Source organism: Nostoc sp. MS1, from assembly GCF_019976755.1.
Taxonomy (GTDB): domain Bacteria; phylum Cyanobacteriota; class Cyanobacteriia; order Cyanobacteriales; family Nostocaceae; genus Trichormus.
Window position 1 is genome coordinate 3,933,676 of sequence record NZ_AP023441.1, and the last position, 57,671, is coordinate 3,991,346.

The 57,671-nt window shown below is 40.3% G+C and carries 51 protein-coding genes and 1 tRNA gene (2 of these 52 only partly in view); 24 read left to right on the forward strand and 28 right to left on the reverse strand.

The window, feature by feature from the left end; genetic code table 11:
• The 3 genes in view from NSMS1_RS17020 to NSMS1_RS17030 are tightly spaced (at most 19 nt apart) and all read right to left on the reverse strand, a layout consistent with a single transcriptional unit that may run on beyond the window.
• On the reverse strand, nt 1-7 hold the 5' end (the start) of the coding sequence (locus tag NSMS1_RS17020; RefSeq protein ID WP_224085840.1) for a DevA family ABC transporter ATP-binding protein. It extends 707 nt beyond the left edge of the window; 7 of the gene's 714 nt are visible here — the first part of the coding sequence; its start codon is at nt 5-7; the stop codon falls past the left edge of the window.
• Between the two features lie 17 nt (nt 8-24).
• Nucleotides 25-1,200 carry an ABC transporter permease DevC gene (gene devC, locus NSMS1_RS17025; RefSeq protein ID WP_224085841.1) on the reverse strand — a complete coding sequence of 392 codons (1,176 nt, stop codon included), beginning with the start codon at nt 1,198-1,200 and terminating at the stop codon, nt 25-27.
• A 19-nt stretch (nt 1,201-1,219) separates the two neighbouring features.
• Nucleotides 1,220-2,530: an ABC exporter membrane fusion protein gene (locus NSMS1_RS17030; protein WP_224085842.1), complete on the reverse strand. Its 1,311-nt coding sequence runs from the start codon at nt 2,528-2,530 to the stop codon at nt 1,220-1,222.
• Between the two features lie 161 nt (nt 2,531-2,691).
• Here NSMS1_RS17030 and NSMS1_RS17035 point away from each other — a divergent pair, with 161 nt between their 5' ends.
• Nucleotides 2,692-3,561 carry a TetR/AcrR family transcriptional regulator gene (locus tag NSMS1_RS17035; RefSeq protein WP_224085845.1) on the forward strand — a complete coding sequence of 290 codons (870 nt, stop codon included), beginning with the start codon at nt 2,692-2,694 and terminating at the stop codon, nt 3,559-3,561.
• Nucleotides 3,562-3,652: 91 nt separating this feature from the next.
• Here the strand turns inward: NSMS1_RS17035 and NSMS1_RS17040 are convergent, their stop codons facing one another.
• Complete coding sequence (locus tag NSMS1_RS17040) at nt 3,653-4,531, reverse strand: polysaccharide deacetylase family protein (RefSeq protein ID WP_224085846.1); 879 nt, start codon at nt 4,529-4,531, stop codon at nt 3,653-3,655.
• 125 nt (nt 4,532-4,656) lie between these two features.
• On the opposite strand from NSMS1_RS17040, the gene NSMS1_RS35125 reads away from it, so the two are divergent.
• Nucleotides 4,657-4,779 (forward strand): hypothetical protein, encoded by a 123-nt coding sequence (locus tag NSMS1_RS35125; RefSeq protein ID WP_263432516.1) that lies wholly within the window; start codon nt 4,657-4,659, stop codon nt 4,777-4,779.
• A 401-nt stretch (nt 4,780-5,180) separates the two neighbouring features.
• Here the strand turns inward: NSMS1_RS35125 and NSMS1_RS17045 are convergent.
• The 4 genes from NSMS1_RS17045 to NSMS1_RS17060 all read right to left on the reverse strand — a co-directional run bounded on the left by NSMS1_RS17045 (nt 5,181) and on the right by NSMS1_RS17060 (nt 8,078).
• Nucleotides 5,181-5,253, reverse strand: a tRNA-Phe gene (locus NSMS1_RS17045).
• Nucleotides 5,254-5,327: 74 nt separating this feature from the next.
• Nucleotides 5,328-6,113, reverse strand: a complete 786-nt coding sequence (locus NSMS1_RS17050) for a metal ABC transporter permease (RefSeq protein WP_224095260.1) — start codon at nt 6,111-6,113, stop codon at nt 5,328-5,330.
• Between the two features lie 119 nt (nt 6,114-6,232).
• Nucleotides 6,233-7,003, reverse strand: coding sequence for a metal ABC transporter ATP-binding protein (locus tag NSMS1_RS17055; protein ID WP_224085848.1), 771 nt, complete (start codon nt 7,001-7,003; stop codon nt 6,233-6,235).
• A 64-nt stretch (nt 7,004-7,067) separates the two neighbouring features.
• Nucleotides 7,068-8,078: a metal ABC transporter substrate-binding protein gene (locus NSMS1_RS17060; RefSeq protein WP_224085851.1), complete on the reverse strand. Its 1,011-nt coding sequence runs from the start codon at nt 8,076-8,078 to the stop codon at nt 7,068-7,070.
• A 319-nt stretch (nt 8,079-8,397) separates the two neighbouring features.
• Between NSMS1_RS17060 and NSMS1_RS17065 the strand changes: the two genes are divergently transcribed.
• Nucleotides 8,398-10,017: an iron uptake porin gene (locus NSMS1_RS17065; protein WP_224085854.1), complete on the forward strand. Its 1,620-nt coding sequence runs from the start codon at nt 8,398-8,400 to the stop codon at nt 10,015-10,017.
• Nucleotides 10,018-10,606: 589 nt separating this feature from the next.
• Here the strand turns inward: NSMS1_RS17065 and NSMS1_RS17070 are convergent.
• The gene (locus NSMS1_RS17070) at nt 10,607-11,506 is read right to left on the reverse strand and encodes an alpha/beta fold hydrolase (RefSeq protein WP_224085858.1); all 900 of its coding nucleotides are present in this window, start codon (nt 11,504-11,506) and stop codon (nt 10,607-10,609) included.
• A gap of 454 nt (nt 11,507-11,960) precedes the next feature.
• Here NSMS1_RS17070 and NSMS1_RS17075 point away from each other — a divergent pair, with 454 nt between their 5' ends.
• Both NSMS1_RS17075 and NSMS1_RS17080 read left to right on the forward strand, forming a co-directional pair.
• Nucleotides 11,961-12,560 (forward strand): hypothetical protein, encoded by a 600-nt coding sequence (locus tag NSMS1_RS17075; RefSeq protein WP_224085859.1) that lies wholly within the window; start codon nt 11,961-11,963, stop codon nt 12,558-12,560.
• 208 nt (nt 12,561-12,768) lie between these two features.
• Nucleotides 12,769-13,530 (forward strand): armadillo-type fold-containing protein, encoded by a 762-nt coding sequence (locus NSMS1_RS17080; RefSeq protein ID WP_224085861.1) that lies wholly within the window; start codon nt 12,769-12,771, stop codon nt 13,528-13,530.
• Between the two features lie 125 nt (nt 13,531-13,655).
• Here NSMS1_RS17080 and ftsE read toward each other — a convergent pair whose 3' ends face one another.
• Nucleotides 13,656-14,399 (reverse strand): cell division ATP-binding protein FtsE, encoded by a 744-nt coding sequence (ftsE, locus tag NSMS1_RS17085; RefSeq protein WP_224085863.1) that lies wholly within the window; start codon nt 14,397-14,399, stop codon nt 13,656-13,658.
• A gap of 379 nt (nt 14,400-14,778) precedes the next feature.
• Nucleotides 14,779-15,519 (reverse strand): WecB/TagA/CpsF family glycosyltransferase, encoded by a 741-nt coding sequence (locus NSMS1_RS17090; RefSeq protein WP_224085864.1) that lies wholly within the window; start codon nt 15,517-15,519, stop codon nt 14,779-14,781.
• Nucleotides 15,520-15,850: 331 nt separating this feature from the next.
• Between NSMS1_RS17090 and NSMS1_RS17095 the strand changes: the two genes are divergently transcribed.
• The 4 genes from NSMS1_RS17095 to NSMS1_RS17110 all read left to right on the forward strand — a co-directional run bounded on the left by NSMS1_RS17095 (nt 15,851) and on the right by NSMS1_RS17110 (nt 20,358).
• Nucleotides 15,851-16,570: a response regulator transcription factor gene (locus NSMS1_RS17095; RefSeq protein WP_224085865.1), complete on the forward strand. Its 720-nt coding sequence runs from the start codon at nt 15,851-15,853 to the stop codon at nt 16,568-16,570.
• A gap of 318 nt (nt 16,571-16,888) precedes the next feature.
• The gene (locus NSMS1_RS17100; protein WP_224085867.1) at nt 16,889-18,565 is read left to right on the forward strand and encodes a SpoIIE family protein phosphatase; all 1,677 of its coding nucleotides are present in this window, start codon (nt 16,889-16,891) and stop codon (nt 18,563-18,565) included.
• 3 nt (nt 18,566-18,568) lie between these two features.
• Entirely contained in the window at nt 18,569-18,997 is a 429-nt protein-coding gene (locus NSMS1_RS17105) for an ATP-binding protein (RefSeq protein WP_224085869.1), read from the forward strand.
• A 191-nt stretch (nt 18,998-19,188) separates the two neighbouring features.
• A complete protein-coding gene (locus NSMS1_RS17110; RefSeq protein ID WP_224085872.1) occupies nt 19,189-20,358 on the forward strand; it encodes a homocysteine biosynthesis protein in 1,170 nt (389 codons plus the stop codon).
• A 118-nt stretch (nt 20,359-20,476) separates the two neighbouring features.
• Here the strand turns inward: NSMS1_RS17110 and NSMS1_RS17115 are convergent, their stop codons facing one another.
• Entirely contained in the window at nt 20,477-21,481 is a 1,005-nt protein-coding gene (locus NSMS1_RS17115) for a hypothetical protein (RefSeq protein WP_224085875.1), read from the reverse strand.
• A gap of 375 nt (nt 21,482-21,856) precedes the next feature.
• Between NSMS1_RS17115 and NSMS1_RS17120 the strand changes: the two genes are divergently transcribed.
• Nucleotides 21,857-22,762, forward strand: a complete 906-nt coding sequence (locus tag NSMS1_RS17120) for a tetratricopeptide repeat protein (RefSeq protein WP_224085878.1) — start codon at nt 21,857-21,859, stop codon at nt 22,760-22,762.
• A gap of 104 nt (nt 22,763-22,866) precedes the next feature.
• Here NSMS1_RS17120 and NSMS1_RS17125 read toward each other — a convergent pair whose 3' ends face one another.
• The 4 genes from NSMS1_RS17125 to NSMS1_RS17140 form a co-directional block, all read right to left on the reverse strand.
• On the reverse strand, nt 22,867-23,496 hold the full coding sequence (locus NSMS1_RS17125) for a TMEM165/GDT1 family protein (protein ID WP_224085881.1): 630 nt from the start codon (nt 23,494-23,496) through the stop codon (nt 22,867-22,869).
• A 281-nt stretch (nt 23,497-23,777) separates the two neighbouring features.
• Nucleotides 23,778-24,767: a protochlorophyllide reductase gene (locus tag NSMS1_RS17130; RefSeq protein ID WP_224085885.1), complete on the reverse strand. Its 990-nt coding sequence runs from the start codon at nt 24,765-24,767 to the stop codon at nt 23,778-23,780.
• A gap of 77 nt (nt 24,768-24,844) precedes the next feature.
• A complete protein-coding gene (locus NSMS1_RS17135) occupies nt 24,845-24,994 on the reverse strand; it encodes a hypothetical protein (RefSeq protein ID WP_224085888.1) in 150 nt (49 codons plus the stop codon).
• A 5-nt stretch (nt 24,995-24,999) separates the two neighbouring features.
• The gene (locus NSMS1_RS17140; protein WP_224085891.1) at nt 25,000-26,652 is read right to left on the reverse strand and encodes a hypothetical protein; all 1,653 of its coding nucleotides are present in this window, start codon (nt 26,650-26,652) and stop codon (nt 25,000-25,002) included.
• A gap of 209 nt (nt 26,653-26,861) precedes the next feature.
• Between NSMS1_RS17140 and NSMS1_RS17145 the strand changes: the two genes are divergently transcribed.
• Together NSMS1_RS17145 and NSMS1_RS35460 are read left to right on the forward strand one after the other, a co-directional pair.
• Entirely contained in the window at nt 26,862-27,068 is a 207-nt protein-coding gene (locus tag NSMS1_RS17145; protein WP_224085894.1) for a DUF6888 family protein, read from the forward strand.
• 20 nt (nt 27,069-27,088) lie between these two features.
• Entirely contained in the window at nt 27,089-27,166 is a 78-nt protein-coding gene (locus NSMS1_RS35460; protein ID WP_411908689.1) for a DUF6887 family protein, read from the forward strand.
• Nucleotides 27,167-27,330: 164 nt separating this feature from the next.
• On the opposite strand, the gene NSMS1_RS17150 is transcribed toward NSMS1_RS35460, so the two are convergent.
• Nucleotides 27,331-29,058 (reverse strand): succinate dehydrogenase/fumarate reductase flavoprotein subunit, encoded by a 1,728-nt coding sequence (locus tag NSMS1_RS17150; protein WP_224085896.1) that lies wholly within the window; start codon nt 29,056-29,058, stop codon nt 27,331-27,333.
• A 132-nt stretch (nt 29,059-29,190) separates the two neighbouring features.
• Nucleotides 29,191-29,508 (reverse strand): hypothetical protein, encoded by a 318-nt coding sequence (locus NSMS1_RS17155; protein WP_224085898.1) that lies wholly within the window; start codon nt 29,506-29,508, stop codon nt 29,191-29,193.
• A gap of 467 nt (nt 29,509-29,975) precedes the next feature.
• Here NSMS1_RS17155 and NSMS1_RS17160 point away from each other — a divergent pair, with 467 nt between their 5' ends.
• The 3 genes from NSMS1_RS17160 to NSMS1_RS17170 all read left to right on the forward strand — a co-directional run bounded on the left by NSMS1_RS17160 (nt 29,976) and on the right by NSMS1_RS17170 (nt 32,534).
• Nucleotides 29,976-30,623 carry a histidine phosphatase family protein gene (locus NSMS1_RS17160; protein ID WP_224085901.1) on the forward strand — a complete coding sequence of 216 codons (648 nt, stop codon included), beginning with the start codon at nt 29,976-29,978 and terminating at the stop codon, nt 30,621-30,623.
• 109 nt (nt 30,624-30,732) lie between these two features.
• Nucleotides 30,733-31,758, forward strand: coding sequence for a glucokinase (locus NSMS1_RS17165; protein WP_224085904.1), 1,026 nt, complete (start codon nt 30,733-30,735; stop codon nt 31,756-31,758).
• A gap of 44 nt (nt 31,759-31,802) precedes the next feature.
• Nucleotides 31,803-32,534 carry a hypothetical protein gene (locus NSMS1_RS17170; protein WP_224085908.1) on the forward strand — a complete coding sequence of 244 codons (732 nt, stop codon included), beginning with the start codon at nt 31,803-31,805 and terminating at the stop codon, nt 32,532-32,534.
• A gap of 318 nt (nt 32,535-32,852) precedes the next feature.
• Here NSMS1_RS17170 and NSMS1_RS17175 read toward each other — a convergent pair whose 3' ends face one another.
• Nucleotides 32,853-33,872 (reverse strand): mechanosensitive ion channel family protein, encoded by a 1,020-nt coding sequence (locus tag NSMS1_RS17175; RefSeq protein WP_224085911.1) that lies wholly within the window; start codon nt 33,870-33,872, stop codon nt 32,853-32,855.
• Between the two features lie 153 nt (nt 33,873-34,025).
• On the opposite strand from NSMS1_RS17175, the gene NSMS1_RS17180 reads away from it, so the two are divergent.
• The 4 genes from NSMS1_RS17180 to NSMS1_RS17195 all read left to right on the forward strand — a co-directional run bounded on the left by NSMS1_RS17180 (nt 34,026) and on the right by NSMS1_RS17195 (nt 40,351).
• Nucleotides 34,026-34,943, forward strand: a complete 918-nt coding sequence (locus tag NSMS1_RS17180; RefSeq protein WP_224085912.1) for a histone deacetylase — start codon at nt 34,026-34,028, stop codon at nt 34,941-34,943.
• A 487-nt stretch (nt 34,944-35,430) separates the two neighbouring features.
• Nucleotides 35,431-36,570: a glutamate--cysteine ligase gene (gshA, locus tag NSMS1_RS17185; protein ID WP_224085914.1), complete on the forward strand. Its 1,140-nt coding sequence runs from the start codon at nt 35,431-35,433 to the stop codon at nt 36,568-36,570.
• A gap of 213 nt (nt 36,571-36,783) precedes the next feature.
• Entirely contained in the window at nt 36,784-37,245 is a 462-nt protein-coding gene (locus NSMS1_RS17190; RefSeq protein WP_224085916.1) for a tRNA (cytidine(34)-2'-O)-methyltransferase, read from the forward strand.
• An 829-nt stretch (nt 37,246-38,074) separates the two neighbouring features.
• Complete coding sequence (locus tag NSMS1_RS17195) at nt 38,075-40,351, forward strand: peptidoglycan DD-metalloendopeptidase family protein (RefSeq protein WP_224085918.1); 2,277 nt, start codon at nt 38,075-38,077, stop codon at nt 40,349-40,351.
• A gap of 75 nt (nt 40,352-40,426) precedes the next feature.
• Here NSMS1_RS17195 and rsmH read toward each other — a convergent pair whose 3' ends face one another.
• The gene (rsmH, locus tag NSMS1_RS17200; RefSeq protein ID WP_224085920.1) at nt 40,427-41,323 is read right to left on the reverse strand and encodes a 16S rRNA (cytosine(1402)-N(4))-methyltransferase RsmH; all 897 of its coding nucleotides are present in this window, start codon (nt 41,321-41,323) and stop codon (nt 40,427-40,429) included.
• A gap of 185 nt (nt 41,324-41,508) precedes the next feature.
• Here rsmH and NSMS1_RS17205 point away from each other — a divergent pair, with 185 nt between their 5' ends.
• The 3 genes from NSMS1_RS17205 to NSMS1_RS17215 all read left to right on the forward strand — a co-directional run bounded on the left by NSMS1_RS17205 (nt 41,509) and on the right by NSMS1_RS17215 (nt 43,237).
• Nucleotides 41,509-41,706: a hypothetical protein gene (locus NSMS1_RS17205; RefSeq protein WP_224085922.1), complete on the forward strand. Its 198-nt coding sequence runs from the start codon at nt 41,509-41,511 to the stop codon at nt 41,704-41,706.
• Nucleotides 41,694-42,878: an NAD(P)H-quinone oxidoreductase subunit H gene (locus NSMS1_RS17210; RefSeq protein ID WP_224085924.1), complete on the forward strand. Its 1,185-nt coding sequence runs from the start codon at nt 41,694-41,696 to the stop codon at nt 42,876-42,878. The genes NSMS1_RS17205 and NSMS1_RS17210 overlap by 13 nt, the downstream gene beginning before the upstream one ends.
• Before the next feature lie 98 nt (nt 42,879-42,976).
• The gene (locus tag NSMS1_RS17215; RefSeq protein ID WP_224085926.1) at nt 42,977-43,237 is read left to right on the forward strand and encodes a chlororespiratory reduction protein 7; all 261 of its coding nucleotides are present in this window, start codon (nt 42,977-42,979) and stop codon (nt 43,235-43,237) included.
• Nucleotides 43,238-43,259: 22 nt separating this feature from the next.
• Here NSMS1_RS17215 and NSMS1_RS17220 read toward each other — a convergent pair whose 3' ends face one another.
• Nucleotides 43,260-43,826, reverse strand: a complete 567-nt coding sequence (locus NSMS1_RS17220; protein ID WP_224085929.1) for a DUF2854 domain-containing protein — start codon at nt 43,824-43,826, stop codon at nt 43,260-43,262.
• A 228-nt stretch (nt 43,827-44,054) separates the two neighbouring features.
• On the opposite strand from NSMS1_RS17220, the gene NSMS1_RS17225 reads away from it, so the two are divergent.
• Nucleotides 44,055-44,237, forward strand: coding sequence for a hypothetical protein (locus NSMS1_RS17225; protein WP_224085931.1), 183 nt, complete (start codon nt 44,055-44,057; stop codon nt 44,235-44,237).
• A gap of 125 nt (nt 44,238-44,362) precedes the next feature.
• On the opposite strand, the gene NSMS1_RS17230 is transcribed toward NSMS1_RS17225, so the two are convergent.
• The 7 genes from NSMS1_RS17230 to NSMS1_RS17260 all read right to left on the reverse strand — a co-directional run bounded on the left by NSMS1_RS17230 (nt 44,363) and on the right by NSMS1_RS17260 (nt 55,650).
• Entirely contained in the window at nt 44,363-44,776 is a 414-nt protein-coding gene (locus NSMS1_RS17230) for a response regulator transcription factor (RefSeq protein ID WP_224085933.1), read from the reverse strand.
• Nucleotides 44,777-44,929: 153 nt separating this feature from the next.
• Nucleotides 44,930-47,143, reverse strand: coding sequence for a polyphosphate kinase 1 (gene ppk1, locus NSMS1_RS17235; RefSeq protein WP_224085935.1), 2,214 nt, complete (start codon nt 47,141-47,143; stop codon nt 44,930-44,932).
• A 121-nt stretch (nt 47,144-47,264) separates the two neighbouring features.
• Nucleotides 47,265-50,273 carry a carboxypeptidase regulatory-like domain-containing protein gene (locus NSMS1_RS17240; protein ID WP_224085937.1) on the reverse strand — a complete coding sequence of 1,003 codons (3,009 nt, stop codon included), beginning with the start codon at nt 50,271-50,273 and terminating at the stop codon, nt 47,265-47,267.
• Nucleotides 50,274-50,368: 95 nt separating this feature from the next.
• Nucleotides 50,369-51,334 (reverse strand): molecular chaperone, encoded by a 966-nt coding sequence (locus NSMS1_RS17245; protein WP_411908633.1) that lies wholly within the window; start codon nt 51,332-51,334, stop codon nt 50,369-50,371.
• Between the two features lie 34 nt (nt 51,335-51,368).
• Nucleotides 51,369-51,932, reverse strand: a complete 564-nt coding sequence (locus NSMS1_RS17250; protein WP_224085941.1) for a hypothetical protein — start codon at nt 51,930-51,932, stop codon at nt 51,369-51,371.
• 224 nt (nt 51,933-52,156) lie between these two features.
• Nucleotides 52,157-52,747, reverse strand: a complete 591-nt coding sequence (locus NSMS1_RS17255; protein WP_224085943.1) for a hypothetical protein — start codon at nt 52,745-52,747, stop codon at nt 52,157-52,159.
• 179 nt (nt 52,748-52,926) lie between these two features.
• Nucleotides 52,927-55,650: a beta strand repeat-containing protein gene (locus NSMS1_RS17260; protein ID WP_224085945.1), complete on the reverse strand. Its 2,724-nt coding sequence runs from the start codon at nt 55,648-55,650 to the stop codon at nt 52,927-52,929.
• Nucleotides 55,651-56,515: 865 nt separating this feature from the next.
• Between NSMS1_RS17260 and NSMS1_RS17265 the strand changes: the two genes are divergently transcribed.
• Nucleotides 56,516-57,671, forward strand: the 5' portion of a protein-coding gene (locus NSMS1_RS17265) for a sensor histidine kinase (protein WP_224085947.1). It continues 305 nt past the right edge of the window; 1,156 of the gene's 1,461 nt are visible here — the first part of the coding sequence; its start codon is at nt 56,516-56,518; the stop codon falls past the right edge of the window.

Genomic DNA, 57,671 nt, shown 5'->3' on the forward strand with positions numbered 1-57,671 from the left:
TTTTCATAAATTACCAATTACGAATTAAAACATATCTGCCGGGTCAGCAGATTGTAATCTACGAGTTGCTATAGTTCCAGAGAGAATACACATAATCAGGGTTAATAATAAAACTATTAACGCTCTAAATACTGTCATATATACAGGTAAATTAGTAGCGTTAGCAGCTAATCTGTAAAGCCCTAAAGGAACAATAAACCCTGGAATAAAACCTAAGACTGCCAGAATTAATGCCTCTTCAAAAATTACCCCTAATAAATATGAGTTACCATAACCCATTGCTTTGAATGTGGCATATTCTTTAATGTGGGCATTAACATCAGTGGAAAGCACTTGATAAACAATAATCACACCCACCATGAATCCCATTGATACGCCTAAACTGAAAATAAAACCGATGGGGCTTTCTTTTTTCCAATAGTCTTCTTCAAACTTGACGTATTCAGCAAGAGTTAGAACTTTGACATCATCAGGTAAATGTGATTTTAAAGCCTCTGCTACTTGTTTTGGCTCATAACCCTGTTGGACATTAACCAAGCCCAAATTAATGCTTCCTGGTTGTCTTCTAGGAAACAGCCGCAAGAAATTTTCATCACTAGAAACTAAAGTTCCATCAGCACCAAAAGAAGCACCTAGTTTAAATAAGCCACTAATCGAGATGGTGCGTTTATCTACCTCAGTAGTAACAGTTTGCCCTGCATCAATTTGGCTAAATGCCTCGTTGTATTCACCCCTAGCCGCACGGTCAAAGACGAAATGATCTGGTAGCTTAATCTTATCTAGTTGATTATTGACCTCTGGAATGTTAAGTGCTGGTTGCTCAGGATTAAACCCAAGTGCTTGTACTGAAGTTTTACGGCGAGTTTGGGGATTTTTCCAAGTAATCAAACCGATATACATGGGTGCTGCTGACTTGACACCTGGTATATCCTCAGCTTGCAGCAGCCGTCGTCGGGAGAAGGTAGCGAGGTTCTGCATATTCCGACTTTGGGGGCTAATCAAAACTATATCTGCAAGCAATGCCCGATTAAGGCGAGTGTTACTGTCATACAGGGCGTTTTGAAAGCCTAACTGCATAAACATGAGGACATCCGCAAAGGCGATACCAGACAATGCAACTAAGAAGCGGTTTTTATGATAACTCAGTTGCAACCATCCTAGAGGTGTGCGTCGTTGTAATTCTTGAATGAATGTATTCATAGTTGTCAGTTAACAGTCATCAGTCAACATTTATTACTGCTTTGATTTGTAAATTGGTGAATTTGGCGGCTTTCTGGCTGGAAGGATTATCTAGTTGTACGTGGACTTCTACTACTCTGGAATCGATATTCTCGCTGGGATCGGTGTTGATGATGTTCTGCCTTTGTACTTTCCAGCCAACCCAAGCTACTGTGCCTTGTAATTTGCTGGGCAGTGAATTGCTGGATATCTCTACTTTTTGTCCTGGGCTGACTTTGTTGACATCGCTTTGATAAACTTCAACAACTGCATACATCTGGTTGGTTTGCCCAATCTCGACAATACCGTCGTTAGATACGACTTCACCAGAACGAGTATGAATATCGAAGACCACACCATCTTGGGGCGATCGCACATAAACTTGATCTAAGTTGGCTTTTGCTTGTTTGGCTGCCGCAACGGCACGGCTTACCTCTGCTGTGGCTGCTTCTACATCGATGGGACGCACTTCGGCTATTTTGTCTAAGGTGGCGGTGGCGGCGCTGACTTGTTTGCTACCAGTGGCGTTAATTTTAGATAAGGCTGTTTTGGCTTCGCTGATTTGCTTACGTCCAGTGCTATCAATCCTTTGCAGGTTGGCTTGGGCTTCGTTCAACTGCTGGCTAATGGTATCAACACTGAGCCGTTTGCTGTCATAAAGCGACTGGGAAATTGCACCATCAGTATAAAGCTGTTGATAGCGTTCCCACTCAACCTGAGCATTTTTGAGTTCTGCCTCTAATCTTTTAATTGTTGCCTGTTGGGCTGATTTCTCACCTTGCCATTGCGCCTCTAACCTAGCTACCGTTTCTTGTTGTTCTCTTTCATCGCCTGTTGTTTGCGCCTGAACACGGGCAATTTCGGCTTTTTGGGCATCTATTTCGCCAACTTTTGCCCCTTCGCGTACTTTCGCTAAATTCACCTGGGCAACCTTCACTGCTTCTTGGGCTTCTTGGTAGGCTGCTTCTAAGCGATCGCGGTTATCTAAAATAGCAATTACTTGTCCTGCTTTTACCCTGTCGCCTTCTTGAACTAATAGCTTTTCTACTCGACTTCCTTGTCCAGATGATGAAGGTGCAGAAAGTTTAATTACCTCGCCCTTCGGTTCTAACCTGCCTAAAGCTGTCACCGTTGTAATTCGTGGTGTACTGATTTGCAACACTTTGGTTGTAGGAGATGGCTGTGCTTGCTGCCATGAACTATAAGCTTTTGTGCCTGCGATCGCCAAACCTGCTACTGCCGCCACAATCACCAATTGCCGGGAATTACGCTTGAAGAATACGGAACCTTGATCTGCTACTTCGCGTACCATAAGCCCCTCTTTATGTTTAGAATGCGAAATAAACTATTTAGTTTAGTAATCTATTTTTTAGACTAAACGGTACATTACAATATGTCAAGTGGCAGTAAAAATCTCTATAAATCACATCACTTATCGGTCTAAGCTGGTTTATTTAGCCAAGATATAAAAATATGAATAAGAGAAAGGCTCGGATAGAAAGTAATAATAATGACCGCTTGCCATCAGCAGAGAAGGTTGATGCAATTCTCAATGGTGCAATGCAAGAGTTTCTGGCTCATGGTTATACAGCAACCACAATGGATAGAGTTACAGCAGTTGCAGGTGTATCGAAAACCACTGTATACAGCTACTTTCAAGACAAAGAAGGATTGTTTGTAGCTTTAATTGAACGCCTAGCACAAGAAAAATATTTTGCTATCCGAAATCCAGAGTTCTTCCAAGGAGAACCTCATATAGTTCTGCGACGTATAGCTACAAATATTTTTACTCAAATGGAGCAAGAGCCAGAATTTTTAGGACTGGTAAGGGTGATTATTGGCGAATCTGGTAGGTTTCCATCGTTAGCTCAAACCTTTGTGCAGAACATAGATAAAGCTGCCATAAAACTTCTCAGCCAATATTTTGCTGACCATGAAGAATTACAATTACCTGATCCTGAAGTAGCTGCACGTATTTTTCTCGGTACATTGGTGCATTTTATTATTCTTCAGTATATGCTACATGGTCAAGATATTTTACCCATGCAGAGCGATCGCCTGATTGACAACCTAATTAACTTAATTACTATCAATCTCTGCAAAAACCCATCGACGGATAAGTATTCTGGTACAAGGCAAAAATCAACCAGACGTAAGCGTAGCGCTTCAGGTAAATTCAAGATGGACTACGCTTGTGAACCTAAACAGCTACGTTCTGTGAGATTGACGGATACAGCTTGGGAAAAGTTAGCAGAAATAGCCGAACAACATAATTTAACTCGTAGTGAGATGATTGAAATCTTTGCTCGTAAAGGTTTCTCTGGCAATCCAGATGATTCTTAGCCTGTGGTTAGCCCTACACTATTGTATATACATGGTAAAACAATATATGAATTTTGTATATACATGGTAAATCATATTTGCCTACAATACTCTACTGACAAGCCTGTCCAGTAACTGGGGCTATTGCTTCAGCCATCTTAATGATTTGCTTAGGAGATTTATTATAATTAACGATTAAGCGAGGAATTTCATAAGGATTATTCTTGCAGGTGTAGTTGAGAGTTTCATCATTATATAAATACGCTGATAAATAATATCTAGAAACATAGCTTTCTACTTGTTTGTTATAAGCTCCATAAGGATAAGCAAAATGAGATGCTACCTTTTGCTGTGGGTCTAAATCTTGCGTACATCTCCTCAAGATAGTCCTAGCTTGTAAAAGCTCACTAATAAGTTCTCGTCGTGCTAATGTTGTTAAATCTCTATGATTTAAGCCATGAGATTGAATATCATAAAAACCTTGTTGTAAACCTGTTCTCAATTCTTGACAACTCAAGTGTGTTTTACTATCACTTGCCTTCTGAACCAAACGGCTAGGATTAATAAATAAGACTATCTTTACTTTCGTGCCATATTTCTTTTCTAATTTTAATAAAATTGGCAATAACTTTGTGTGTACTGATTTATATCCATCATCAAAAGTGAGCATAATTGGCTTCTTTCGACGATATTCTGCTGGAACAGTTTGCGACTTAGTTATAAAAAAATCATATAAATCTTGGGTACTAAGGAACCAGTAATCATTAACAATTAAAGTTTCTAATAATTTCTCTAACTCTTGCTTTGAGTAGTGCATCTCTTCAGGCACTAAAGTAGATGTAGATAATGTTTTATTATTTTTATTATCTAAAATGCCATGAAATCCCAAAATAGGAACAGTAGGTTCAATATAACTAAAATTAATGGCAGCTAAAGAAATAATAGCAACGAAAGCTATACTAAAGGGAAAATTTTGAGTCTTAACTGTCATTTTGGTAGTAGTAATGCCCTGATATGGTAGTGAGAAATATTTTTAGATTAATATCCTTGTCGACCTATTTTGTCAACAAAGATAGGAGTAGGTAAATATAGCAAGAGGCAGGAGGGGGAGTCCTAATGGCTAGTTTTGAAGATAGGAGAATGTCTGTACCTCGACGTTATAACCAAGAGAGGTTTTTAAATCTGTACAAAGCTAAGAACTACTCAAGCGAAGTGCTTGACTCACTAGGGATGATGTAATTAGTTTTTAGTAAGTGCTAAGGAGTGTAACAACTCCTTTTTTATGCTGTTTGTGTGGTAGATGATTATAGCGTTTCCCATTGTGGCGAGCTACAAAATCACCCCTCCCCGCAGTGGCTTGAGGGTGCGCGATAGCGCGGGTGGGGTGTATTTCATATGCTTGGGAATTGCTATAATTGAAAATGTAGAGACTGCTTAAGCGATTATAAATGAATGTCCTCTACTACCATAACTCACATAAAAAAATCGCATAGATTTTTCGTCATCAGTATAAGCAATGGGTGTAAATATTTTTTTACACCCATTAACCACAAAAGATTAACTCAAAACTTACCTAAACAGTAGTTTCATGTTTATACAAGTTATGTCTTATGTCAGAGGCTGTATAAGGCTGTAATGTATGCCAGGAACGAGACTTGAACTCGTGACACGAGGATTTTCAGTCCTCTGCTCTACCAACTGAGCTATCCCGGCTTGGGCTTTTTCTTAGCCACGATTAATAATCTTAGCGAACAAAAAGTCGTTTGACAAGGGTTTTAGAAAAAAATTTATGCCGCCCTAAATCGTAACTTTACCCAAGTAAACACAGTAACGAACAGAAGGAACTGGATCAGCACAATACTAGGTCCAGAAGCAAGGTTGAAAGCGCCTGATAAAACGATGCCAACGATGCTACTAATAGCGCCGACTAAGACTGAAATGAACAGGAAACGGCCAAAGTGGTGACTTATCAACTTAGATGTAGCAGCCGGAATGACTAAAAAAGCATTTACCAGTAAAATTCCTACAGCTTTAATCGCTACAGCTACGGCTAATGAAAGCAAGACCACGAAACCATAACGGTACAATTGCACAGGAATACCTTGAACTTTGGCTACATCCTGGTTAAGTGTTAGTAAAATTTGCTGTTGTAGGGTTGAGAGTAAAAAAATACTACTGGTTACAAGTATCAAAAACGTCAAAATTAAGTCTGTCGTGTCAATAGCTAAAATATCGCCAAATAAAACACCCATTAAGCTTCCGCGATATCCTTGAATTAAGCTAGTGAGAATCACACCGATCGCTAACGCACCTGAGAGAACTATACTAAGTACGCTATCGCTACCCAAATCAGTCTGATCAATTAAATAAAGGACAACAACGCCAAAAACTAGAGTAAATGGTAGTAACATCGAAGTCGGGTTAACTTGGAGTAATACACCCAACACAACCCCTACCAATGCTGCATGACCAACTGCATGGCTAAAAAACGATAGCTGGCGCAGGGTGACAAAACTTCCCAGTAAACCCCCCAATACTCCCATTAAAACAGCACCTGCGATCGCACGCTGCATAAAAGGGAATTGCAACAAACTTACTAAATCTTGAATACTCGCTGTACCAATAAGCCAGTAGAATAGATGAGAGAGATTAATAACTATAATTTGCACTTCTCGAATTTGTTTTGAATTGTTTAATGGTGATGTTCATAACGGCTAAAACCAGGACCGTAGGTTGCTAAAAGGTTTTGAGGAGAGAGTGCTATTTCTGGCTGACCTGTACAAACAAGAGTTTGATTGAGGCAAAGCACGCGATCGCAATGGCGGCTTACCATATCAATATCATGGGAAACTTGTAAAACTGTCCAACCTTCCTGTTGTTTTAATTCGTCTAACATAGCATAAAAATCTGCTGCACCCTGCATATCAACTCCAGCAAAGGCTTCATCTAGAATTAGAATTTTGCGAGGTATAACTAAACAGTAAGCTAGCAATACTCGCTTGAGTTGACCACCACTAAGAGTGCCAATTATTTGATTACTTAAATGGTAAGCGTCGGTTCTATTTAAAGCTGCTGCAACTGCTGCTGATTTTTCTCGATTTTGATAACGTATTTTTGAGAAGAATGAATGTTTTTTACTGTCTTCTGCAACCCACCCTAAACCTACCAATTCTGCAACAGAAATAGGAAAACTGCGGTCAAAAATAAAATTTTGTGGCATGTAGCCTAAAAGATGACGTAAATTTCCTAATCTAGCGATAGGTCTGCCAAAAATCTCAATCTTACCCGCGCTACGGGGAATCAAATCTAAAATTGCTTTAACTAAAGTACTTTTACCCGCACCATTAGGGCCGACTATTGCTGTATCTGTCCCTGGTGTTAACTCAAAGGAAACATCTCGAATAGCTAAATAATTTCCTTGATATACGCTCAAGTTTTCTACTTTTAAAATGGGCAATGTCATCAGTCGTATCGGGAAAATAGAGAGTGAGGAATACAAAGCAGGACAATTGTGAATTGTATAATACCTATTTACAAGCTGCTTCTAGCTTTTGTAAGTTATTTTTCATGGCTTGAAAGTAGTACTGTGGATTTGTTTCACCATTTTCTATAGAACTTAGAGGATATAAAGTTAAATCCAAATCTTTAGAGAGACTAGTAAGTAATTTATTATCTACTCCCGGTTCACTAAATAAAGCCTTTACCTTGTAATTTTTGACTGTATTAACTGTTTTTTGTACATCTGTCGGTGAAAGTTGATCCTCTGGAATTTGTACTACAGCTACTTGTTTAAGGTTATATCTTTGGGCTAGATAAGGAAAAGCATCATGGAAGGTTATAAAGGTACAGTTGGCAGTATTCTTTAAGCCTTGCTGAAATTCATTATCTAAATTGTTCAACTCCTTTATATAAGCATCGGCATTGGTTTGGTAAGTGGTCTTATTAGCAGGATCAGCTGCAATTAATCCGTCCCGAATATTTTTTACTTGCTGTTTTGCTAATACGGGATCTAACCAAACGTGGGGATTACCTTGAGAATGTTCATGATTTTGGTCTTTTGTTGCTGTTTTTACAACAGGTGAAATCTCATTTACAGCTTTAATATTTTTGCTGGCATCTATTTGAGTAAGTTGAGGATTTTGGGCATTTTTTACCGTATTATCAAGAAATTCTTCCAAACCTAAGCCATTTTCGACTAAAACATTAGCTGTGGCGATCGCTTTTACAGTATCAGGTGTAGCTTGATATTCATGTACTTCAGTACCAGGAGGTAACAAAATCGATACATCTGCTGCTTCTCCTGCCACAGCTTTAGTAAATAAATATACTGGTAATATTGTCGCTACTATTTTAATTTTCGGCTTTTGTGCTGATGGACTTGTTGCAACGTCCTGTGCTGTAGGTAACTGTGCAGCAGTTCTTTGATTGGTATCAGATTTACTACAGCCAAACGCAACGGATAAAGTCAGCAAAGTTATTAAAAACAAGAGACGATTTCGCCGCCCACCTCTTGTAAACCCGATGCGAGTCCAAATCACGTACTTTACCCTCCCTCCATATAACTGCTGTTTTTATCATCATTCTTGTTTTTGATAATGATGCTCATTATACATAAGACATATTATAATAATTCTCATTCTCATAAAATAGACACATTAATTTTTGTTTGCAATCACTGTGTAAATTCATTTTGTATAGATGAATAACGAATCCCTGACTTTATTGGTGACAATAATTCCCAAGTGCTGGTAATATCTTGAAAAGACTTGATTAAGCAAAAATGCTCTCACGTAAGTTTGCTATAGGCATGACTAAGGACAAAATGCGTGTGAGTAAAGTATGTGTGTGAGGATAAAAATGCAAAAGTTTTGCAAGTATTTGTTAATTAACCCAGCAATTTGTAGCCTAATACTGTTTTCTGGTGCTGTTTTTGGTAAAGAAACACCTGCGACAACCCAAATAAATCAACCCCTAGAAATAGCTAACACAAACCCAGAGTTTGATGGTGCAACCCCGTCAGGGGCAATGTCACAAGTTACATCAGTATCTCAATTTTCTGACGTACAACCTACAGACTGGGCATTTCAAGCATTACAATCACTGGTAGAACGTTACGGTTGTATTGCTGGGTATCCCAATGGGACATATCGTGGTAATCGTGCCTTAACAAGATATGAATTTGCAGCTGGTTTAAATGCTTGTCTCGATAGAGTTAACGAACTCATTGCTACCGCCACAGCTGAGTTAGTCAGAAAAGAAGACTTAGCCGCATTACAAAGGCTACAAGAAGAATTTGCTGCGGAATTAGCAACGTTAAGAGGTAGAGTTGATGCTTTAGAAGCGCGTACTACTGAACTAGAAGCAAATCAATTCTCTACTACAACAAAATTGCAAGGACAAGTTGTCGCAGTTATCAGCGATGTTTTAGGTGGCGATCGCGTCAATGGTGAGCGAATCCAAGATAAGAATACCACTCTTGGAGTACGGGCGCGAGTAGAATTTGTCACCAGTTTTACTGGTCAAGACACATTGTTCACCAGAATCCAGACCAATAATATTGTTAGCCCCAACATTAACACTCCAGAAGGAAACCTATTTTTTGGTTTACCTCTGGAAGATGCTAGTAATGAGGCTATCATCGATGCGCTGTGGTACTCATTCCCTTTAGGAAAAAACACACAAGTTAAACTGATTGCTAATGCAGGTGCAGCAGACGACTTGACGAATACGGTAAACCTTTTTGATGGAGATGGTGCTTTTGGTGCTATATCCACTTTTGGTACACGTAACCCAATTTACGGACAAATAGCTGGTGCAGGTTTAGGTGTAAACTATCAGTTTAATGATAGGTTAGCTCTGAGTCTTGGGTATTTGAGTGGAACACCTAATGATCCAAGCTTTGGTAGTGGTTTATTTAATGGGTCTTATGGTGCTTTAGCACAGCTGACCGTTAAACCAAGCGATCGCATCACTGTAGGGTTAACATACATCAACTCCTACAATCAGCCACTACTCACAGGAAGTAATAGGGCAACCTTTGCCAATTTAGCAGAATTGCAAGGCCTGGATGAAGCTGCATTTTCCAGCAATTCCTATGGTATTCAAGCATCCATCGGACTCAGCGATAAGATAGTTTTAGGTGGCTGGGCAGGTTATACTAATAGCCGCAACCTGACTGGAGTGCGTGGGGACGTTGATATTTGGAACTATGCAGTTACCCTTGGCTTCCCCGACCTGGGCAAGAAAGGTAACTTAGCTGGTATTATTGCTGGGATGGAACCAAAAGTAACGAGTTCTAGCATTGCTGCATTAGACAAGGATAGAGATACTTCCTACCATCTAGAAGCGTTCTATCAATACAAACTGAGCGACAATATTACCATCACTCCAGGAGTTATCTGGCTAACATCACCAGACCACAATGATGATAATGATGATGTCTTCATAGGTGCTTTGAGAACCACATTTAGTTTCTAGTTGCTTAAAAATTACTCAAAAGACGTAAAGAGATTCTTTGCGTCTTTTTGATTGGGAAAGTATTGTATATGCAAATCACGCCAATCAGAAAATCTGTGGAAATTACTGAAAATTTTCAGTATACTTGTAATTAGTTAGTAACTAAGCTTTGTTGTACAACCTCATAACACCAATAAAAAAGACCAGCCTCCCACAGCTGGTCTAAGTCTATTGTTTATGCGTTGTCTTCTCATAGAGTTAAAACCCTGTTGCGTATTCCCAAAATGCAACGGGCAACTTTTCTTAACAATATTGTAACAGCCAACACAGTTTTTTTGAAAAAATTTATCGAAAAAAGATATATCTTAAGGTAGTCAGCCTCTATCTTTCAGAATATTTTAAAAATGTCAATAGGCTGATATGGAAAGTGTAGATTTTCTCCACTCGTTAACCACAGTCAGCTATAGAAGGCTGGTGGAATAGGATTGAAGTAAGGGTATACACTTAGATGAGAGCGCCTACTGACCATAAAGAATAAATACTAGGAAGGTTGCTGTATTATCTCCAGTTCACCTTGAGAATTAAGTTTCAGCAACTTGATAAATCAGAACTATTGATTATTCAGCAAAGGCAAGAACTTCTTAATCAATCCTATGGTCACTGCTGGGAGTTCTAACTGTGGAGTTAACCCTACATCATCCAACTCTTGGAATACCTTGATGGCTTGAGGATTCTGTTGTGCCAAACGCCTGCCAATTTCTGGGCCTGTGAATTGAGACTTTTGACCCCAGATAATGACTGTAGGTGTAGTTAACTGTTGAATATAAAGCGATAAATCAAAGCATAAATCACCCCGGACAAATGACAAAGCAGCATACTCAGCATGAGGCTGCTGGGCAGACTGGAGATAAGCTTCGACAATTTCGTCATATACTCGGTTAGATTGAGCAAATTGTCGTTGTTCTAAGAAACTCCGAATACCGCCGCTAGTGGCAATACCCGTACTGTATAGGAAGCGGTCGACTAGAGGAACACTAACAATTTGAGCAAAAATGCTCCGAGTGTAGTCCTCACCGAAATCAGAGAGTCCGGCTGGTGTAACAAGAATTAAAGACTTAAATAATTCAGGATGTGCGATCGCTACTCTAATAGTAAAGGCTGCCGTTAAGGAAGATGCGATCGCTGTTACTGGTTCAGCGCAAGTTTGCCCAAAAAACTCACGGATAGTCGTTAAATAATCTTCAATCTGATAATTCCGTTGTGGATGTTCAGATTGACCCCAACCTATCAAATCAGGTGCTAATATACGATACTGCGCTGCGAAGGCAGGATAGACTTTCGACCATTCATAAGCAGAAGAACCACCGCCAAAACCATGTAGAAACACTAAAGTTTCTCGGCCATCAGCCTGATCATCTCCTTGCCAAAGTGACCCAGCGTTAGTGTAATACACAATTTTACCTAGAGAGGTAATTATAGAGCGTTGCTCAAATCCTAGTGGTTGAAACATAGTGTTAGTTATTTGTCATTGGTCATTAGTCCATAGTCAACAGTCCATCGTCATTAGTTATTCTCCTTCATCCTCCGCTCGATTACCGCGTAGCCAAATTACATTTCTCAATTGCCATTATCGATGAACATACAAGGTTGGCACCTCTAGCCAGCGCCAGATTAAGCAGATGTAAAATCACTGGCTTGCTTATGAAGATTTTGTGATTTTTTTTTCATCAATCGAAAGAGTCTGTCCCTGTAATTACCAAATACCAAGGTTCACTTAAGTTGAACCTTGGTAGCGACTATCACTTAGCTAATATTGTTTTAGCCGTTTTTTATGATAGTCTACAGAAAACTTACGGATAATTGTGGGTGTCTATACTTTGTTAAAGCGATTATAAGCGATAATTATTAGTTATTTGTTCGCCCATGAAAAAATAGCCGTCAGTAATTTTGTGATTCTCTAGGTAATGGTAAGGCGGGGTATTGTGGGTAAGCAGGCTACTCTTCAAACAGATGAAGTACCACAATTTGAAGACAATACATTTGTACGTAGTCAATTCGATGTGCAGAAACAAATCGTCACTTCTGTCAAACGGAGTCAATCGGATGCAGAAATTGACAACACGATAGAAGCACCAACTTGTGTGTGTTTGAATTTAGAAGATTTGAAGTGCTTTGAAGTGGTAGAGCATCAGTATGAATACTGTGGCGTAATTTTTGGTAATTCTATTGCTATACAACCATCAAATCCTGCTTTTCCTACTAATTCAGGGTTAACAGTATTAATGGGTGCGCCTAAAAGCGGATTTCTAGAAGCGAAGTTTTTGCGTCCGGTTAGCAAAGTAAGTGCTTGTATTACTAGCTCTCAAAGACTAGTAATGTCTGCTTACGCTCGCGATCGCCAATTACTAACCCAAAGTATATTGCCTAGTGCCAATCTAGCTAACTCTGACTCAGTATTACCTCCCAATAGCCCATTATTTGTAACAACTCAAAACATTTACTCTGTTACATTCTGTGCATTTGACGGACAATTTACATTAAGTGACTTTTGTTTCTATGTCTAAGCACAGCCTGGAAAAATTTTAATAGTAAAATTACTCGATCTACTTCAACCCAGGTATTCTTATAGAGTATTATTGATTGTCGATTTACAGTATTTGGTATTGAAAAAACACCAATAGTCTGAGTAAAACTCAGGATTTATTAATGGATTTCAATACCAAGTAAAACTTATACATTAGACAATCTTGTAATGTTAGGTAGGTAAACACTGTGGTAAAGGCTCTGTCTTCTTGGCAGCAATTAATCAACCAGATGCCCGACTGGCTGCTTCCAGAGCTTAAGACTAAAGCCACCAAGCGGCGAAATTATCAGCATCTTTCAGAACTAAATGGTTTTTTGATATTGCTGGTAATTCTCGTGGCTATGCTGTTGTGGAACTGGAAACTTCTATTAGCACTTCTGGTTGGTGTTGGCGTAATGTTATTAGTCTACTCAATGCAGAAATGGGACTGGAGATTACGCTGGGTAGAACTGCAAAAGCTTTTTAACGGGTCAAATCGCCGATTAGTGATAGCTGTAGGTAGTGGAGGAATAGCTACTGTCAGTACTTATATGGCTGCGGCAATTATGGCTGATTCCCCTAGCCCTTGGATAGCGGCTGGTGCGATCGCTCAAGGAATAGGAACCTTATTGACTATAATTTTGCTAGTCTGGCAACTTATCAAATCCTATGCTGGCAAGGAGGAAAATAACTTTGAGCAGTTATTCCTCAATCTTACAGAAAAAGACTCTTTAAAGCGCTTAGTAACTTTACGTAGAATCACTAAAATAATTAAAACGCAAAAAATTGACTCAGAATTGCAGCGAGAAATTACCCAATGCTTGCAGTTGCTACTAACTCGTGAAGAAGAACCGATAGTTAGAGAAGCAGCTTTTGAAGGTTTACAAGCCCTAGAGCCATTACAACCACTGCAATCTCAACCTATGTCACCGCTAAAGCCTCTGTCAACTAAAGTGAAAGCGCAAGCTTAGGGACTGGAAAGATGAGGGAGATAAGGGAGTAATCAATTCAAAATTCAAAATTCAAAATTCAAAATTCAAAATTAAAGAGTTCTGCCTTTTGACTAATGACTATGGACTAATGACTAATGACTAAATTACTTCCGATAAAGCCTACCATCACGAACCTGAACTACAGGACGATTACACCGCCGGACTAATTGTTCGTCGTGAGTAGTCACAATTACAGTCGCCCCAAAAGCGTTTAGTTTTTGCAAAATCTGCATCACCTGCCAAGAGTTATCAGGATCGAGATTACCAGTAGGTTCATCAGCTAAAAGTAATGGTGGAGTTCCTACAATTGCCCGTGCAATACTTACCCGTTGTTGTTCTCCTCCAGAAAGCTGATCAGGAAAACAGTCAGCTTTGGAGAGCAACCCCACCAATTTTAGTGTCGGTTCCAAACGCCTTTGAATTTCCTTACGGGTATAACCTTGAGCTTGTAAAACAAATGTTACATTTTCTGCGACGGTGCGTTGGGGGATGAGTTTGTAGTCTTGAAAAACAATGCCAATACGTCTGCGTAATAATGATAAGCGATCGCCTCGCAAAGCCGAAACATTGCAACCGTTGACAATCACATCTCCTTGGGTGGGAAACTCCTCGCCATACAACAGTTTTAAAAGTGTTGACTTCCCCGAACCACTAGGTCCTGTAATGAATAAAAATTCTTTCTTTTTAATCTCTAAATTAACATCCAGCAAACCATGACAACCGTTACCATAAGTTTTGGTCACAGCGTTTAACTGCACCATATAACTGTTACTGGTGCTTTCTTGTGTATTATCTTCTTGTTCATAAATGGCCTGTTCGGCATGTGCTGGATTTGTTAATACAGGCATTACTCAACATTCCTTAGATAATTTTAGACAATTCTTCAGTGACGAATGTTAATACTTACGAGCCTATTGCTTCAAAGGCTAGGTAAATTTAACCTTGTCTGAACATCATTGACTTAACAATAAGGATGCCCAAGTAATGCCTGAGAATCTCAAATCCAACATTAAAAATTTTTAAATCCTTTACATGGGGTAAGTATTATCACTCGGTTAGGTAGGAGTGAGAGGGATGTAGCTTGCTTCTCTAACGTTCGCGTAGCGTGTCGGAGACAGACGCTACGCGAACCCGAAAGGTGGGGGATGAGGGAGATGGGGAAAAAATAATAACTCAGCACGCGCTAAACTCGCCGCTTCCGCTAACAGCACTCACTACTCATCACTCCTAAGTAGTCAAACGATAAACAAAAGCCTTCACTGCAAATTGGGGTAGAGCTAACATTCTCCGCCAACGCCAAGGTTCTTTGTAAAGACGATATAACCACTCCAAATTATTGTTAGCTAACCAAGCTGGAGCGCGGTTTTTGCTTCCTGACCAAATATCCAAACTACCGCCCACACCAATCCAAATGGCTTGCGGACACAAATGACGGTTTTGAGCTATCCATAATTCTTGCCGTGGTACACCCAAGCCAACCAAAATTACCTGCGGTTGTAATTCAGCAAGAGTTTGTAGTAATTGTTCTTCTTCTTCGGCGGAGTGATAACCGGAATAAGTACCTACTATATTTAAAGTGGGTACTTTTTGTTGCCAATAATTGGCTGCTTTTGCGGCTACTCCGTTTGCACCTCCGTAGAAAAATACAGTTTTATCTGGCTGCTGTTGACCAATTACTTGCAACAGCGTTTCTGCTAGTTCAATTCCTGGACAACGCTGGACTTTTTGCCAACAAAGCCAGCGCAAATACATCACTACTCCTGCACCATCAGGGATAATCAATTCAGCATTCTGAATTATTTTATTCAAGGATGGATTTTGCTGCGCCTGCATTGTCATTTCGGCATTTAGCGTGACAACATGAGCGCCTTTTTCTTGTTTGAGCGATTCTAGCAACCACTTTGGATAGTCACTCATCACATGAATGGGGATACCCAGCACTGAAAACACTTTAGATGTTGGAAACATAGCCCTTGAGCCTCACACCAGATTCTCTCGACGATAGTTTATCAAATTTTTTAATAGGTCGCCTCTGGGCTAAGAGGGAGGGTAAAATTATGCAAACAAGTTTACTTAGAAAACTGAATTGTTAAAGTTAAGCCTTTGTTTTGCGTATTTTGCATAATAAAAACAGCTTATAATGCCTGAGTAATCTTTTATCATTGTTTTTTGAGAAATTTCTGGAAAAATAACCTGATTCTTTCTAAAAATTGCGAGGCTGTATAAGATAATTCACGGACAAAACAGGAAAATTTCGGTGAAAATTTTTGTGTAATAGCGTAACGGGTAGAAATTGACTATGAGTAAAATTCGGATTGCCCTGATTGAAGATCATGATCTAACCCGTGTGGGTATTCGGACAGCACTACAACAAAGACAAGAAATTGAAGTTGTCGGAGAAGCTGCCAATGCGGTAGAAGGATTAAATATGTTAAAAACGGTACAACCAGATATTGCGATTATCGATATCGGTTTACCAGACAAAGATGGCATTGAGCTAACAAGAGAATTAAAATCTAGCATCAGTAACCCGGATTTAGGCACAAAAGTATTAATTCTAACCTTACGTGATAATAAAGAAGCCGTTTTGGCGGCTTTCGCAGCTGGCGCTGATTCTTACTGCATGAAGGATATTGGGTTTGATAATTTATTGGAAGCAGTTAAGGTGACTTACAATGGCAATGCTTGGATTGATCCAGCGATCGCCAGAATTGTATTACAACAAGCACAACAACAACCACCTAAACCAGAAGCTTTCAAGATAGAAACAGAAAGTCCATTCCCAAATTCCCAAACAGAAGACTATTTAGATAATATTGACCCCTATACCTTGACAGAAAGGGAGTTAGAAGTACTACAGTTAATCGTCGAAGGCTGTAGTAATGCCATCATAGCTGAACGCTTATATATAACTGTCGGAACAGTAAAAACCCATGTGCGCAATATTTTAAACAAACTCTCCGCCGATGACCGTACCCAAGCTGCTGTCCGGGCTTTACGTTCTGGGCTAGTAGGTTAAATTAGGATGGGATTGAAATATTCCCAGACAAAATAAAGAGTAAAGTTATACTTGACAGAAAGGTAATTTTTTCTCAAAAATTCCTTCTGTTAATCTAATGGCAGTTGCCAAACAGATGATGACACAGAGTGAGCATTAAATGCTGATATCAAGCAGCCTTTGAGCCTATCACCCTACGGGTACTCTTCTCCTTTGGAGATGCTGACGCGAACGAGAACCCCTTCGGGGAACGCCAGTTCCCTGCTATATTTAACGACTCGGTGGGATAAGAACTGTCATATCTCGCCAAATTTCAACATGCGAAAAAGCAAGTCAACTATGACAGAAACTGAGGTAGAAAAACTCAAGCTCATGGTAGTAGACGATGAGCCAGATAACTTAGATTTACTCTACCGTACTTTTAGGCGAGATTTTCAAGTATATAAAGCTAACCATGCCCATAAAGCTTTAGAAATTCTGGCTCAAGAAGGCGAAATGGCTGTAATTATCTCAGACCAGAGAATGCCTGAAATGAATGGTACAGAACTTCTCAGCCGTACAGTAGGGCTTTACCCCGATACCATTCGGATTTTATTGACAGGCTTTACAGATGTTGAAGATTTGGTAGAAGCCATTAATGCAGGTCAAGTCTTCAAATACATCACCAAACCCTGGAACCCTGAACGGCTAAAAGCTGTAGTTGAACAAGCCACAGACACTTATCGCCTAGTCAAAAAGCGCACCCAAGAATTACAGCGTGCTTTGCGGCGAGAATCTTTATTTAATGCGGTAACAACAGCAATTCGAGAATCTTTAGATTATGAGAGTATGCTGCAAAAAATTGCCGCCACCATCGGACAAACCTTTGAGGCCACTTGTTGTTTACTCAAACCAGTAGAAAACAACCGCTTAACACCAAATCAATTTTACTACCAAAATCCAGCCGTCGATTTACCAGAGAGTGCCTTTGACCCCTCTTGTTTAATTGCTGAGGTACTAGAAACTGGTCATTATCTAATTGCTCAAGATATCAACAATGGTAAACAGTGTAACTACTTAGTAGTACCTCTATGCTATCAACAGCATCTACTGGCTGTGCTAGCACTTTACCAATGGGGACTAGAACATCCTTGGCATGATGAGGAGATTCAGTTAATCACGGGTGTAGCTGAACAAGCTGCCTTAGCGGTTTCCCAAGCAAAACTTTATCAACACCTGCAAGAAAAACAACAACAAATTAGTGCTGAATTAGAAGTTGCGCGGCAAATTCAAAATAATTTACTACGCCAAACTCTACCAGATATCAAAGGCGCAAAATTGCAGGCTTGTTGTTATCCAGCCAGAGAAGTAGGTGGTGACTTTTTTGAAGTCTTTGTCCATCCCACACAAGGAGACGTGTGGTTAGCAGTAGGTGACGTTTCTGGTAAAGGTGTACCGGCTGCTTTATTTATGGCCAGCGCAATTTCTGTATTACGTCGAGAGTTATCTCAAGAAAATCCCCCCGAACCTAATGTAGTTATACATAATCTTAACCATGCTTTATGTGATGACTTAATTAGCAACAATTGCTTTATTACCTTTGTCTTAGCTCGTTATACACCAAGTACTAGAGAGTTAGTTTATGCAAATGCTGGTCATATCTATCCTCTAGTTTGGTCAAATCAAATCAATGCACCAGAAAAACCCGTCTATCTGACAGTTAGAGCTATTCCTTTAGGGATTTTACCTAAGTGGCACGCTAAGTCCGGTAGTTTAGTGCTGTCACCTGGAGATACATTACTGTTAGCCAGCGATGGAATTACAGAGGCTATGGTATCAAATAAACTATTTTCCACCGTAAAAAACGTGGGTGGCGGTCAGCTAGCAAGTCATTCTATGCTGAATCAAGATGGTCTGTGGCAACTCTTACAGCAAGAGCCTAAACCGCTATCTCTTAACCATTTATTAGCTCGTATTCAGGCAGATAACCACGTTCAAGATGACGATCAAACTATACTCTCATTGGAGGTCTTGTAAGTTATGAAAAGTGAGCTGCATGTACCAAGTGACTTGAATTATTTAAACATCGTCGAAAACTGGTTATTGGGATGTTTAAAAATTCAGTTTGGCGATTCTGTTGACTGGTCACGGCAGTCAAGCCGCTTGCGCCTAGCGTTGGTGGAAGCCTATTCTAACGTCGTGCGTCACGCCCATAAAGAGCAGCCAAATCTGCCAGTTTTACTGCGTGTGGAATTTAAAGAACGAGATATTGCGATAGAAATTTGGGATTATGGTGCAGGTTTTGATATGGCTACTTATTTTCCACCCAATCCTGATGATAGGCAAGAAGGTGGCTATGGTTGGCTAATTATGAATCGTTTGATGGATAAAGTAGAATATCAGTTGCAAGTTAATGGGGCTAACTGCCTCAAATTAGAAGCTACTATCCCAGAAGCAGCCAATAACTGAACAGGGAAGGGAACAAAATAAAATTTGTGCAGAAATTTACTGCTAATTTTTAATATTAATATTGGTACATCTATCACTAGCTGATGTGCATTTCTGATTATAGGGATTGGATTTTTCTTGCCAAACTGATTTAATCAATGATTTGGCAGGCAACTGCTTCCTAATGAGAATGTCTATCCGCTACATTTAAAATGCGAACTATTGCGGAAATTAACGAAAAAATTAGCCGTCAAACTGCGGTAGTCCTAACGGTTGAAGAATTAAAGGCACGAGTTTTAGAAGTTGGCGTGAGTAAAGTTGCTCAAGAAGTTGATGTAGTCACTACTGGCACTTTTGAACCAATGGAATCGACTGGTGCTATCGTCAATCTTGGACACACAGACCCACCAATCAAAATTCGTCGTTGCTGGTTAGATGGTGTTCCCGCCTACAGTGGTTTTGGGGCGGTTGATTTATATTTGGGTGCTAGTTGTGCTGTCGATGCGATGGACGGTGAAGAAGTCCGCGAACGTGGCGGTGGTCATGTCATTGAGGATCTAATCGCGGGTAAATCTATCCAAGTTAGAGCGCAAGGACAGGTAACTGATTGTTATCCCAGAGCAAGTTTTGAAACTACAATCACCCGTGACACAATTAATCAGTTTTATTTATTTAATCCCCGGAATCTCTATCAAAATTTTATCGTAGGGGTGAATGGAGGCGATCGCCCTCTGCATACCTATCTTGGCCCCCTACAGCCAGGGCTGGCAAACGCTGTCTATTCTAACCCAGGTGCAATTTCTCCGCTTTTCAACGACCCCAAATTACAACTCATTGGCATCGGTACACGCATTTTCTTGGGTGGCGGCATTGGTTATGTGGCTTGGGAAGGAACTCAACACTTCCCTTTACAAAAGCGCCTAGCTAATCAAACCCCAATCGGCCCGGCGGCGACTTTAGCCTTAATAGGTGATGCCAAACAAATGGATGCTCGTTGGGTGAGGGGTTGTTATTTCAAAAGCTATGGCCCTTCCTTGATGTTGGGTGTTGGTGTGCCATTGCCAGTGTTAAATGAAGAGGTTGTACAACACTGTGCAGTCCAAGACCAAGATTTAGTCGCGCCAATAGTAGACTTTTCCATTCCTCGGCGTGTTCGCCCCACATTCGGCTTAGTCAGTTACGCTCAACTCAAGTCCGGGCGTATCACCATTGAGGGTAAAACCGTGAGGGCTGCACCTTTAGCCAGCGTCTTTCTCTCTCGACAAGTAGCTATAGAACTAAAACAGTGGATTGAGGCAGGTACTTTCACTCTTACAGAACCAGTCGCCCCGATTCCTCAAGAGCGTTCTTTCCTGCCTCAAGACCGTTTGCGGGATATTTAAGAAGTGGGAGTGAGGAAGTGCTGAGTTATGAGTGCTGAGTAGGAGCAAGAAATTATTTACTCCCTCATCTCCCTCATCTCCCCCTATTCCCTACTCCCCACTCCCCACTCCCCACTCCCTACTCCGTCGGCTTAGGCTTCTTCACCGGCTTGGGAGTTGGCGTTTTTGGCTGAGGCTTGGAAACCGCAGAGGGTTCGCCGCCGACTTTCTTGACGGGACGGGGGGGCGCTTCTCCTGGTCTTCTGGGGGGGAAGGGTTTTCTGAAGCCACCACCACCACGGGGGCCACCGCCGCCACCACCTTTGAACGGTGGTCGGCGTTTTTTGGGTAAGTCAGCGATCGCTTCAGCAGTTTGAACTACTAAAACGTCACCTTCTCGCTTGGCTTGGAAATCCCAAAACTTGCCTACAGCTTTGGTGGTCAAGACACCACGCAGTTTCAATTTAAAATATTTGGGTTTATCAGTTGGTTTACGTGGAGCCTGCTTAATTTTGATAACTAAGCTTTTTGCATCAAAAGACTGGTAAACTACTTCTCCACGCACAGAAAATCCACCATCAGGAATGTTGGCTGAAGGCGCTGGGGGTTTTGTTTCTGCTTCTGGCGTATCGGGTACACTTTCATGTAAACCCAATTCTTGCTCGTCTTCTTCTGTCGCGTTTTTAGCCAGATTTTCTGGTTCCCAAACGCCGACAATTTGGATATGCAGAGAGTCGTTTTCCTGTCTTGTGCGGGGATAAACTACCCACAAATGGTCTTTTTCTAGGTCTAGGTGATTCTTTACTAAACTCATAATCCGACCCAGGAGGACGGCATTGAGTTCTACCCCGTCTGTAGTGAGTAAAATACCTTGAGTGAATTGTTCATCGCTGGCACGGTAACGACCCCGAACTAAACCAATGGCTCGGTATTGCATTGGTTCGCTGGGAGGCGGAATTGGTTGCTGGCGATCAGCTAAATTCCCATCTGAGGTATCCTCACTAATACTAGGTGGGGAATTTTCTCGTTTAATGGGTTGGGGTGCTGCTACATGATTTTTAGCGGCGGCCTCTGTGTTATTTTGAGGCTGATCGGAGGCAATAGAGTTGGAAGATTCAGGCAAAGGCATCAGGTCGGAAGTCATAAAAACTCCTTGCGGCGGAGACACATCCCAAAAGGTGGGATTTTACTAAAGCATCGAGAAAGAGCGCTGATGTGACTGATGAAAGTATATTGGCTTTTCATAAATCACAGCGCTCTATACAATTTTAAAGACGCTAGACTCGTCATTCTACTCTAAATCTGTAATTTAGCGCCTTTATACTAGTTTCGGAAGCATATCATAGCTTCTATTGTGACGGCTCCCTCTAAAGTCATCACTTAACTTTAACGGTGTTAATCGGTTGTTTGTTATAAAATTCACAGAGATTTGGCGGTATTCCGCAAGGTTTTGGAAATTTTTAACTTTCTATTTCGTCTCGATAATATTGTGATTATAGTTACGGAGGGCGTTTAAATCGTGTCTCAATCGCGCAATCGCTGGATAGTTCAACTCATCTTAGCGCTGGCAGTTCTAGCATTTATAGGTGTTTCGGTGCTGCCAATCATTGGGGCGCTAAATAATAGTGCGTCACCTCCAAACCAAAATAGCGCCACTAACCCAAGCACTCCAGTAGCTTCCAATCAAAAGTCTCAATTGGAAGACCAAGTACGTGGATATGAATCGGTTCTACAAAGGGAACCAGAAAATCAAGCAGCATTGAAGGGTCTATTACAAGCACGGCTACAACTTTTAGCTTTAAAAGAGGGTAATGTCCAAGGTGTGATAGAGCCTTTAGAAAAGTTAGCCAAGCTCAATCCTGAGCAAACTGAGTATGGAGTTCTCTTAGCTCAAGCCAAACAGCAAATTGGTGATAAGGAAGGCGCAGCTCAAGCTTACCGGGCAATTTTGGCGACAAAACCGGGTGATTTAAAGGCTTTACAGGGCATGGTAGTTTTACTAATAGATCAGCAACGCCCAGAGGCGGCTGTTGGCTTATTACAAGATACTCTGGCTAAGGCATCTCAAGTAAACACCATCCAGCCTGGAAGTGTTGATGTAGTGGCTGTAGAAGTGTTGTTGGGAAATGTTCATGCTTCCCAAAAGCGTTTTCCCCAAGCTATGGCCACATTTGACCAAGCAATTAAGAGGGATGCAAAGGATTTCCGCCCAGTTTTGGCAAAAGCATTGCTTTTAAAGCAACAGGGACAAACAGCAGAAGCTAAACCTTTATTTGATAGTGCTTTAGCTCTAGCTCCTGCACAATACAAAGATGAGATTAGTAAAGCAGCCTCCACATCTGTTACGCCTACACAAGCTGGTACTCCTACTACCCCAACAACTGCTACGACAGCTACACCGACACCTGAAGCTAGTCCGAAGTAGTGAAGGAGTGGAGGAGTAGAGGAAGATGAGGGAGTTAAGAGTAGGAGTAAGATTATCTGCTTCCTCATCTCTTTATCTTTTTTTGAATTTTGAATTTTGAATTGTTACGCTCCTTCAATAGCAGCGACGACACCAAAAATCAAAAACAAACATCCACCAGCAAAGGTGAGTTGGCGCTCAGAAATTTTGCCTGAAATCATTTTGCCACCGATGACGGCGATCGCTGCACAAATGGTATGACCTAAAATGGCTCCTGATGTTACGCCAATGATGTTATTCCCGGCTGCTAGGGCGATGGTGGCAATTTGAGTGCGATCGCCCCATTCAGCCATAAATGTTAAAACAAAGGCTTCTGTAATAATAGACCAAGGTGTTTTTCGTTTTGATAGATGCAAATCGGCTTTCTCTACGGCTTCTTTTGCTTCTTCTATCTCTTCCATCATTCCAGCTTTTGCTGCCGCCTTCGTCATCTTAGTAGCTTGGTATAACAGCTTAATTCCAAAGGCAAAGAATAAAAAGATTACAGCATAGTGAATATAAACTTTTGGCAATCTAGAAATTGCTTGTCCAAACATCACTGACAAGATTGTCATCGCTGCTAAAGCTGCTACCACCCCGGCAAATACCAAACGTCGGGAATGGCGCATCGCTAATATCATAGCGATGAAGAAAGTCTTATCTCCCAGTTCGGAAACTGTAATTAGTAATAAACCTGCGGTAAAAGCTGTTAGCACTCTCTCAAGCTCCTGAAGGACGTTTAGTGATGTGGAGCTTGATGAATGCCAAAAGACCTCACCAAGCCACATCTTGAATGTGAACTTAGTGAAGGTCTCGCTTACAAATCTTTAGTTATTGTCATCTGAACCAGGTTCATCACCAGTATGTTGATTCAGATGTACTGGCTTTTGCCAGCAGCTACTCCCCTTCTATCAGAATTGATTATATATCTGTCTTAGTCCAGAGTCAACCAATTTTGGATTTTAAATTTGTGATTTTAGATTGACATAGAGAATAGTTAACTGTTGAGCGCGACGGGCTTTTGTGATTCCAGCCCAACTAACTTTTCGCTCAACTCCCATAGGCGTTCGCCTTTTTCATCGTCGCGGGCTTGGGGAGAAACTTTCTGCACAAAAGATTTACCATCTTTTTTCTGACGATTACCCCAACTCCAGTAAGCACCAGATTGTTTGTATTCAGCAGCCGCAACCACATCTGCAACCCTTTCTCCCGCCAAATCTTGAGATACGTATCCCCCTGTAATATATTTCTGGAATAAGGGGAAGAGTTTTTGGAATAAGGGGTAGTGGTTACGGAATAGTGGTGTTTCTGCTACGCAACCAGGATAGAGAGAAGTGAAAGAGATTCCTGTTGACTCGTGATAACGGCGATGTAGTTCTCTCATGGTGAGGACGTTACATACTTTGCTATCTTTGTAAGCCTTCACTGGTTCAAAATTTTTCCCATCAATCATAGAAATGGGCGGTTTAAAGCCTTGGGCAAAGCCTTCTAAATTACCCAAGTCTGGGCGTGGTGGAATCTTACCGCCTAGTTCATCTGGGTTATGTGTAACGGTTCCCAAAATTACCAGTCTCTTATCCGTCGCCGATGACTTTTGCAAGTCCTCAAGCAAGAGGTTAGATAGGAGAAAATGACCAAGGTGATTGGTAGTCATGGTTAACTCGTAACCTTCTGGGCTGCGTAAAGGTTCCTTAATCAAGGGCATATAAATTGCAGCGTTACATACCAAAGCTTCTAAAGACTTGCCGCTTGCTCTAAAATTGTTGACAAACTGGCGCACACTATCCAAAGAACCCAGATCAATGTGCATGATGGTGTAGCTGTCCTTGGGGATACCTACTTCTTGCGCTGCTTGTTCTGCCTTTTCTAAATTACGGCAAGCCATAACAACGTGCCAACCGCTTTTAGCAAGGGCTTTAGCTGCATACAAACCAACCCCAGAAGAAGCTCCAGTAACTATAACCGTTGATTTTCGATCCTGTGCCATTGTCTTAAGACTCTATTAATCGCCTTTTCCTATTTTCAGGATCTTACCCTAATGAGTTACTCCTTCCGGTTGATTGATTACTGACTGTTACAATGCTCTACATTTATCGCAACTTTTAGTTTAAATTGCTTAACAAATCTTGGGGCTGGAGTATCTGGGTGTAGGCGATCGCATAATGGCAGGCACATCATATTTAGATCAACCAACGCAGTTAAACGTTGATTCATCCGTCCTAGTCTAAAAGATAAACTGTGGCTGTGTATGTTTCTGCAACAACTTTGGCTGGTTTAGCAATCTTGCCATTTTCCACGATTTTAAATATAGGCCATAACTTCTCTAAATCCGATGGACTATATTTTACAAAATGGGGTTTTTCGTAAGCTGCATCATTGACATATGTACCATCTACAATTAGCGATCTTTTAGGATGAATAACATAATTACCCGCCTCACAAACATTAACAAGTTTAATGCCCTTCCGCGTAATATTTGTATCAATATAATTATATTGATTATGAATTTTCCTCCGATTCTTCACTCTAGGATCGCAAACAACTGCACCTGATGGTAACTGACTGATAATTTGGGTCATATCTGCTGTGTTCATCACCCGGTTGCTACCATATTTACTTAAGAGAAATTGCGACTCATAAAATAAGTTGTTAAGGCAGGATATAAAAATAATCAAGCCTGTGATGATATAGAAAATTCGTTTTTTACTTTTAGAAAAATTTAGGTAAGCAAGAGAAGTAATCGTTAAAATGATAGGCGCAAATATTATTAGTATTTTGTAATGAAAAACAGTTGTTTCTGAATCAAGATTAGAAGCAGCATAAAGATAGATACCCCATGTAGAACACAAGATACCCCAAATATATTGATTACCTTTAAATTTAGTAATGCCAAAATAAGTAACCACACTGAGGAAGATAATTGATATTAGGAAGTAAAGCAATGAAGGATTCCACAAATATGGTTCTTGAAATAGTTTGAAATAATTCAAAAATACATTGCTCAATCTCTTAGCTAAACTTGCGAATAAAGAGCTATTTGTACCTGTCTTAGACTGAAATATAACTTTGATAATAAATTTAGTATTTTGAAATCCTCTGCCAAACTCACCTATCCAGTATGGTAGTAATACAATTACACCCGATATAACACTGATAACAGGCAATATTGTTAATAAGTAAAATTTTCTTTTAATAACTTTATATAAAAAGATTGCACAGCTAATAACAAATACAATCGGCATTACAAATAGAGTGGAAGAGTGTAAGCTCATTAATATAGCCAAAACTATTCCATATCCAGCCCATAATATAGCTTGAACTGGGAAAGAGAATTTAGCCTCCATTTGAAAATGGTATAGTAAGGTAAAGGCTATGAAAAAGAAAGGAATTGAACTAGGATTCCATTGATAATTATTGATAAATATTTCGCCATAAAGCACGCTATACCAAAAGCCAGCTAAACCAGTTAGAAAAATTTTCTTTTGTGGCTCAACATTTTCTAGCAGTTGATAAACTAAATACATTAATAATGAAATAGATAAAAAAGAAAATAAGCCATTGGGTAAAGCTTGGAAGACTGGATCTGCGCCTAAAAGGGTAAAAGGCCAAAAAAGATAATAATACAAGGGTAAGATATGGTGTCCACCCACAGCCGCCTGGGGGCCAAGTGTAGGTAACTCACCTTTCCACATATTGATAACTGTAAAGGCATCCTTGATTTGATCAGGAGCCGGGCCAATATCAAATGATACGTATTGAAAAACGCCAATAATTCTTGTGATAAAACCTATGAGGATTGCTAGAAAAATCAGGCTATATCCTATAAGTACGGTTTTACTAAGATGCTTCAACTTTAAACTAAGTTTAAACATGATAGTTATATCCTTACGTAATTAAGATGTATGATTGAATGATGTTTTACAGTTTTTGGATTTCCAGTATCATACATCACTTATTTATAAGTTTATGTTTTTTTATTGCTAGGCATCCATAAAGATACTTAGAAATTTTTCCTGTTAATTTATGTTAGAGGATGATGAACAGGGAATAGCTGGAGTCCATTGTATGTCAGTGTTTTGTGATGAGTTTTGCACCAAATGCTGAAGGACAACCAACAGCAGAACAGCTACAGTGTTTAGATAGGCTCTGTTATCAACTCACAAATGTCATGTTTCAGCCAATTCACATTGTGCGATTGGATGAAAGAACTCTAAATATATTTGTTTTAGCAGGAAAAAATGAAGAGATAGAGATGGTAATTTTACTAAATAGTAGAATAGAACCATAACAAAAGCAAACTATACTACAATGACTGACCAAGAGCTAAAGCGTTACCTTGTCAATCATAAGGATGATAGGGAAGCTTCTTATGCTTATCATGGATAGACGTAAATCTCGTAAGCGGGATGTTGCTATTGAATTGAATGATCCCGAATGGGAACAGAAGATAAAAGCGGCGATTCAGAAACAGTTAGACTCTGCTTGATAATTTACAATTTTTTCATCGAGGTGGACTAATGTTGATAGTCCCCTCGATTTATTAGGTTTACCTAATACTTCCTTTCCTTTGGCTCAAACATATTAATCACTACTGGGCGATATTGAATGTCAATACCTGCGGGTGAATAGTAAGCCATTGTGTGTTGAAGGAAATTTTCGTCATCGCGCTGGGGGTAATCTTCACGGAAGTGTGCGCCACGACTTTCTCGACGGTTAAGGGCTGAGGCTAAAATGGTTTGTCCAACTACGATTAAACTCCGCAATTCTAAAGCTTCTACTAGTTCGGTATTCCAACAAGTGCCTTTGTCATCTAAATATACTTGACTATATTTATTTTGTAGTTCTGAGATTTTATCCCAGCCTTGACTCATTAATTCTTGTGTGCGAAAAACGCCGCAATATTCGGTCATTGCATCTTGGAATGCTTCGCGGACTTCGTTAATGCGGTACTGTCCTGGCTGTTCTAGTAAGGCTTGAATTTCTTGTTGGGCTTGTGTAATGTAACGTGGCTCATCTATGGTTGGTAACTTGCGTTGCTGCACATATTGAGCGATCGCCGCCCCTGTGCGCTTACCATAAACTACACATTCCAATAGCGAATTACTACCTAGACGATTTGCACCATGAACAGATACACAAGATGTTTCCCCAGACGCAAAAAAGCCTTCAACTAAGCCATCACCACTACTACGGACTCGTCCATCTGTGTTCACAGGGATACCACCCATACAATAGTGAATTGTCGGACGAACTGGCATCGGTTGAGTCACTGCATCTACACCGACTAGGCGGTGGGCTTCTTCCCAACAGAAGGGAACGCGGCTCATAATTTTTTCTTTGCCCATGTGGCGTAAATCTAGGTAGACAAAGGGGCCGCCTGCACTTCCATCAAGGTGGACACCACGCCCAGCGCGAATTTCATAAGCGATCGCTCTTGAGGTAATATCACGAGGGGCTAGTTCCATGCGACTGGGTGCGTAGGTAGCCATGAAGCGATCGCCTTCACTGTTAATTAAATATGCTCCTTCCCCACGGACAGCTTCGGAAATCAACACACCAACCGGATATAAACCTGTAGGGTGGAATTGGACAAACTCCATGTCTTCTAGAGGTAAACCTGCGATCGCAGTCATCGCCAAGCCATCACCAGTGGAGGCGTAATCATTGGAAGTGGTATTATAAACGCGACCATAACCGCCAGTGGCAAACATTACCGCTTTTGCCCTAACTATCTCAATATGCCCATCTAACAAGCTGTACATGACCACGCCCTTAGCCTCATTTTCTTCCAAAATCAGGCGCATCACGTACCACTCTTGATAAATATGCACACCGTAACGCCGCAAATTATTTACCAATTCATGCAGAATTGCGTGACCAGTCTTATCAGCAGCGTAACAAGTACGGTTATGGGAGTGTCCACCAAAAGCCCGTTGAGCAATGCGACCATCGCTTAGACGAGAGAACAAAACCCCCATATGTTCCAGGTCAATTACCACATCTGGAGCTTCTTGAGCGAGTATCGCTACTGCATCTTGATCTGCTAAATAATCAGAACCTTTGACAGTATCAAAAGCGTGGGCTTCCCAAGAGTCTTCGGAATCGACATTTTTTAATGATGCTGCCATGCCACCTTGGGCGGCAACCGAGTGAGAACGGATAGGATGGGTTTTAGCGACTACTGCAACATTTAAACTAGGGTCAGTACGAGCAATTTCCACAGCCGCTCGACACCCAGCCAATCCACCCCCAACAATAATTACATCATGCTCTAGCATATTAACTACCGACTACAGAACGCTGCTGTTCTATTGTAAAGAGGTGATTCACTGAGATGTTTGGTATCTTTACAAAAAAAATCCCCATCAGTAGACAGGGAAAGGAAAATACAAAACTTGTTAATACTATTGTCAACTTGTTGCTTGTACAGGTTGTTGTTGAGAAACGTTACCTGGAATGGGTTCGGTTTTTGTACCTGGTTCTACAGCCATAACTTCAATATGATTTAACAATGTAGTTACAAATGCAAACAACAAGAAAGGTAGGGAAAGTAATACAACAAGACCTACAGTTACTAACGCATATACTGGTCTTCTAGCACCCATCAGAGCTAAAGCCGATGCCAAACTCAGAACAATCGTAATTAACCAAACAATTATTTGACCGTAGATATCACCAAAAGTTAAAGTGCAGACAAAACGATAGTTTTGATTACTAACTTTGCTCATTTATATTTGCCTCAAGTCTCTCCTATAGGTTCTACGTTAAAACCAGGATTGGCATAGAGACAATTTCTCAATATTTTTGCAAGGTTTGTAATATCACTTCATAAATAGCGACTAAGGAGTAAGGCACAAGAAGAAAATAACTGTGCCTATGGACTGTTGACTATTGACCGTACTAATTTTAGATTTTAAATTTTGGATTTTGGATTATTTTTGGTTCAAGCCCTGCCCCTGGTGGGCAGAACAAATCGCGCTGCTTCGTCAATCCAAAATCTCCAAGCTGCATCCCCTTGTGGGTGCAGTCAATCCAAGATCGTCAATCCAAAATCTAAAATTGTTTGACTATTGACTATTGACCAACGATTAATTACAAATTATTACAAGATTTATCATATATTGAGTTTGCACCCGTCTTTTAGGGTGTGTATTTTTGTTTGCAGCGAGTTCAATTCGCCCCCTCAACCAAACCCATGAGTCAAATAGTCTGGATCGCAAGACATGCTAACCGCCTCGACTTTGTTAACCCCGACTGGTTCCTTACCGCAGAACGACGTTATGATCCACCCTTATCTGATGATGGGATGATGCAAGCTAAACAGTTAGCGCAACGTTTGCAAACAGAGAAAATCCATCATATTTTCGCTTCTCCTTTTCTGCGAACTGTACAAACTGCTGATGCAGTGGCAGAAGTTTTGAATTTACCGATTAATCTAGAGACAGGGTTGAGTGAATGGCTTAATCCAGCTTGGATGACGGAAGAACCAGAACGGCTGTCAATTTCAGCGTTAGCAGAATTATTTCCTAGAATCGATCTCGGTTATACAGCACGCATTGCAGCAAATTACCCCGAAACTCATGAAGAAGTCAGGGCGCGTTCTGGACAAACTGCTAGGTGTTTGGCGACGGAGTTCTTCCCCGAAAATATTTTACTGGTAGCGCATGGTGCATCTGTGCTGGGTGCTGCTATGGGGTTAGTAGGAGAAATTGCCAAAACTGAAGTTAAAGCTTCTTTATGTTCTTTAGTCAAGGTTGTGCGTTACGACCCAGATTGGTTATTAGAACTAAAGGGGGATACTTCCCACCTAGCAGAAGTAGAGGAAGTGATTCGATTTGCTTAGTATGTTAACAGTTGACAAAAGGCTTTTCCCCTTACCCTTTCCTTGGGCTGTTGACTGTGGACTATGGACTATGGACTAATAACTACTGACCAATTTACTAGTAAGTTTTATGACTTTATTATTAGCAGGAGATATTGGCGGGACGAAAACTATTTTGCGTGTGGTGGAGATATCAGACTCATCGGAGTTAAAAACTATTTTTGAGGAAACTTACCATAGTGGAGATTTTCCCGATTTAGTCCCGATGGTGCAGCAGTTTTTGGTCAAGGCTAATACACCTACACCCCAGAAAGCTTGTTTTGCGATCGCTGGCCCAGTGGTGAATAATACTGCCAAGTTGACTAATTTGGCGTGGTTTTTGGATACTGAACGATTAGCCCAAGAATTAAGTATTCCCTTAATTTCCCTAATTAATGATTTTGCGGCTGTTGGTTATGGGATTTTTGGTTTGGGTAAGCAAGATTTACGCACTTTACAAGTTGGTAAACCAAAACCAGAAGCACCTATCGGCATAATTGGTGCTGGTACTGGATTAGGACAAGGATTTTTAATCAAACAGGAAAACCACTATCAAGTTTTCCCCTCTGAAGGTGGACACGCTGATTTTGCCCCTCGCAACGAGTTAGAGTTTCAGCTAATGAAATATTTGCTGGATAAACATGATATCCAGCGTGTGTCTGTGGAACGGGTGGTTTCGGGACAGGGAATTGTAGCGATTTACCAATTTTTACGCGATCGCAAACTCGCCACCGAATCTCCAGAAATCGCTCAAGTTGTCCGCACTTGGGAACAACAAGCCGGACAAGCAGAAAAAAGCGTTGATCCTGGTGCAGCTATTGGTAAAGCCGCAGTGCAGAAAAGCGATCGCCTTTCCGAACAAACCCTGCAATTATTTATAGATGCTTATGGTGCAGAAGCCGGTAACTTAGCCCTCAAACTCTTACCATACGGTGGTTTATACATTGCAGGTGGCATTGCCCCTAAAAACTTATCATTGATTGAAAACAGCAATTTCTTACTCAATTTCAGCCAGAAAGGCAGAATGCGTCCACTTTTGGAAGAAATACCTATACATATTATTCTCAATCCACAAGTAGGATTAATAGGTGCTGCTTTGTGTGCTGCTAGGTTATAACTAGCACATCGCCAGTAATAGCAGCATCTGCGAATGCCAAAACTATGACACTAAAAGTTGTGTTATCATTAATCGCCGCTACCTTAGTTTGTAGCGGCTCAATGACTGTAGAAGCTCGTCAAATCAAGCGTGCCAACGTTCCAGCAAAAACAGTTGTGTCTGGTAAAAAACCAACTGTTGTTAGAAAAGCACAGTCTCAAAAGCAACCAACCGTTGCCAAAAAAAACGATACTCAAAAGAAACCAACTGTTGCCAAAAAAACTGACTCTCAAAAGAAACCAACCGTAACTGAACCAATTCAACCAGAATGGAAGCTGTTTAATGCCCCAGATGGACGCTTTTCTGTTTTGATGCCGGGTTCACCAAAGCAAGAGTTTCAAACCCAAAAGACTTACATGGGGGAAATTAACTTAAATGTATTTTTAGCCCAACCCCCAAAACAGGAAGTAGCCTACTTAGTCGTATACAACGAATTTCCCTACAGTTATGGGAAATTAACAGATCCTCAAGAAATTTTGAATAACGTCCGCGATATGGCGTTAAAAACTACGAAAAGTAATTTATTGAATCAACGTGATATTCGTAGTTCTAACGGTCATCTAGGAAAGGAAATTACATACATAAATTCTGGTGGTAAAATCACTAGAAGTAGAATTTATGTGGCTGATGGACGCTTGTATCAAGTAATGGCTATCACTAGCAAAAAACAGCAAAAGTCATTAGCTAAAACGATTACAGGATATCTTAACTCTTTCCAATTAGTTCTGAAAAGATGAAACTAAGAACTGGAAATTTTCATAAATGAAGGTTTTGATAAAAATCTTGATGTTGCATATTTGCAGGATGATTTTACTATTTTCGTGGGATGGGCATCTTCCCCGTCCCTTGTATTTAAGGGCAGGCATCCTGCCTACCCTACAAGAATTATCCCTTGATTTAGCAACACCAAAATCTTCATGTAAATTTTGGTAGAGAGGCTTAACAACTCTAATTAACAATTGAAATTGAATCAAATTCTTGTGGGGTGGGCATCTTGCCCGCCCTATTTATACAAGTAAAATCTGTATCAACTTTGTGGCATGATCAGCATAAAATTAACCATCATTTACTTTTCCATGAAAATATACATCTCTAATAGGAAATGGAATAGAAATCCCTGCTTTTTGATAGCGTTTATGAAGCTTTTTAATAAATAGATGTTTACCGATACGCTGATCAAAATATTCGCTAACACGCATATATAAAGTAAAATCGATACTAAAATCGTTAAAAGTATGAAATCTAATATACGGTTCATTTTCTATTAATTTCGGAGCAATTTCCCTCATAACTTCTTTAGCTACTTCTACAGTTACTTTTTCTACCTCTTCTAAATCACTATCATAACTAACACCTACATTCATGGTTAAAGTAATTTCCTTTGCAGGTAAATGATAGTTAGTAAAAATTGCCGATGACAATTTAGAGTTAGGTACGATAATTACATTATTAGATAATTCCCTGATAGTAGTATTACGCCAAGAAATATCTGTGACGTATCCTTCTTGACCTGCATCTAGCTTGACATAATCACCAGTTCTAACTTGTTTAGAAATAATTAAATAGAAACCTGAAAATAAATTAGCAAGCGTATCTTGTAGTGCTAAACCTACTGCTAAACCACCAACTCCTAAAGTGGTAACAATTGGCGTAATTTCAATACCTAGCGTTTGTAATAAAAGTAATACACCTAAAAGCAAAACACAAGCTTTAGCAAGGTTAGCAATCAGTGATGCTGTAGCTCTTTCTGTCTTATGTGTATATAGTTTGACGAATCCTGAAACTAAATTAGCTAAAACTAATGTGACTGATACGAGAAAAGCAATTTTAGTAATCTTTTGCAGTAAAATAACCACATCTGGCTTTAAAGGCGCACTAACAATTGCTGCTGAAATTCCTGCAAGAGTAAACCAAATAAATGGCATACGCTTCAAAGATTTAAAAATAATGTGGCTTCCAGGGATTTCCTTTTTGAATGCGAATTTTTCTAATCTCTTAAATATAAATTTTTCGCCAATTACTCCGGTAATTAAACCAAACAAGAGAAATCCCAGAGGTAAAATCCAGTCCATCATAATTAGATTGAGGTTGTAATTCATTAGCATATTTCCTATTGCCAGATTTTACCGCGTTCGCAAAAAAAGCATTTTGATACTAGTGCTTACATTCAGGATAAACTATGATATTTATTTGGATTTAGCATCAGCCTTTGGGTGAAAATATACAATATGGAATTGCCAATTATTTATCACCCGGATTACGTTGCACCATTACCTGAAGGACATCGCTTCCCGATGTCAAAATTTAAGAAACTCTATGAATTGCTATTAACCGATGGCGTAGCACAACCAGAACAATTTCATACGCCAAAACTTCCACCTCAAGAGTTAATCGAGTTGGTTCATACCCCAGACTATGTACAAGCGTACTGTGAAGGTACATTAGATCCCAAAGCACAGCGTCGTATTGGTTTACCTTGGAGTCCAGCATTAGCAAATCGTACCTGTGTGGCGGTGGGCGGGACAATTCTGACAGCGCAGTTAGCACTTACTCACGGTTTAGCTTGTAACACGGCTGGTGGTACTCATCACGCTTTTCCCAGTTATGGTTCTGGTTTTTGTATTTTCAACGATTTAGCGATCGCATCTCGCGTTTTACAAAAAATGGGACTCGTCCAAAAAATCCTCATTGTTGACTTGGATGTGCATCAAGGCGACGGTACAGCTTTTATTTTTCAAGATGACGACAGTGTATTTACCTTCTCCATGCACTGCGAAGTCAACTTCCCAGGAACTAAGCAAAATAGTGATTTAGATGTTTCCCTACCTGTAGGAATGGAAGATGACGCTTACTTGCAAACCTTAGCCAGTTACCTACCAGATTTGCTAATAGATATCAAGCCGGATTTGGTATTTTTCGATGCTGGCGTTGATCCACATATAGGCGATCGCTTAGGTAAACTAGCATTAAGTGATACTGGACTTTTTCGTCGGGAAATGCAGGTTTTAACTACCTGTGTTAGTTCTGGTTATCCTGTCGCCTGCGTCATTGGTGGCGGTTACGCTGATGATATGGAAGCTTTGGTTTGGCGACATTCCTTAGTACATCGTGCTGCTAGTCAAATCTACCGCCAATACAAGCTTTAATCCACTATTAAACAATTGGACATTTTATGAGACTATAGATCACATCAAAATAACTTGTATAAAACGTTAAATTGAGACATACAGTAAGTAATAGTAAAAAAATTCCGTTTTGATAGACATTGGTGTTTTTCTATGTATCTGCCAGAGGAAACCACCGTTACATAGGTTGCGTATTTTGGCTGGTGCAGTTACCTGTAGTTAGGTTCACTGGTAGATTATTAGTTTAAAAAATCACTAGTGATACTTATGACTTTTCTAGTTCTTCGCTGATTAGAAAATTAGGCAGAATTATGTGTTGTGAGTTAAAGGTTGCGAATTAGGTAATTATCCACCCTGAAAATTCACAACCAGCCTTGAGTGGGGTCACAAATTCACAGACCTCAGTCTACAGTTTCATAATTCTCAAGAAAAAATTCGGCCGTATGTCGATGTAAAGGATTGTCTTAGTCGATACAATTTAATGGCTGGGAGAGCCGAGGAGAAGCAAGTGGTTTTATTAAAGGGCTTTGAGATTGAGATGTACACCGGAACGCCTCAAGGTGACATTGTAGGTCTCTCGGATAAAATTGTCGCCGATTTGGATGGATTTGTTCGAGAACCAGATAGCCGTAACGTAGAATATACAACCGACCCATTAGATAGTTACGAAAGTTTATTGTGCGCCTTGCTACGTCCTCGGCGTGAACTAAGAAATTACCTGCAACAATTGGGTGACTATACCCTGATTCCAGGGAGTACCTTATCTTTAGGTGGAAGCGATCGCTTTTTCCGTTCCGACCCAGCCAACCCATATCATGACTATATTGAGCAAAGCTACGGCACAAAAGTAGTCACCGCTAGCGTACATATAAATGTAGGTATTGCTGATCCTGAAGTGTTAATGCGTGCTTGTCGGTTAATTCGTGTAGAAGCACCTTTATTTTTAGCTCTCAGCGCCTCGTCTCCTTTCATTGATGGTAAAGCAACCGGATATCATTCCACCCGTTGGGGATTATTCCCCCAAACACCAAGCCATGTCCCTTTATTTAAAAGCCACACCCATCATATCGAATGGGTAGAACAACAATTGAGTCTAGGGACAATGCAAAATGTCCGCCACTTGTGGGTGTCAGTTAGACCAAATGGCGATCGCCGTCCTTTTGATTTGAATCGCTTAGAATTAAGAATCTGTGATTTAGTTACAGATCCTATTTCTTTATTAGCGATTTGTGCCTTATTAGAAGCACGCTTATTACAATTAATAGACAACCCTGATTTAGATCCTTTAACTCAAAGTCAGTTTTCTGGTGAAGAACTCATTACCCTGACGGCTAAAAACGAAGCCGCAGCCGCAACTTCTAGCCTTGATGCTCAACTCACACACTGGCAAGATGGTAGAAGCATCATAGCTAGGGATTGGATTGACGAAATATATCACGAAGTTTGGGCGATCGCTAAACAACATGGTTTTAGCTGTTTCCTTTCTCCTTTACAAAAAATCTTAAGAGAAGGAAATGAAGCGCAACACTGGCTACAACTGCATAAAGTCGGCTTCGATACACAATGTGTTATTACTCAAGCCATAGCAACCACTCAAGAACGGGAAATTGAACTGCAAGATAAACTGTGTACGCCTATAAAAGCGTAAAGTAATAGTCAATAGTCCATAGTTAAAAACGTTAATGGTTAACCATTGACTTTTAACTATGGAATAATGACAAATGACCAATTTTATTATTTTGAAATTCTAATCAATATAACTTAATAGACACATATTAAAAAAACCTATAACTTACCTCTCTCCTTTGATAGATTTTAAATAAAAATATATAATTTTATACAACAAAAGATTATCCGTACAATGCCCCAGGTCGTTTTAGTTCATCCGCAAATACCCCCCAATACTGGCAATATCGCGCGTACTTGTGCCGCTACAGGTACAGAGTTACATCTAGTAGGGCCATTAGGATTTGAAATTAGCGATCGCTACCTTAAAAGGGCAGGTTTAGACTACTGGCCATACGTCAAGCTGCACTACCACAAAACTATAGAAACCTTTAAGAATCTACATCAGGAGCGTAGCGGTAGATTGTTAGGTTTTTCGGTTAAGGGCAGTTCTAGTTATATTCAATTTCAATTTCAACCGGATGATTGGTTGTTATTCGGTAGTGAAACCACAGGTTTACCTACTAATGTTCTGTCTGCTTGCGATGCTACTCTGCATATTCCTATGGCTGAACCTGGTGTTCGTAGCTTAAATCTTTCAGTAAGTGTGGCAATTGGCTTGTTTGAGGCACGTCGTCAGCTAGGTTATCTCCTGTAAATGAATACATGATTTTATTTCGGTAACAATACTTATATACGGCTTCTTGAAAAAGGTAATGTAGAGTTTTGAAAGCTGTATTACTTGAGTAGGTCTTTAGCTTAAAAGTATTTATTGATACTGCAATTAATGGAGAAAACAGTAAATATATAGAAAATATTGTCAGGTTATAGGTGAGTAATTATAAGAAATTTGTATAGGAAAATCCATTGCCTCGACGACGGAAATGATAGATTTTGATGAATCAAAATATCTCATTTTTCGGAAACAAAAAGGGTGAAAACTATTCATATAAGGCATTTGTACCTTTATAGCTGATTATTGGTTCCCTTACAGCTAAAAAAACCGTTGAAAGTGTATACGGTTGTGTTTTAGGGAATAATCAACGTAAAGTCTCATGTTGGGATAGACGGATCAGGTAAAAAACCCTTGAAGATATCAACAACAGGGGCATCGCTTTTCCAGAAGTCTTAGCCGAGAAATTGCTGATGGCAACTATAGACTGGGTAAGTATATAATTTCCGGTCACAGGCATCTGAAGCAAAATCAGCAAAAGCAACTGTGAAAAGCAAACTGTGTGAGGGTGTGTGGAGTGGCAAAGACAAGTAAACGCAGCAACTTTAAAATTTTGCTAGCAGGTGCGAACTTGTCTAAATCGGAGAAGCAGGTTAATCTTGCCTAAGTATCTCTGATGAATGTGATCATGATCCATCTTGTGATGTGATCTAAATCATTGACTAGTATCCAACTGGAAAATCTAGGTCAGTTAAGCGCTAGTGATCATAGGAGGTCGTCTTTGAAACGAGCATTGAAAAAAAGAGTGAAAGCTGTGTTGAACAATACCCCTAGCAGCGATGATGCCCCGGTAGAGCAGTTAACCGTAGTAAACAATCAAGCTAATTGCCGGGCGCGGAGACAAGCAGCAATGATTGGCCTTGCAATTTCTATGGGAGCAACCAGCCTTTTGGTGCCTCGACAAAGCGATCAAGCCCAAGCTGCTGCGCCTGTAGGGAGCCAAAAGGCAACCTCAAGTGTTCCGACAACTTCTGATACTGAAGCAAAAGCTGCTACAAAATTAGGAACTCCCATAGCTCTATCCGCCAGCAGCCCAGAGAATACTGTAATACTGGAACCGACAGCCGTGTCACAGTTGCCTGGACTTGAAGCTAAATTGCAAGTTTTGGCAAGTGGAAGGTCTGTCCAACTTCCTGCTTCAGAGAATAATACTAAAAACGTTGCCGCACCCAATACTGCCATCAACCAGCAATCTCAACTGGCACAAGGGGGGCAAATAAATAATGCAGAACAGCCAACATCGACACAAACTAACAGTGTCAACAGTGCGGCGGCTGAAGAAAACACATTATTAACAATACAAGCAGCAAACAATACAGCTGCTAATGATGAAATTAATGCCCAACTCAAAGCGCAGCAAGAATTTGCGCTGAATCGTTTACAAGAAAAATCGAACCGTTTAAGAAAAAGTCTGGCGGAGTTGCGGTCTGAGGGGTCAAAAGATTTATCAAAAACTACTATTGGATTAACACAGCCAACAGTTTTAGCGAATCAACTGCCAGCGTTGACTGTCAGTGGTACAGTCATTGAACAGCAGTTTACAGTTGCTAATGGCGCTCAAGATAATCTGGCAACCACAATCAAACAGCCACAGCCGATTAACATCCCAGTACAACCATTAACAGGAACTGCACCATCCGCTCCGAACACTTATGAAGTGAAGCCCGGAGATACTTTAGCGGCGATCGCTAACAGATTTAATACCACAGTTGCAGAACTGGTAAAAGCCAATAATATTAGCAATCCCAATCAACTAAAAATTAGTCAAAAACTAATTATTCCTGGAGCGAGAGCCAACACTAACACCATCGCTCAAGCACCAGTAATCATTAGCTCTAATCGTGTGCAGTACGCTAGTACTCCCATAGAGGCTAACATTCCTCCTGTCAACAATATTAGAGTTAACCCTAATTTACCAGTTGCCCAGCCTCCAGTTATAGCGGATAACACCAGTATTCCTATTGCTGTACCAACACCAGCAACTGTTGAGAGTCAACCAACACAAGTTGATACAATTGTTCCTCAAGCAGAAACAAATCCTGTAACTGCCGAGACTCAAGGTGTAGGAGGTAATACCCCCATACCTAAAGCTTTTATTGAAATACAGCAACCTCAGCAACAAACTAATAAAGTAGCTAGAGCTAGAGGCGATCGCTTGCGTAGCTTACAAGCAGAGATTCAAAGATTACAGGCAAAATACCGTGATCAACAGTCTGGAAATCCATCTGTAACAGTAGCAGAGAACAATGAGGCTACTGTACCGATCCCCGTTACTAGCCCAAGAAATGTGACAGTAACCAAACCACTTTCTATCCGGCAACAAAGCGCTGTACAGATTCCTGTTCCTACGCCGTTAACACCAAGCTACAGTAACGAACCTGTTAAGCCACAGTTCCGGGCTACCTTGCCCATTAACGAGCCTTTAAATCCAGAATTTGTGACTAATCAAGGTGTAGGTAATGTCACCCCCACCCGTAGTTCTTCTCCTAGAAGGGTAGCTACACCTCCTACTCGCATAAATGCTTCTGATTCTTTGGGCAAAATGCGCGGAACTACCGTATCTCCAGCCTTACCTCCTTTGGCGGCTGTAGATCAGCACTTACCACAAGTAATTGATGATAACGTGCCTCCTCCATCCAACTCTTCTGTATCATACATTTGGCCAGCAAAAGGTGTACTAACCTCTGGTTACGGTTGGCGCTGGGGCAGAATGCACAGAGGTATTGATATTGCAGCTCCTGTTGGCACACCAGTATATGCCTCTGCCCCTGGTGTAGTTGAGAAAGCCGGCTGGAACAAAGGCGGTTACGGTAATCTTGTAGACATTCGTCATCCCGACGGCAGCTTGACCCGCTACGGCCACAACAGCAGAATTTTGGTACAAGTTGGTCAGCAGGTAGCCCAAGGGCAACAAATCGCGGACATGGGTAGCACAGGCTTTAGCACCGGACCACACAGCCATTTTGAAATTCATCCATCTGGTAAAGGTGCGGTGAATCCTATCGCTATGCTGCCAAGCAACCGGATATAAGACCAATTTAATAATTGCTTTGTCTGTAGAGGGGGTTAAGCTCCCTCTTTTGTTTTTTTTGGGGTAGGAAATAAATTAAAATGCTTCGTCCCTTCTCTCTGCTATTCTGAGTTTGGCAGAACGCGATCGCGGGTTGTTGGCAATCTCGGCTTCGGTAGCGGTGATGGGTTTTTTGGTTAATACTTTTAATAGAGGTGAATTTCTTAAACCATGTTTGACTAAACGGTCTTCAAGGCTGTGAAAACTGATAATAGCAATTCTGCCACCAGAGACAAGGGCAGGTGGGGCTTTTGCTAAAAAAGTTTCTAGGGATTTTAACTCATCATTGACGACGATGCGTAAAGCTTGGAAAACCCTGGTTGCTGGGTGAATCCTGCCATAACGGTATTTGGGGGGAACAGAAGATGCGATCGCCTCAGCTAATTGGGTAGTTGTAGAAAAAGGGCGCTTTTCGACGATACGTCTAGCAATGCGTCGTGAAAGTCTCTCCTCACCGTATTGAAAGAAAATATTGGCTAATTCTACTTCATCCCAATCATTAATCACATCGGCGGCGGTTAGAGGCTGCCTTTGATCCATCCGCATATCGAGGTTAGCTGCGTGGCGGAAGCTAAAACCCCGTTCTGGTGTATCTAAATGATAGGAACTTACACCCAAATCAGCGAGTATGCCATCAAAACTAGCACTAGGGAACTCATAAGTGGCAAAATTACTACGAACAAATTTTACCCTTTCCCCAAATTCCTCTAACTCTTTCTGGGCTGCTGCTAAAGCATCTTCATCTTGGTCAACAGCCGTTAGCTTAACATCTGGTACAGCCTCTAAAATCAAACGACTGTGACCACCACCCCCAACCGTTACATCTAAATAATGCCCACCAGGACGCACCAAAAGACCTGCAATTACTTCTTGAGGTAATACAGGTAGGTGGGAAAATGTAGTTTCTTCGAGCGCGGCTGGTGGATTAGTCATTGGTCGTTAGTGATAAATCATGGCTCAACAGTCAATAGTCATTTGTCAATGGTCATCAGTTAAAAAATTCCATTGTCTCAACTTCTTTAAATATCGAGCTTTCCTATAATAATTGAAGAAGTGAAGCAAAATAAAACATCAAGCAAAACCCCTCAGTTGCCCCCATCTCTGTGACCCACCCTGGTATGAACAATACATTTAGGGCTTATCCCCAGGATAATACTCATACGAACTTTATTTTGGCAGATGTGAGCGATCAGCTACGCTGGGCGGTTACGCCATCGCCTACGGTGGGTATTTACGGCATCTTGTTTGGATGGCATCAACGCGGTTCAACTCGAAATTTTCATAATGGGAGAACACGGAACTTATGGCAAGAATAGAAACCCGCACTGAACCAATGGTGCTAAATATGGGGCCACACCATCCCTCAATGCACGGGGTTCTGCGGCTAATTGTGACGCTGGATGGTGAAGATGTTGTTGATTGTGAACCAGTAATCGGCTATCTCCATCGAGGAATGGAAAAAATTGCCGAAAACCGTACCACTATCATGTATGTTCCCTACGTTAGCCGATGGGACTACGCAGCCGGTATGTTTAATGAAGCTGTCACCGTCAACGCACCGGAAAAGTTAGCTGGTATTGCTATTCCCAAACGTGCTAGCTACATCCGCGTCATCATGTTGGAATTGAACCGCATCGCTAACCATCTTCTGTGGTTTGGCCCGTTCTTGGCTGACGTAGGCGCACAAACTCCCTTTTTCTACCAATTCAGAGAACGGGAGATGATTTACGACCTGTGGGAAGCTGCTACAGGCTACCGCATGGTAAATAACAACTACTTCCGCGTTGGTGGGGTAGCTGCCGATTTACCCTATGGTTGGGTAGATAAGTGCCTAGAATTTTGCGACTACTTCTTACCCGTAGTTGATGAATACGAAAAGTTAGTTACTAATAACCCCATTTTCCGCCGCCGGATTGAAGGTATTGGCACAATTAGCCGTGAAGAAGCGATTAATTGGGGACTTTCCGGTCCAATGTTGCGTGCTTCTGGTGTGAAATGGGACTTACGGAAAGTTGATCACTACGAATGCTACGACGATTTCGACTGGGATGTACAGTGGGAGACAGCCGGCGATTGTTTAGCCCGTTACATGGTAAGAATGCGGGAAATGCGCGAATCTGTCAAGATTATCAAGCAAGCAATCAAAGGATTACCCGGTGGCCCCTACGAGAACCTCGAAGCCAAACGTTTAGCGGCTGGGAAGAAATCAGAATGGGATGCTTTTGATTACCAATTTATTGGTAAGAAAGTTGCTCCCACATTCAAAATGCCCAAGGGTGAAGTTTACGCCCGTGTGGAAAGCGGAAAAGGCGAACTAGGCATTTATTTAGTTGGCGATGATAATGTTTTCCCTTGGCGGTGGAAGATTCGTCCAGCAGATTTCAACAACCTGCAAATTCTCCCCCACTTACTGCGCGGTGTAAAAGTTGCGGATATTGTCGTCATTCTCGGCAGTATTGACGTAATTATGGGATCTGTAGACAGATAAAATTTGCTTGACAGTTGACGGTTAACTGTCAACTGTCAACTATCAACTGTCAACTGTCAACTGTCAACTGTCAACTGTCAACTGTCAACTGTCATAACATGCCAAACCCATTAATGTATCAACAGGATAACTTTGTTGTCCTGGAAACTAACCAACCAGAACAGTTTTTAACTACTGAAGAATTATTAGAAAAGCTCAAAGAAGAATTACAGAAAATTGATATTTCTGATTTACCCCTTGAGCTACAACAATTTGATTCTTTGCAAGCGCAAGCCCAACACTTAATAGATACTAGTTGCGAACTGGATATAGGCGCAGGAAAATATTTACAGTGGTATGCAGTGCGGTTAGAAAAATGAAGACTTTGTATTTACAAGATTATTAACTGTTAGCTGTGGATTCTTCTTTAAGAGTAATCAGAGCTAATTCAATTATATCTTCGTCAGGTTGAGTGATTTTTACCTCAACTCCTGGGCCAAAGTACTTGGTCATTTTTTCTTGCTTTTGTTGCCACTCGCTTATTGATATTTCAGGCGAATCAAATTCTAGAATTAAAGTATACGCACCATTAGTTTCCGTTTCCCGTAAACTTGTAACTTCTGGTCTTGTCTCATCCGTAGGACTCAAACCCAAGTAAGACAGTGCTGCGTCTAAATGAGCATCTTGCCCGTAACAATATCTTGTAATATCCTTACGGATTTTATTTTGAGTGACAGTTGCTTGCTGCTCACGCAAAAGTAGCACTGATGGCGTTGTTGGTTCGCTAAAAGGTATAGGCTTGAGTTCGTTAGCTTTAAGTGCTAGTCCTCCTAGTAGTAGAGGAAACCCATAGAAAAATCCAACTAAGTTGAGCGTGGCATTATTTGCAGCATAAGCAGCGAAACCAACTAGGGTTAATATGCTGCCCACACTTAAACCAAGTGTTCCCAAAGAGATTCGGCGTAACATGATCTGAGATAGTATAAAATTCTTAACACATTAGTTTTATTATCATGGTTAAGAGTCATTAGTCATTAGTCATTAGTCAACAGTCAATAGTTAATAGTCATTCTTTCCTGCTCCTTTGCTTACCAATCTCTAGTTCCCAGTGCGGAAATTTCTCACTCCAGTCAGCTACATGACGCGCCTTTTTTGGGTTAACGTTAAATTTGAAGCAATTTTTTAGGATAAACAATAATGGATCTGCAAACTCTCAAAGTAAGAATTACAGCCGTTCAAAGTAAACGTGATTATTTACTGAGCCTGTTAGAACAGCCAAACTTGGGAATTTTAAGAGTTGATGTAAATCAAGCTTTAGAAGAACTAGATGAATTGTTGGAAGAGTACAACCGCACTATTCCCGAAGCTGGCAATAATTAAATAAAAATTGCGTCGGTTTTACCGTCAACGAACGATTATACCGACGCTCCTGTAATGATAAAATTTCCCAAGTCCTCATGTTGAAACTACATCGATTGAGTTCAACGACGTAGTAAATTTAGTTATTATGCAGCAGACGCATTCTCTGCACGTTGCCCTAATTGTCTAACTAAGGCGATCAGCTCTTTAGTAGGTACGTCTTTCTTACAAACAACATCAAAATTAGGTGTTGCATTGATATCGAGAAGAGTTGCATCCTCTACTGAAGAATAAGCTAATATTTGTATGTTGGGAGAGATGGCTTTAATATGACCAGAAGCACTCCAACCATCCATAACTGGCATTTGTAAGTCTAGAATAATTACATCAGGATGGTGGTTTCTTACCATTTCTATGGCTTCTTGACCATTAGTCGCTAGACCCACTACGCGAATATTTTCCTGACCAGAAAAAGCTAATTGCAAGGTCAAACGAGTCAGTTCGTGATCGTCAACCACTAGAACCTTTAAGGTAGAGGACTCACAGGAGAACATTAACATTCCCAGGAAGAATTAAATACGGTTATTTTTCTAGTTTATGGGAATGTGTGACAGCAATTACTCTATCCTATGGTTGAATAATTCGTACAAAACCATAAAGATTAATTAGAGCAATTGTAAAAATACTAATATTTATCAGGAAATCGGCTTGATTTAACTGTCTGTATATGCAGAACTTTTTGCTGCATCAAGGAGATTTGTCGCTATTCCAGTTGGACGCAGTGCCATATTCATTAGAGTGATTTGTGAGCTAGTTTCTGGGCAATCCTCCCCTGGACGGCGTTGAATATAACTGCCATCTGGCTGTAAATCCCAAGTTTGACGGTTATCAGCCAGCAAAATACCTAAAATTTCTTGCAAATCTTTAGCAATATCTGCATCTTTAATAGGAGTAATTACTTCTACTCTTCTATCTAAGTTCCGCCTCATCCAATCTGCGCTACCAATATAAATTTCTTCTTGAGCATTGTTATGAAAATAATAGATTCGGGAGTGTTCTAAGAAGCGGCCAATAATGCTGATGACGCGGATATTTTCGCTGATGTCTTTGACTCCTGGGCGCAAACAACAAATACCACGAATGATTAAATCAATTTGTACTCCAGCACGAGAAGCTTCGTATAAGGTGGCGATAATTTGTGGATCGACAAGGGAGTTCATCTTAGCAACAATGCGACCAGAAAATCCATTTTGTACGTTGGTAATTTCCCGACAAATTAATTCTAAAAAGCGATCGCGCATATTCACAGGAGCAACTAACACTTCCCGATAAGATTTTTGCCGCGAATAACCAGTCAAAAAATTAAATAAATCTGTAATATCCGCGCCTAATTCTTCCCGACAAGTAAATAATCCTAAATCTGTATACAATCTAGCTGTTTTCGGGTTATAGTTACCAGTCCCAATATGTACATAGCGACGCATTCTGTCTTTTTCTCGCCGCACTACTAACACGGTTTTGCAATGGGTTTTCAGCCCAACTAAACCGTAAACAACGTGAACACCTACTCTTTCTAATCGTCTAGCCCAGTAAATATTATTTTCTTCATCAAACCGGGCTTTTAGTTCTACCAGTACCGAAACCTGTTTACCATTTTCCGCCGCCGCAATTAAGGCGTTAACTATCGGTGAATCTCCCGAAGTCCGGTACAAGGTCATCTTGATTGCTAAGACATTCGGGTCATGGGCTGCATGGGTAATGAAGCGCACGACTGAGGCAGAAAAAGATTGATAGGGATGGTGGACTAATAAATCTTTTTCTCGAATAATTGAGAAAAAGTCTTTGCCTTCCTCTACCTCTAAACCATCTTCTGGATTTAAGCTTGGTTCTCGCAACCTTTGGAGACGTGGAGGTACAACCGACTGGCGGGGTGGGTCTTTTAGTTCTGGTAATGGTAAGGACATAAAAGACATTAAATCCCGTAGTCCTAACAGACCATCGACTTCGTAAACATCTTCTTCCGCCAAGTCTAAGTCTTCCAATAACCTAGTGCGGATGGTTGCTGGTGTTTGGGATTGAATTTCGATTCTGACAGGAGAACCGCCGATGCGCCTTTTACGTAGTTCTTGTTCTATGGCTAATAACAAATCATCAGCTTCATCTTCTTCTAAGGCGAGGTCTGCATCGCGGGTAATGCGGAAGGGATGGTACTCTTGGATGTTCATCCCCGGAAATAAGGAATCTAGATTATGGGCGATCGCCTGCTCTAATGGTACACCAATCCAGTTAGCTGCTTGTCCGTCTTCTTGAAATGCTAACTCTGACGGTAAAGGTAAAAATCGCGGCAGGACACTAGGAACTTTAACTCTGGCAAAAAATTCTTCTTCTGTATCCGGGTTCTTCACCACCACAGCCAAATTCAAACTGAGATTAGAAATGTAGGGGAAAGGATGGCTGGGATCAACTGCTAGGGGTGTAAGAACGGGAAAAATTTGGTCTTCAAAATAGTTATCTAGATACTTGCGTTGCTTAGAAGTTAAATTAATGTAATCAACAATATGGATACCATGCCGACCTAACAGGGGTCTAATTTCTTGCTCGAAATGTTGATGCTGTTGGGTAACTTGCGGTATGAGACTGAGGCGAATATCATCTAGTTGTTGTTGGGGTGTGCGTCCGTCGGGTGTTAACTGGCTAACCTTCGCTTCTACCTGCTGTTGTAAAGCTGCAATTCGCACCATGAAAAACTCATCTAAGTTAGAGCTGAAGATGGCTAGAAATTTGAGTCTTTCTAATAGTGGTGTACGCGAATCAAAAGCTTCGTTTAAAACTCGCTTGTTGAATTGTAACCAGCTTAACTCTCGGTTAAGATAGTATTGTGGATCGTTTAAATTGATCGGATTAGAGCTTTTTTTTGATTTAGGCATGGCGATCGTAGGCTAGCCTGATGCAGCCGATTGAGCTGAAGAACAATAAATATCGTACCAGTTGTCATTGGTCATTAGTTCACTGTTATTAGCTCATAGTCAATATTGATCTCGAATCTATCTATTTGGATGTATCTGATTTCTCATCTAATACTTTAACAGCCGCAGATATTGGTAATTGTAGATTTTGATCATAAATAAATTCTTTGCTAATTAATACATCAAGTTTAGGTAGAATTTCACTATTATTAATTCCCTCTTGATTGGCAACTTGCAGTTTGTAATTGCCTACAGGTACACCATCTAGACGGTAAAGACCAAACTGGTCAGTTGTGGTAGTAGAGACTTGTTTGCCTTGACCATCTATTAGTTGCAATTCAACTGATGACATTGGCTGACCTGAAACATCGGTAATTCTTCCTGCCAAGCCATACTCTAACCTGACAGGAAAATCTAATTGAGTCACAGCCGCACCAGCTACCTCCGCAACAATAGAAGTCTTTCGCAAGTTAATCTCAATGGGTAACTCATCAGGGTCTAGTTGCACAACATAATTCCCTTCTCGTAAGTTGCCCATAAAGAAGTTTCCTTGAGAGTCAATTTGGGTTGAACCAACATTGCGACCACGATTATTGTAAATTTGGATGACACCACCACTAAGGTCTGCACCATTTCTGCCACCTTCAACTACTATACGTCCAGCAATTGCACCTGTGTCTCTACCAATTGAACTGTATTCAGATGGTGATACTCTGCCGCCAGCAAAAGATAAATCGGATACTAATGATATAGTTAGGCGATCATCTCCAAAACCACCAATAAGATTTCTATATCTAGATGGGATGCCTTGATAATCAATAGAAGCAAATAGTCCGGGTATTAACCGCATACTAGCTCCTACAAAAGGACCAATTTCCCCATCTCGATATCCTAAACCCAAACGCCAACTCAAGGCTGATAAAGTAGACGCATTACGACCTAGTGTTAGCGTATAACGAGTAGCTAAATTACCACCAGATTCGGTACCAAAAGATAGCCTATACTGGCGGCTCAAATCATAACTAAAATCTGAGGTGTAAACATCACCATAAGCATTAAATAACAACCTAGTATTTCTTGTAGGTTGATAGAAAGCATTAAATACATAGTCTCCGCCATAGTTGGGTGTGCCTCTAAAAGATAAATTAGGAGCAGGACGGAAAGAAAAAGTAGGTAGAATATAGTTAGAATCTACATTCTGAGTTTGATAAGTGCGGGCAATAAATCCCAGAGTTAAATTATTATTAAACTTATAACTAACATCTAGACTATGGTTAGTGCGATCGCGTCCATTATTTCCATAAAAGTTTGATAGATATCCTTGCGGATAAAACTCAGAAGTACCTAGAATACGCCAGTTACTCAACTGAAAATCTAAGTCTGCTTTGTAAGCAAGTTCACCCGATGAAGTACCCACATTAGCCGATAAAATCAATGGACTGGCCAAACGCCAAGCAAAGCCTGCTTGCGCTTGGGTAGTTTCTGGCAATACCTGTACACCAGCTTCTAAAGTTAAATCATTAGAAATACCTTGGCGTACTTGATAGAAGCCAGCAAACTTGCCCGCTTGAGACGAACCAAAATCATCAAATAAACTATTTTGCAGCAAGTTACCAGTAACACCTAAACCCGCTAACTGTACATTACCGCCTGATGGCAATAACAAATCAGATGAATTTAAACTTAAAGAACGAATTTCTATAGGTATAGTTAGGTTATTACGTTCAAATACTGCTAGTTCAATTTCACTACTCTGCCCAGTTGGTAAAAGAACATCCTGAAAATCATATTCTCCACTTAACCCTACTTGCTGTTGGGCAATAACAACACCACCAACACGTAACTGTACAAAACTAGCAGGAGGAACTATACCACGAAAAGCTTGTGTTGGTTGAGAACGGCGAGGTAAAAGTTCAGAAGCAGTGTAATTTGTATTAAATCGATCTGCAGGTAGGTTAGTATAACCAAACTGCAACCCTGTCAAATTTAATCCTGACAAAACAGGGTTTAAATTTAATTGTTGTTTACCAATTTGGTAAAGAAATCTTCCTGAGCGTTTAAAGTAAAAATATTCAGTCAGGTTAGGCTGGTTAACAAAATTATTATCTAGACGTAAACGCCAAGCGCCATCCCCTAAACGTCCACCCAAAAGTGTAGAACTACGCCAACTAGAATCACCAGAATTACTATAGTAGTTTAATTCTTGACGGAAGTTTGACAAGCCATTACTGGGTGGTCTAACTTCAGGCTTGAGGTCAATAGCTTGATTTCTAGATTCACTCGTTCCTCTGCGCCAAGGTAAATCAACATTTAATGTTAAATCTGCAATTTTTAGTTCTAAATTTGTGAGTAATTTTTCTTTAAGAAATATATCACTAATATATATAACACCATCAATCTTTTTTAAATCAGCTTCTGTAATAGTCACTGATCCCAAAGGAGTTTTCAGTTGAGTATTTCCACTAGTCTTGTCAATTTCTAACCCTGTAATTTGAACGAAATCGGAGAGTGGAACTAATAAAGTGTTACCTTGTGGCACAATTTCTAAACTACCGACTTCTTGTCCATTAATGAACACTGCCACTAATAAATTTTTACCAGCAGCCAAAATATTATTAAGAGGAGCATTTGGGACAGGGTTGTGTTTGTCTGGTGATGTTTTAGACTCTTGGGCAACTAAATTGATATTAGATTGAGGTTGCGATAGTTCAGTAGCTAATATATCTTTTTTGGCACTATTATCAATATTTTGGGCTATTAGTAATGCACTAGTAATTGATGAAATACTTTTTTCATTTAATTCAATAGCATCTGAGAAATAAAATTGGCTTGATTCTTCTTCACTAGATGTAGGCGAGCTTTCAATAGCAATAATTCTGGATTTATCTACATTTTTGCTTAATTGTAATTGAGTACAAGTGTCTGTAGAAAATTCTGGCTGGAAGCTTTCTGGCGCAGAAGGAATTGCTATCGTTCCAGCAACTAATTTCTGTTCTTGACTAACGCTAGCATTTGAGAGTGTTTTACAAGAACTATCTGTGAATTGTACATTCGTAGCTGGTGGGGGAGATGTAGAAGGTTGGTAGAACATACTGAAGCACACAATTTTGTATGGGTAGCCTAAAAAACTTCCCAGCTAGAATCTCATTGCAGGGAAGAAGGAACTTAACTTAGAGTTTGCTAATGCTATTTGCGGCGTGGAGAATTTCTTAAAGAATCTCGGAGTTTTTGAGAAGCAGGCTGAATACCAGATTGATTATTGCTGGCAATTGGAAGATTGACTGGTACTGTAAATGGGATGCCTTTCTTAATTACCACACCATCTAATTCGCCATTGATATCTAATACATATTTACCAGGGGGTAAATTTTTAGTAATTGGTAATAGAACACGACGACGGCTATCTGGCAACACTGGTGTCGTCGGTAAAATTCCTGCGTCTACCAGAGGTTGGGTAATTTTTGGCTGGGGCTTTTCTAAATTAATTATGGGTTTTGTAGCTGTAGCACCTGGATATTTATCAGCTGGCCAAATAGCATATTGACCTTTCATGCTTACATAACTATTACCCTGACTAGAAATGTCAAAGACAGCATTAAGCGCATTTGGTTTAGTCTCTACATTCACGGCATTCAGTACACCAACTCGCTTAATATCTCCTACATAACCATAAACAGCGACACCCAACCGCCCAATAATTTGTACTCCCTTCTTGGGTGAAGAGTTAGGTGGAAGAACTTCTTCGATAAATACCACAGCTCGATGTTCACCCTCTTTAGGTTGCAGACGAGGACGAATAGCAAAACGGATAGTCTGCGTACCACCAGGGGGAATAGTAAAACGAGAAGGAGTATAAACAATCCACTGTTCTAAAGATTGTTCTGTAGGAGGAAGAGCTTGCAGTTGATTCTTTTCATCCATTGCCCATGAACGGACGTAAACCTTTAGCTCAACAGGTTTAGAATCAAAATTCATCACCTTAATAGCTTGCGATCGCGTTTTCTTACTATTGAGATCAATATGGAATCGAGGAGGGGAAACTCCTATTTCAACTGCTGAGGCAGGAGCTATACCTAAAGCTAATGCTCCTAATATACCCAAGGAAATCTTGCCAAATTTTGTTAAATTTTGAATAAGATTATTCACTTTCATCACCACAAAGCAATTTTTAATGAAATACAGATTATTAACGACGATCTACTACCACCGTTAGCTCGCCATTGTATACGCCTGCGACTTGAGTGTTAGTAATATCCATCTTTAATCGGAAACCGCCTTGTACCAACACTGTATTGCTGTTGATATCGCGAGAAATTTCCATTATTGGTAATGGTTCGATTACCACTGGCACAGTTGAACTAGAGTGTTGTTCACTACTAACCGAACTGCCATTGCCATTCTCAGCTTTTAACTCATAAACGGCATAGAGTGAACTAACTTGATCTATAGGAACTCGCATCTGCCAAATATTAGGAAATTCTCGGACAATAGCAGTATTAAATTGTGGAGGTGTAAATAAGTCTCCCTGGCTAGCTACTGACTCACTTTTGGTAGTTAGAGAAATTTCTGATTGTGCTATGGGAGGAATAGTTAGCCGTTGCGGAGCTGCTAACTGATAAATTTCTGTAGGTGCAAATGTAGAATTAATTTGTGCTAAAGTTGCTGCTTGTGACCAAGTTAAAACAGCTATGCCTACGCCCAAGCTAGTGAGCAGATAGTTTTTGCAACTATTAATTTGATGCCATGACATATTGCTCAATTATTTACATTCAAATTATGTATACAAGTCAAATCTTTACTGAGCTTCGTTGTTGCAGGGGTTAATATAAGGAATATCCCCCCAGTTACTAGGGGATTGGAGGGATAATCAGCAAGCTAACCAGCTTACTAAATCATGTTAGTAGTGGGAAAAATTCTGTCTCTTACTTGCCAAGGTGTGAAGCAGATTTTCCCATACTATCTAAACAAAAATTGTTAGTTTGGTCTGAAAGCTTCAACTGTCACAGTACCTGCGTAACTGCCAGCTTTTGTATTAGCATCTAATGTCACATTTAAGTCAATGTTCTTTGGTGTGGCGGTAACTAAACCTTCAGCAGTGTTGGTAAGAGTAGCATTAGTAGGCTCAACAGTGATAGTAGCACCACCTGAACCCGATGCAGTAAATGTTCCAGTATCAAAAGCTACACTATAGGAGCCTGTAGGACTGTTAGACCAAACAATGTAGGCATTGGGAATGCTAACTGCAACAGGTGCGCCTGGTGCTGAAAACGGCGATGTAGTATCAACTGTAGCTCCAGTGGATTGGTCGCTGCCAATATAAGCAGGTGGAGTGCCACCTGCTGAGGTTAATGTTACTGCGTTACCAGCCAGCTGAGTAGGTGTAATAACTACGTCAGCATTTTGAACAGTTCTCAAGTAAAGAATTTCTGGCACAGATACGTTAACGTTAATGGTTTGAGAAGGGCCAGCACCTTGAGCAATCTGAGCGTTAGCAGGAGCAGAAACAACAGCACTACCTAAAGCAGCAGTACCTAAAGCAGCCAGAGCTAAAAATTTGTTCTTCATATTGAAAGACATCTCCTAGTTTTTTGTATTTGTGTCAATTTATGTTGACTATGAGTAAACTTTGTAGAAACTGAATGCGGCAAAGAATTTTTCTGTTTGGTTTGTCAGTAAATAGCTGAACAACCAGTTAAATCTGCTTTCTTTTTACATAATTTTGTTTTTTTGAAATCACCTCCTGCTTAAATCACATACAATTCTGTGCCGTTAACCCCATCTGTGGCGGTGAAGAACAGCTTTGTACCAACGACAGTCAGCTGACTTGGGTTAGCATTTCCTGAAGCGTAAATGTTGCTAACCTTTTGCGTGTTATTAGCTGTGCCGTTACTGAACCACACCTCTCTGTTGCTGCCATCAGAAGCTGCAAAGGCGAGAGTGCCATTGAAATTGACGAGGCTAGTAGGAATACTGTTATTAGAACCAGTCCAAATATCTTTTACTGTGTTAGCGTTTGTGCCATTTGTATTCCAGAGTTCTACACCTGTATCCGGATCATTTGCCACAAAGTATAGGGTATTACCAACAGGAGTTAGATAGATAGAACCAAAACCAATGTTAGGTGAATCTCCATTAGGATTAATGGGTAAAGTTCCGTTAGGCGTGCCATCACTCTTCCATAGTTCTAAGTTAAAGTCATTGTCGCTATCTGTGACAAAGTACAAAGTATTACCAACATCTGTCAGATTAGTTGGTGCAAATCCATTGTTACCAGAGGTAATATCTTTGACTAAGCTGGCTGTTGTGCCACTTTGATATTTCCAGACTTCATGCCCAGTTATACCATCATTAGCAGTGAAGTAAAGCGTACTGCCAACAACAGTTAAACTACGTGCATAGGAGTTAGTAACTCCGCCTGTGGTAATGACTTGTGTACCTGCTACAGTCCCATCAGTTGACCAAATTTGACTGTTATTTTTAGCTGTGAAGAACAGTCGATTATTAAATGCAGTAGTAAAAGTAGATGGGTTATTGGCTGGATTGGTAGTAGCAAAACCAGGGTTAACATCAACTAAGCTAAGATTAGTCCCGTTATATACCCATAATTTCCTGGCACTATTACCATCTACCGCAGTGAAGAAAAGCTGACTACTAACAACTGTTAGATTACCAGGATCAGAATTACCAGTATTGGCGTTTATATCACTAATTCTGTTTGTTGATGTACCGTTATACTCCCAAAGCTCTCTACCATAGGTGCTGTCAGAAGCTGTGAAGTAGAGTTTGTTGTTAAAGACTACAAGATTAGTAGGGTTAAAACCACTAGTATTAGTGAGACGGATGTTTGTAGTGCCATCACTCTTCCATAACTGTATACCATTCACCCCATCATCAGCTGTAAAATACAGAGCATTACTCAAAGTTGTGAGATTGCTGGGGTTAGAACTAGCTGCGCCTGGATTAATTTCTAGTCTCGTAACTTTTCCTTGGGCTGATAAATTTAGTCCATAGAAAGTACTGGCTAAACCAGTAGTATAGACACGAATGTAGTATGTTCCAGCGTTAAGAGTGAGATTACTAAAACTTTCACTACTACTTCCAGGTTGATTAGAGAGCGCTATTTGTGTATTGTTACTGCTGAGTAACTGTACATCTGCGTTGACTAATTGTGCATCTGAATAGCTGCTCAAAACAGCCAGATTTAGATTAAAGTTACTGGTTTGAGTCAGAGTGAGTTTGTAGTAGTCGTTAGTATCTATGTTGCCTACAAACTCATTACGGGAGAGAAAGCCATTTAAGTTTCCTAAATCTTGTGCTTGAGCCAAAATATTGAAAGCTTGGTCTGTTCCTACATTTTCGGCGGTAACACTGAGGGTATAGTTAGCTACTGTAGCACTACCACCACGACTCACTAAGATGTTATAAGTACCAGCAACTAAGCTACGGCGGATGTAATCTAGGAAGGTTCCTGATTGGTTAGAAACTTGAATGTTAGCACCACTTTGGTCTTGCAGAATTAAATTAGCGTCTGCTGAAAGTGATGTAAATTTAATATCAACTAAAGCATTTGAAGTGAGAGTAAATTTATAAAAGTCTTGATTATCCCCTGTGCTAACTAAATCTGAGATGGTTGTAGGAACGTTAATGGTAGTAGCATTCGCTAATGTATTTCCTCCTTGGTCGGTAGGATCACCAGTAAAATTGACTTGTAAATTGTAATTAGTAGAGTCTCCATTAGCGGCTACATTAATATAATAAGTACCAGCAGCTAAATAACGATTAATAACATCTGGGTTTGTACCTGCTAAGGAACTATTTTGAAGGGAAGAACCAGAACTGTTTAATAATTGTAAGTCAGCATTACCACTAGTTGGTGTGAGGTTAATGTTAACAGTACCACTATTAGTTAATGTGAATTTGTAGTAGTCGCTATTATCTATAAATTGTCCAGTACCTACACTACCTACGAAATCAGTATTACTGTAACTACCACCATTTACAGATGTACTGATATCTCTATTTGTATCAGCTAGTGCAGTTGTGTTGTCAGATATTCCACTATCTGTAATTGTTTCTGCTGAAAGGCTCAAATCGTAAGTTGTACTCACTCCACCAGTAACTAGATATATCTGTACATAGTAGGGAGTATTGGCGGGTTGATTATTGAGATTAAAGCGGATAGATTCTGAGGTGTTACCAGGCTTAGGAGAAGATTTAAGAGTATTACCACTACTATCCAGCAAAATTAAATTGGCATCGCTACCTGGTTGTAACTCTGTAAGATTAAGGGTTACAATGCTAGAACTACCGACAGTAAATTTATAGAAATCATTTCTATTAGAACTATCAAGAGAGTCTTGAAATACATTCGCTGCACTAGTTAGTGGACTACCAATATAAGTTGCTGTATCTAATGCTGTGGCTCTTGTATTTCCTGGTGCTGGAGAGAGGTTTGAATAAGTTGGCATAATTATTAAATACTTTTTATAGCATTTCTACATTTATAAACTAGCTGCATTTTTTCACTGTAATACAACACAAGTTTACTTGCATGAATCAACTATTAGCGACTTTCACTTCTTTTAAAGCAACACCTTGTTCTGCGAATATACAAACAATTCTAATGTTTGTGCTTTCAAAATTGGTATTTTAAGGGTTCTATGTGAATGGAGAGATGTCATCATATATTCTTAACTTTGAGTTTTCTCGAATAGAGCGAAACTCATGGAGAATAGGAATAATTTTAGAGAGCTTAAAAGTGAGGGTGTTTGGTGATTAATAAGGAGATGTTTGGTTAGGTTGAAAGTCCACGGCGTAACCTTACCAAATTTAGTAAAGATAGACTTCTTCTAAGTTAGAAAATATTCAGTTACAGAGCAAAAAATTAGTGCTACTGATAATGTAGCCCTCATTTTCTGTAGTAACTAAAGCTTATTTATAACTCTAATAAAAAGTTATCAGTAATTTATATTTGGTCTAGATTGGTATTGATGAAACTTTGCGTCTTAATGAAGAATATCCTCGTAGTTCAACAGTAAATAGAATTTAACTTCTACAGAAAATCATCTACATCTGTAATACTACTTAAATTTTTTAATTATTGTAATTAAAATATCAGGTAGTGTTAAACTAATTTTAGATGTATAAAATAATTGCTTAAATCCCCAACCCTATAGAAGCGTATTACTTACTTACTACAGTATGAAGTATGATACAGGCATAAATTAATAGATTTTTTAACGCAGAGGAATATGAGGTTAACGCAGAGGGGCGCGGAGTGTTTTTACAATGAAGTAGCTAGAGATTATATATTTAGTTTTTCTGCGTTACCCAATGTTTCAAGCTACTCGTCGTCGGTTGGCTATCTGGTACACGGCTGTTACTGCTGTATTACTGCTTTTGTTCGCTAGTGGTGTATATTTATATGTCCGTAGCACTTTGGTTGAGCGGATTGATGATACCCTCAATCATGTGGTGGAGATAGTTGAGCGATCGCTAGTTATTGAACCAGACAAAAATGACTCTGAACAACTACACATCAATGTAGAAGCCAGTTTTCGCAATAATGCCAATACTGTAGAAGATGACCACATAGACTTAGAGTGGTTTAGCCCGACTGGTGAATTAATTTGGTCAACTTTTTCTGAACCTCTCAACATTCCTATTCACAGTAGCCGCACAGGTGAAACTGTCCATGTCTATAAACAAGACACCTGGGAAGATTCACAAACCTCTCCTCCAGGTATGCAGTCACCTATAGATGGAAAAACCCCTGTACTGCTGTCTCCCCACTCCCCATTGTTATTACGCCAAGTTACCCAACGGGTAGAAGTTGGACGACAAGTTTTAGGATATCTGCGTGTGAGTCATCCTTGGTTTGAAGTGACAAAACCGAGTCGTCAGTTAATTTTTGATTTGGCTTTGGGTACTGGGTTGATGGTAATTTCTGTAGGTGCAAGTGGTTGGTTTTTGTCGGGAAAAGCGATGGAACCGGTGGGGGAGTCTTACCAACGCCTTAAGCAATTTACGGCTGATGCTTCCCATGAATTACGCAGTCCCATCACTTTAATTCAAACTAATGTACAAGTAGCTTTAGCAGACTTAGAGTTAGCTCAAACGGAAGCCACTATATCTTCTAACTATCGTCAACAGTTAAAAGTGGTGGAACGACTAACGCAACGTTTGGGTAAATTAGTTAATGATTTACTATTTTTAGCGCGTCAGGATGGTGGTGTCAGCAGAGATGGCTTCTCAGGGTGTCCTGTAGATGCTGTACTGATAGATGTGGTGGAAGAACAGCAACTCTTGGCGCAGGAAAAAGCCATTACACTTAATCTGCATTTAATTGATCCTCAAGATGGGGAAAATGACCCAGAATTATTAGAAAATTGGTTTACACTCATGGGGAATTGGGATCAACTGGTGCGATTATTTACCAATTTGATTGGTAATGCTTTACATTATACCCCTGCTGGTGGTGCAGTGAATG

Coding starts and splice junctions, on each gene's coding strand:
- ftsE (WP_224085863.1), bottom strand. CDS start 14,399: ATGCCTGTATTAACAAATCCAGCACATGCCGAACAGGCCATTTATGAA.
- NSMS1_RS17180 (WP_224085912.1), top strand. CDS start 34,026: ATGGAATTGCCAATTATTTATCACCCGGATTACGTTGCACCATTACCT.
- NSMS1_RS17170 (WP_224085908.1), top strand. CDS start 31,803: ATGACACTAAAAGTTGTGTTATCATTAATCGCCGCTACCTTAGTTTGT.
- NSMS1_RS17255 (WP_224085943.1), bottom strand. CDS start 52,747: ATGAAGAACAAATTTTTAGCTCTGGCTGCTTTAGGTACTGCTGCTTTA.
- NSMS1_RS17100 (WP_224085867.1), top strand. CDS start 16,889: ATGACAGAAACTGAGGTAGAAAAACTCAAGCTCATGGTAGTAGACGAT.
- NSMS1_RS17130 (WP_224085885.1), bottom strand. CDS start 24,767: ATGGCACAGGATCGAAAATCAACGGTTATAGTTACTGGAGCTTCTTCT.
- NSMS1_RS17250 (WP_224085941.1), bottom strand. CDS start 51,932: ATGTCATGGCATCAAATTAATAGTTGCAAAAACTATCTGCTCACTAGC.
- NSMS1_RS17065 (WP_224085854.1), top strand. CDS start 8,398: ATGCAAAAGTTTTGCAAGTATTTGTTAATTAACCCAGCAATTTGTAGC.
- NSMS1_RS17150 (WP_224085896.1), bottom strand. CDS start 29,058: ATGCTAGAGCATGATGTAATTATTGTTGGGGGTGGATTGGCTGGGTGT.
- NSMS1_RS17055 (WP_224085848.1), bottom strand. CDS start 7,003: ATGACATTGCCCATTTTAAAAGTAGAAAACTTGAGCGTATATCAAGGA.
- NSMS1_RS17175 (WP_224085911.1), bottom strand. CDS start 33,872: ATGATGGACTGGATTTTACCTCTGGGATTTCTCTTGTTTGGTTTAATT.
- rsmH (WP_224085920.1), bottom strand. CDS start 41,323: ATGACTAATCCACCAGCCGCGCTCGAAGAAACTACATTTTCCCACCTA.
- NSMS1_RS17105 (WP_224085869.1), top strand. CDS start 18,569: ATGAAAAGTGAGCTGCATGTACCAAGTGACTTGAATTATTTAAACATC.
- NSMS1_RS17165 (WP_224085904.1), top strand. CDS start 30,733: ATGACTTTATTATTAGCAGGAGATATTGGCGGGACGAAAACTATTTTG.
- NSMS1_RS17075 (WP_224085859.1), top strand. CDS start 11,961: ATGGTAAGGCGGGGTATTGTGGGTAAGCAGGCTACTCTTCAAACAGAT.
- NSMS1_RS17215 (WP_224085926.1), top strand. CDS start 42,977: ATGCCAAACCCATTAATGTATCAACAGGATAACTTTGTTGTCCTGGAA.
- NSMS1_RS17245 (WP_411908633.1), bottom strand. CDS start 51,334: ATGAAAGTGAATAATCTTATTCAAAATTTAACAAAATTTGGCAAGATT.
- NSMS1_RS17230 (WP_224085933.1), bottom strand. CDS start 44,776: ATGTTAATGTTCTCCTGTGAGTCCTCTACCTTAAAGGTTCTAGTGGTT.
- NSMS1_RS17050 (WP_224095260.1), bottom strand. CDS start 6,113: ATGCAGCGTGCGATCGCAGGTGCTGTTTTAATGGGAGTATTGGGGGGT.
- NSMS1_RS17040 (WP_224085846.1), bottom strand. CDS start 4,531: ATGACAGTTAAGACTCAAAATTTTCCCTTTAGTATAGCTTTCGTTGCT.
- NSMS1_RS17260 (WP_224085945.1), bottom strand. CDS start 55,650: ATGCCAACTTATTCAAACCTCTCTCCAGCACCAGGAAATACAAGAGCC.
- NSMS1_RS35460 (WP_411908689.1), top strand. CDS start 27,089: ATGACTGACCAAGAGCTAAAGCGTTACCTTGTCAATCATAAGGATGAT.
- NSMS1_RS17115 (WP_224085875.1), bottom strand. CDS start 21,481: ATGACTTCCGACCTGATGCCTTTGCCTGAATCTTCCAACTCTATTGCC.
- NSMS1_RS17225 (WP_224085931.1), top strand. CDS start 44,055: ATGGATCTGCAAACTCTCAAAGTAAGAATTACAGCCGTTCAAAGTAAA.
- NSMS1_RS17155 (WP_224085898.1), bottom strand. CDS start 29,508: ATGAGCAAAGTTAGTAATCAAAACTATCGTTTTGTCTGCACTTTAACT.
- NSMS1_RS17135 (WP_224085888.1), bottom strand. CDS start 24,994: ATGAATCAACGTTTAACTGCGTTGGTTGATCTAAATATGATGTGCCTG.
- NSMS1_RS17240 (WP_224085937.1), bottom strand. CDS start 50,273: ATGTTCTACCAACCTTCTACATCTCCCCCACCAGCTACGAATGTACAA.
- NSMS1_RS17095 (WP_224085865.1), top strand. CDS start 15,851: ATGAGTAAAATTCGGATTGCCCTGATTGAAGATCATGATCTAACCCGT.
- NSMS1_RS35125 (WP_263432516.1), top strand. CDS start 4,657: ATGGCTAGTTTTGAAGATAGGAGAATGTCTGTACCTCGACGTTATAAC.
- NSMS1_RS17140 (WP_224085891.1), bottom strand. CDS start 26,652: ATGTTTAAACTTAGTTTAAAGTTGAAGCATCTTAGTAAAACCGTACTT.
- NSMS1_RS17205 (WP_224085922.1), top strand. CDS start 41,509: ATGAACAATACATTTAGGGCTTATCCCCAGGATAATACTCATACGAAC.
- NSMS1_RS17110 (WP_224085872.1), top strand. CDS start 19,189: ATGCGAACTATTGCGGAAATTAACGAAAAAATTAGCCGTCAAACTGCG.
- ppk1 (WP_224085935.1), bottom strand. CDS start 47,143: ATGCCTAAATCAAAAAAAAGCTCTAATCCGATCAATTTAAACGATCCA.
- NSMS1_RS17210 (WP_224085924.1), top strand. CDS start 41,694: ATGGCAAGAATAGAAACCCGCACTGAACCAATGGTGCTAAATATGGGG.
- NSMS1_RS17030 (WP_224085842.1), bottom strand. CDS start 2,530: ATGGTACGCGAAGTAGCAGATCAAGGTTCCGTATTCTTCAAGCGTAAT.
- NSMS1_RS17220 (WP_224085929.1), bottom strand. CDS start 43,826: ATGTTACGCCGAATCTCTTTGGGAACACTTGGTTTAAGTGTGGGCAGC.
- NSMS1_RS17160 (WP_224085901.1), top strand. CDS start 29,976: ATGAGTCAAATAGTCTGGATCGCAAGACATGCTAACCGCCTCGACTTT.
- devC (WP_224085841.1), bottom strand. CDS start 1,200: ATGAATACATTCATTCAAGAATTACAACGACGCACACCTCTAGGATGG.
- NSMS1_RS17090 (WP_224085864.1), bottom strand. CDS start 15,519: ATGTTTCCAACATCTAAAGTGTTTTCAGTGCTGGGTATCCCCATTCAT.
- NSMS1_RS17070 (WP_224085858.1), bottom strand. CDS start 11,506: ATGTTTCAACCACTAGGATTTGAGCAACGCTCTATAATTACCTCTCTA.
- NSMS1_RS17190 (WP_224085916.1), top strand. CDS start 36,784: ATGCCCCAGGTCGTTTTAGTTCATCCGCAAATACCCCCCAATACTGGC.
- NSMS1_RS17035 (WP_224085845.1), top strand. CDS start 2,692: ATGAATAAGAGAAAGGCTCGGATAGAAAGTAATAATAATGACCGCTTG.
- NSMS1_RS17145 (WP_224085894.1), top strand. CDS start 26,862: ATGAGTTTTGCACCAAATGCTGAAGGACAACCAACAGCAGAACAGCTA.